The organism is Embleya australiensis, assembly GCF_051903075.1.
Taxonomy (GTDB): domain Bacteria; phylum Actinomycetota; class Actinomycetes; order Streptomycetales; family Streptomycetaceae; genus Embleya.
In genome coordinates this window covers 2,870,102-2,924,942 of record NZ_CP182423.1, presented here as the reverse complement: position 1 = coordinate 2,924,942, position 54,841 = coordinate 2,870,102, and the positions used below count along the sequence as shown (strand labels likewise).

Genomic DNA, 54,841 nt, shown 5'->3' with positions numbered 1-54,841 from the left:
ACGACGTCGTCATCGCTGTCGGCGATGGACCGGACGACACTCGTACCGGCGCATGCGACCAGGGCGTCGACGTCGCCGAACCTCTCGCAGGCGCGGTCGAACAGGGCGCTCACCTCGTGTCGACGGGTGACATCGGCTCGGATCGTGATCACCGATCCGCCGGCCTGTTCGATCCCGGAGGCGATTTCGGCGGCCTGTCGCGCACTGCGGTGATAGGCCAACGCGACATTCCAGCCCTGCCGACGACCCGCGCGGACCGTACCCGCGAGTCCATCATCTCCCGCAGATTGGCGTCGCTGTAGCGGCAACCGACGCTGCGTCCGGCCAGGTTGATCACCACATCGTTACCGTCGAGGGCCTCGACCCAACTCCCCGGCGTCTCCCCGTCCCACCGGACCTCACCTGCCCCCGCGGCTCGCCGGGACAACACCGTCACCTCGTGTCCCGAAGCCGCCAAGGCCCGCCGCAGGATCCCACCCACCTGCCCGGTCCCGCCGGGAATGACCACCTTCATGGAGCCCCCTCGATCCGAGGGAGCCGACGCTAGCCGGAAAAGTTGAACATGTTCAAAAATGATGCGGGGCCGACTCGGCGACCGGGAGCCGACCCGGAGCCGCCTTCCCCCGGGCCCGGCGCATCCGGGGCCGGGGGAAGGCGGGTCGGTCAGTCGTGGTCGGAGGGGTGGACCGTGCCGGCGTAGCGGCGGGTGAAGCCGTCGGGGGCGGTGATCGTGATGTCGTAGCGGCCGTGTTCGTCGGTGGGCCAGGAGACCGAGTCGTGGGCGCGCGGGCCGATCCAGTGGTCGCGCGCGGTGCCGCCGAAGTCGTTCGGGGTGATGGTGAAGCGGACTTCCGTGTCACCGTCGTTGCCCAGTCGCAGGTCGAGCCGCGCCGAGTCCGGCCGGCGCCCGCGCAGCGTGGCCCGGACCGACGGCACCGGGATGTCGCGCTGCGGCTCGCGCACCACGGTGCCGGCGAAGCGTCGTACGAAGCCGTCCGCCCCGTGCACGCTGAAGTCGTAGGCGCCGTCCGTGCCCGCCGCCTCCCACACGTACGTCGCGCTCTTGCCGGCCGCCACCGTGAACGGCGTTCCGGCGAACGGCAGCGCGATGTTCGGGAACACGGTGAAGTGGTAGCCCACGGTGCCGTCGTTGACCAGCGTGCACACCACCCGACCGGTGCCCCGGTCCACGGTCGTGTCCGCCCACGGCCGGTACGGCAGCGGCCGATGCGGCCGGTAGCCGGGTTCCTGGACCGGCACCTGCTGGGCGCCGGGCTCGGGCAACCGCACACCGGGCAGCGCCTTGGCCGCGTCCGCCTTGGCGATCAGCTCGTTCGTGTCCGGCAGCGCCGGGATGGTGAAGTCGGGCCGGCCGAAGTCGAAGCACGAGGTCAGGTCGCCGCAGACGGTGCGCCGCCACGCGGATATGTTGGGCTCCGCGACCCCCGTCACCGTCTCCAGGAAGCGCAGCACCGACGTGTGGTCGGCCACCTGCGAGTTCACCCGCCCGCCCCGGCTCCACGGCGAGACCACCCACAGCGGCACCCGCGACCCGAGACCGATCGGCCGCCCGCCGACGAACTCCTCGGGCGTACCCGGCTCCGGCATCGGCGGCACCACGTGGTCGAAGTACCCGTCGTTCTCGTCGTACATCAGCAGGAACACGGTGTGCTTCCACACCTCGGGGTTGGCGAACATCGACCGCAGCGCCGTATTCACCCAGTGCGCCCCGTAGTTCGGCCCGGCGTCGGGGTGTTCGCTGAACAGGTACGGCGCGACCAACCAGGAAACCGTCGGCAGGGTGCCGTCCTTGCAGTGCGCGTCGAACGCACTCAGGTCCCACTTGGTCATCGCGTTCACATACCGCGGGTCGTCCTTGGCGAACGTGTGGAACTGCTTGAAGTACGACAGCCCGTTGTCGTCGTAGTCGCCGTAGCGCTCGTCCTTGCTCGGGTTGTGGTACACCCGCCAGCTCACCCCGGCGGCGGACAACCGCTCGGCGTAGGTGGTCCAGTCGGCGACCGGGTTGTCCGTCACGGGGGTGTTGTCGATCCACGGCCCCGTGGTGCCGTCCCGACCGGGTCCCGCCGTGCCCGACCACAGGTAGAGCCGGTTGGGGTCGGTGGGCCCGTTGAGCGAGGTGAAGTACGCGTCGCAGACGGTGAACGCGTCGGCGAGGGCGTACTGGTACGGGATGTCCTCCCGGGTGAAGTAGCCCATCGACCGCTCGCCCTTGGCCGCCACCCAGCGGTTCTGCGCGCCGTTGTTGACCGCGGTGTGCCCGGTGCTCCAGTCGTGCGGGAGGCCGCCGGCGTTCTGCGCGTTGTACTTGGTGGAGTCCATCCGGTACGGCAGCAGATAGCCGCCGTCGGTGCGGCCCGGGTGCGGTTGGCGGAACACGTCGCCGCCGCCCGGCAGGACCAGCCCCTGCCGGTCGGCGAAGCCCCGCACCCCCGCGAGGGCGCCGAAGTAGTGGTCGAAGCTGCGGTTCTCCTGCATCAGGATCACCACGTGGCGCACGTCCTTGATGCTGCCCGGCGCGGGCCGGCGGGCGGCGTCCACGGCCGGATCCGGATCCGCCTGCGCGGGCGTCGCGGTGAGACCCACCGCGCCGGCCGCGCCGACGGCCGCGGAGGCCCCCACGAAGGAGCGGCGGCTGAACTCGGTCATGGCGAAGCGACCTTTCGGGAAAGGGGTATTGACGGGCAGTCAGGCGCGGACGCCGAAGGTGGCCACGGCGGCGGCATGGTCGCTGGGCCAGCCGTTCGCGGCCGTGTCCGGGATCGGCTTGGGCCAGCCGGTGACCAGGATGTGCGCCTCGTCGGCGGACAGCGGCCCGGCCGTGTACAGCGCGTCGATCCGGTCCTGGGGCTGGGCCGGGTCCACCGGCGACCAGGTGTTGCCGGGCTCGCGGGCCGGGTCGCGGTGCGCGGCCCGGAAGACGTCGACGAGGCGGGCCTGGTCGAGCAGTTGGGTGACCGGCCAGCGCACCGGGCCCGTCGTGCCGTGGCTGCCGGCGGTGCGTACGGTCCAGTCCAGGTGCGAGGGCGAGGACAGCGCGGCGGCCAGCAGCACCGGGGTGTCCCGGGACGCGCCCAGGTCCGGGGCCATCGCGGTGACCAGGTTCTGCGCCTGCCGGTAGCGCAGGCTCGCCCACTCGGCCGCCTCCGCCTGCGCGGGGGTGCGCCCCCGCCGGATCCCGAGCGGCCCGTAGTCGCCCTCGTCCAGACGCGCGTTCCACACCCGCACGGGACGCACGCCCGGCGCCCGCACCGTGGCGGCGATCGCGGGCAGATCACGATCCTCGGGCCGCGTGTCGGCGAGCGGATACCGGCTGATCAGCGCGAGCCCTCCCGGGTCCTCGTACACCGCCCACCCGAGCGCCTCGGCCAGCGAAGTACCCAGCGTGCCGCCGGTGTCCTGGAGCGCGAGCACGTCCAGGCCCTGGGTGAGCACGAGTCGCAGCAGCTTGGTGAGCGCGCCGTCCACGTGCCGGCCCCCGTCCCAGGCGTCGAGGGTGGCCACCTTCAACACGATGCCGCGCGGGTTGCGCCGCACCGGCACCTGCACGGCGAGCTGCGACGTGGCGCCGGTCGCGCCGTCGCGGCCCTCGACGGTCAGTACGCCCGGGTGGTGCGTGCCGGCGCGCGGGGCCTTCGCGGTGACGGTGCCGTCGACGCCGACGCTCAGCCAGTCGTCGCCGCCGCGGGCCCGGAACGTGACGCCCCGGCCGTTCTGTTGCCCGTCGGCCGCGGTCCACAGGCCGGCCAACCGCACCACGGCCGCCTCCCCCGCCACGACCGCCGAGGTGGTGAGGGTGTCGACGGCGAACCGGGGCCGCGGCGGCACCGGTCGGGCCGCGAAGCCGAACGGCGCGCTCTGCGCGAGAATCCCGTAGCCGTCCTTGGCCAACAGGTAGGCGGTGTACGGCCCGTCGGTGAGCCCCTGGGTCTCCAGGGTCACCTCGCCCTCGGCGGCTGTGACGTACTTCCAGACCAGCGAACCCCCGTTGCCCGGCACGCGGGCGCCGTCGTACACCCCGACCCAGTTCTTCGGGTGCGGCGCGTCGGTGGCGAAGCGGAAGGTCAGTTGATCACCCTCCTTCGGCGCGGTGGGGCGCACAAGGGTGAGCGAGCTCCCAGACATGTCGTCGATTCCTTTCCGGTACGGGGAGGTGGCAGTGGTACGAGGGGCATCCGGGTGGTGCGGTACACCGACTCGGGGAGACTCAGCCGAGAACGTTCCGGCAGGCGGCGCCGCGTAGGACCACCACTCGGCAATCGCACGCCATGCCCGACCCGCGCCCGAGCGCGGCGGCGCGACCGGCGAGGACCGGTATGTCGCGGCCACGGGTGGTGGACACGGAAGTACTCCAGGCAGAAGTCGAGTTGGCCAAACGGTTCGGCTCAGTAGGCCGGCGACCGATGTCCGGCACATGAACACCCGCGCACACCCGAACGAGCTTCACGGGAAGACCCGGCGCACCCGAGGACCGCCCGAACCCACGAGCGAGGGCGGGGCGGTCGGTCACGTCCCGCCACCGAAGGCCACTCGGCGTGAATCCGCGGGCCGGAAAGACGACACCGGCCCGGCGCCCGACGGCGCAATTCATCCCGATTCGGCAGCGAATGTTCGTGCCGGCGCGAGGTGGAGAGTTAAATAGATGGAGTCACCCCATGCGCGTCGGAGACTCGAGGAGGCGCGCGTATACCGACGCGCATCCGCACGCGCCCGCCCCGTGAGCGGGAGCCCCGGAGGCGGCCGGCCCCGGGGTTTTCCCGACCCCCGGGCGTACCGCTCCCGCCCCGAAGCCGCGTGCGCCGACCCGGGCCGGACGACGGCCCGAGGCACCCGTGCCGTGCCCCGTGTCCGCCGGCGGCCCCGCACCGCAGACCGATAGGAAAAGAAGGTCCGATGCACATGCCGATGCGATGGGAATCATTCCTCGCGGCAGTCCGGGAGCGGGGCGAATACGCCTCGCCCGAAGAGGCCGAACGTGCCATCCGGGTCGTACTCGCGCTCCTGGGCGCCCACTTGGTCGGCGCCGAACGTGCCGAACTGGCCCCGCGGTTGCCGGAGACCTGCGCGCTGGTACTGCTCAACCCGCTTCCCGCGCACGAACCGCTCAGTGCGGAGCGCTTCGTCCGCGCGACCGGCGCTTGGATCGACGGCGCGACCGACGAGACCGCGCTGTGGGACGTCGGGGCGGTGCTGAGCGTGGTGGCCGACGCCGCCGGCGAAGACCTGATGAACCGCCTGCTCCTGCAACTCCCGCCGGGCTACGACCTGCTCTTCGGCCGCCCTCGACCGGGCCGACCCCCGGAATGACCCAGCACGGACAAGACAAACGGACCACAGTCCGCTAAGTTAAGCGGACCACGGTCCGAATACCGTTTCGGGCCTGCGTACTCTCCGGGAGTCGTCATGGCACGAACTCGTACATGGGCACGGACCTGGACAGGGGCACGTCGGCGGCGGAGCCGGGCCCTCTTGGCCGCCTTGGCCCTCGCCCCGGCGCTCGGCGTGGGCAGCGTCGCGTCGGCCTCGGCCGACACCGCACCCACGGCCGCCGCGTACGACAAGGTCGTCTACCACCACCACCGCCCCGGCGTCGGCACACCGTGCGAGGGCCTGGCCGGCTGCACGTACGCGCAACTCACCGGCGACCCGAGGACCGGCCCGTCCGAGGCGATGTTCACGCTCAAGGCGGGCACCCGCTTCGCCCCCCACTGGCACACCAGCCCGGAACACGTCGTCGGCGTGTCGGGCACCGTGCTCTGGAACGTCGAGGGCCACAAGCGCTACCGCGTCGGCGCCGGCGACTTCCTGTCCTACCCGAGCAGGGCCGTGCACTGGGGCCAATGCGCACCGGGCGCCGACTGCGTCTACTACGTCTACGACGAACTCCCGTACGACTTCCACCCGGCCGACTGACCCACCATCGCCGACCGCGCCGAACGACCCTCAGACGCGGGCCAGTTCGGCGTTCGCGCGCTCTGTGATCAGCGCCAGGACGCGGCCGGCGACGGCCAGGTCCTCGGGGGCGATGTCGGCGTAGACGCGGGCGGAGATCCCGGCGGTCTCGGCCGTGGTGGTGTCGTACGACGTGCGCCCGGCGTCGGTGAGCCGGAGCCGGGTCGCGTCCGCCGGGTCCGCCTCGACCAGCTTCGCGGCCACCAACTCCTCGACGACGCCGCGCACCACGGACTCGGACTCCTTCAGCGAACCGGTCACCTCGCCGACGAGTTCGTCGCGACCGACGGGCCCGTCCGCGACGGCGACGACCCGCAGCGTGACGCTCTGATGGAAGGTGACCCCGTGGCGGGCCAACACCCGCTCCAGCAGGGCCCGCCCGGCGTAGTGCGCCAGCGCGAGGGCGCGGGGGGTGACCGGGGGTGCGGTGATGGTCATGGTTGCTCCTTGATTGGTGCGGATACGAGCCCGGGAGTGAGGCCGCCGTGGCGCTCGTGATCGCCGGGCCGATGACAATTACAGTACATGGCTACCATGTCCATGGCTACTATCATTCGACAGTCGGCCCCGGCGGTCGAGCCACGACCGGCCCGAAAATCCGGTGCGTCGCCTCCACCCGATCGTCAGACTCGCCCTCATGACCACCGACATCACGCGCATCAACCCCGACGACCTGCACCCGACGCCCGGCTATCACCACATCGCGGTCGTGGAGGCCGGGCGAACGGCCTTCCTGTCCGGCCAGTGCCCGCTCGACCGATCCGGCGCGCTGGTGGGCCCGGGCGATCTCGACGCGCAGATCGACCAGGTGGCCGCGAACGCGCTCGCCGCCCTCGGAGCGGTGAACGCCGGGCCGGAGCACGTCGTACGCTCCGTCATCTATGTGGTCAGCGCCGACCGCGCGGTCCTCGGCGCCGCCTGGGCCCGCCTCACCCGCTCCGACCTCGGCCCCGCGTTCACCACGGCGAGTACGCTCCTCGGCGTCGCGCAACTCGGCTTCCCGGGGCAGTTGGTCGAGGTCGAGCTCACGGCGGCACTGCCCGCCTGAGCACGCTTCGCGGCCCGATAGCCGGCCGACTCCCGTACCCACCCGGCGACTTCGGCGCCCCGCAGACCCCCGCGCCGTCCCGCGCGGGGGTCCATCCCGATGCGCTGCCGGACCTGCCGATCACGCTCCGGCTCAACCGGCTCCTCCTGCGGCGAAGGCGATCCCGACCGCGCCCGAACGTCCGGGGCTACGGCGACGTCGGCATCAAGCGCCGAGCACCGCCGGCGGCCACGGCGCCTGTCGGGGCCACGGCGCGGCCTCCTCCAACTGCGCGGCCACCCGCAGCAGTTGCGCCTCGGCGCCGAGCCGCCCGGTGAGCTGGATCGCCACCGGCAACCCGGCCTCGTCGAAGCCCGCCGGCACACTCGCCGACGGCAGTCCGGTCACGTTGAACACCGAGGTGAACCAGGTCATCTCGGCGGCGTGCGCGTACATGCTCGCCGGGTCGCTCGTGTCCAGCACGCCGAGTTCGGGCACCGGCACGCCCAACGTCGGGCTCAACCACACGTCGTACGCCTCGAAGAACGGCGCCACCTCCCGCCCGATCCGCACCACGGTCTGCAGCGCCCGCACCAGATCCGGCCCCCGCATCGCCGCCGTGCGCTCGTGGATCACCCGGGTGAACGGCTCGATGTCGTCCTCCCGCAACTCCCGGCCCAGTTCGGCCAACCGGTCCTCGATCTGGGCGTGCGTCGCCGCCGACATCACCTGCCCGAGCGCCTGCCCCGTGGCCGGTCCATCCCACACCGGCGCGGCCTCCTCGACCCGATGACCCAGTTCGGCGAGCAGCGCGGCCGTGCGCTCCACCGCGCGCACCGCCGCCGGGTGCGCGGCGACACCGTCCACGTTGGCCGTCGCGAACCCCACCCGCAGCCGGGTGGGCGCGGCGTCGAGCGCGGCCAGGAACGATCCGGCCGCCGGCGCCGGCAGGGCAGCGTACGGGTCGCCCGGCAGCGGTCCGGCGACCACGTCGAGCAGCGCGGCCGAGTCGCGGACCGTCCGGGTGACCGCGTGCGCGATCGACAGCGGGTAGGCCAGGGCGGACAGGCCCTGGTCGTCGGGCACCCGGCCCCGCGACGGCTTGAGCCCGAACAGCCCGCAGCAGGCCGCCGGGATCCGGATCGAGCCGCCACCGTCGTTGGCGTGCGCGGCCGGCAGGATGCCCCCGGCCACGGCGGCGGCCGAACCGCCGGAGGAGCCCCCGGTGGAGTGCGTGGTCCGCCAGGGGTTGTGCGAGGGGCCGTGCAGAAGCGGTTCGGTACTGGCGTTCTTGCCGAACTCGGGGCTGTTCGTCTTGCCGACCACGACGAGCCCGGCCCGCCGGTACCGCGTGGTCAGCGCACCGTCCCGCGCCGCCACCGCGTCGGCGAACAGCCGCGAGCCCTGACTGCTCACCATGCCGGCCACGTCGCAGCCGAGGTCCTTCACCGCGAACGGCACCCCTCGCAACGGACCGTCGGGCAACTCCCCCGCCGCCTCCGCCCGGGCGGCCGCGACACGTGTCGACACGAACGCGCGCAGCGTCGGATCACGCTCCTCGATCCGCCGCAGCACCGCATCGAGCAACTCCGCCGGCGACACCTCCCGCCGCCGAACAAGATCGGCCAGCCCCACCGCGTCGTGGTCGTCCAACAACTCACCGGTGTCCATCGCGCACCCTCGCTTCGCTTGACTCAATCCATCAACTGCATGATGCAGTCAAGCAATCCGGAATACAACAACCGTCGCAACGAAGCCGACCGGACGCCCGGCGCGGCGGCGCGGGCGGCAGGGCGCGGCAGGCGCGGGGCGCGAGGGGTGCGAGGGCCGGGTGTGCGGGCCGGGTGTGGGGGAATCGGGGTTTGGGGAACGTGTCACGTCCGTCGTCGGTTGAAGTGCCTGAGACGACACGAGGAGAGTGTGATCGATGGCGGGAATCCGATCGGCGGGCCGACTGGTCGCGGGTGGGCTGGCGTTGGCCGCCGCCGGCTGGGCGTTGCGGGACGTCCCGGCGGAGTTCGGCGGCAAGGCCGAGGGCGAACGCCTGGCCCGCATGCAGCGCTCGCCGCAGTTCCGGGACGGCGCGTTCCACAACCCCGTACCCGCCGCCCTGGTCGCGGCCGGCAGCGCGCCCGGCCTGATCGCGGACCTGCTCCGCGACCGTGACCTGCGCCGACCCGCCGCGCCCGTACCCCTGGTCGCCGCCCCGACCGTGCCGCAGTCCCCACACGGGGTGAGCGCCGTCTGGTACGGCCACGCGACCACCCTGGTCGAGATCGAGGGCCGCCGCGTGCTCTTCGACCCGGTGTGGAGCGACCGCGTCTCCCCCTCGCAGCTCGTCGGCCCCCGCCGGATGCATCCGCTGCCGGTCCCGCTCGCCGCCCTGCCCACCGTCGACGCGGTCGTCATCTCGCACGACCACTACGACCACCTCGACCGCGCCACCGTACGCGCGCTCACCGCCACCCAGACCGCGCCCTTCCTCGTCCCGCTCGGCATCGGCGCCCACCTGGAGCGCTGGAACGTCCCCGCCGACCGCATCGTCGAACTCGACTGGGAGGAGGACGCCACGGTCGCCGGCCTGCGCTTCACCGCGACCGCGGCCCGCCACTTCTCCGGCCGCACCCTGCGCCGCAACGACACGCTGTGGGGCTCGTGGGTGGTCGCGGGCGCCGAGCGCCGGGTGTTCTACGCCGGCGACTCCGGCTACTTCGACGGCTACGCCCGGATCGGCGCCGCGCACGGCCCCTTCGACCTGACCCTGATGCCGATCGGCGCGTACAGCCCGAGCTGGCCGGACATCCACATGAACCCCGAGGAGGCCGTCGCCGCCCACCTGGACCTGGGCGGCAAGGTGCTCCTCCCGGTGCACTGGGCGACCTTCGACCTCGCCCTGCATCCGTGGGCCGAACCGGTCGATCGCCTGTGGCAGGAGGCCAAAGCCAAGGACGTACGGCTGGCCATCCCGCGCCCCGGGGATCGGGTCGACACCGACGACGCCGCCCAGGTCAGCCCGTGGTGGGAACTCACCCGCGGCCCGGACCCGGCCCGGACCCACTGACCCGAGCCCCCGCCGGGCAGGGCCTAAGCTCACGATCATGCGTGTGCTCGTGGTGGAGGACGATCCGGATCTGGGTCGGGCCGTGGTGTCCGGATTGCAGACGGTCGGGTTCGCGGTGGACGCGGCCGGGCACATCGGCGACGCCGACCTCAAGGTCGCGGTCAACACCTACGACTGCCTGGTCGTCGACCGCGGCCTGCCGGACGGCGACGGCCTGGACCTGGTCCGCCGGCTGCGCGCGGCGGGCGCACGTACCCCGGTGCTGATGTTGACCGCGATGGACGCCGTGCCCGACCGGCTCGCGGGCTTCGACGGCGGCGCCGACGACTACCTCGTCAAGCCCTTCGTCTTCGAGGAACTGGCCGCCCGGGTACGTGCGTTGTGCCGCCGCGCCGAGCAGCCCCGGCCGCCGGTCTCGGTGGTCGGCGACGTCGAGATCGACACCGCCCGCCGCCGGGTGCGCCGGGCCGGGGTGCTGCTCACGCTGACGGTCAAGGAGTTCGCGGTCCTGGAACTGCTGACCGCCCGCGCCGGACAGGTGGTGCCGCGCGCCGACCTGATCGAGTGCTGCTGGGACGAGATGGCCGAGCCGATGTCCAACGTCGTGGACGCGGTGATCGCCCAACTGCGCCGCAAACTCGGCCCACCGGCCCTGATCGGAACGGTGCGCGGCGTCGGCTTCGTGATCGGCGGGGACGAAGCGGCCGGCGCCCCGTGAGATTCCGCGCACGATCGGCGACCCGGGCACCGAACCCACCGCCCACGCGTGCCGGCCGGCCCCTCCGCCCCGCCGTCGCCCGGCTGCGCCGCCTGCGCTGGACGCTGACCGCGCTGTTCACCCTCACCACGGCGGTCTGCCTGGTCGTGCTCGCCGTGGTCGCCGGGTCCATCGACGGCCAGTCCCGGGACCGCGAGTTGGACAACGACCTCGACCGCCGCGTGTCGGGCCTGTCCCGGGCCCTCTACTACGAGGACGGGACGCTGCGCCTCGACTCGCTGCACGAGGACGAACTCGTCGAGGGGGACGTGGCGATCGCCGTGGTCGAATGGGATCCGGCCGGGGTGCCCCGACGCTCCTACGCCGAACCCGCCGACTCGCCACTGCTGCCGAGTGCGGAGCGACTGACCGAGATCGGCGCGGACGCCCGGGAAGTGCAGTCGGCCGTGGCCTGGGACGCCGAGGGGCGCGACGGCCGCACGGTGCGGGTGGCCGCGGCGCCGGTGTGGGAGGGCGATCGTGTCGACGCGGCGCTGATCGCCGTCGCCGACCCGGGACCGGGTCGGCGCGACCACGATCGGCTCGTGCGCTGGTTGTTCCTGGGCTGCCTCGCCCTGGCCGCGGCGGCGGGCCTGGCCGGGCACCTGCTGTCCGGGCGCAGCATGCGGCCCGCGCTGCGCACGCTGGAGCAGCAGGAGCAGTTCCTGTCCGAGGCCGCACACGAACTGCGCACCCCGTTGGCCACGTTGCGTATGGTCACCTCCGCAGGCGCGGCGGCGCCGGACACCGCGCCGAGGGAACTGGCCCGCGCGACACGTCTGGTGGATCAACTGGGCCGGTTGGTCACCGGGTTGCTGGTGCGGGCCCGGGTCCAGGCCGGGACGCAGGAGGTGGAGCGCGAGGCGCTGCGGCTCGATCAGCTGGTCGAGCAGGTGGTGGACGAACTGCCGCCGTCCGGGGCGCGGTTCGTGGTGCGGACCGAGCCGACCGTGGTGCGCGGCGATCCGGAGTTGTTGGCCCAGGCGGTGCGCAACCTGGTGGACAACGCGGTCAAACACGGCGGCGGCGATGCCGCGATCGACGTCGAGGTCGCGGACGGCGCGGTGCGGGTGCGCGACCGCGGGCCCGGGGTGGCCGAGGGCGACCGCGAGCGGGTCTTCGAGCGGCGCGCCATGGGCCCGACGGGCGGTACCGGAATCGGCCTGGCGATCGTGCGTTGGGTGGCCGACCTGCACGGCGGCACCGCCCGCATCACCGACGCCCCCGGCGGCGGCGCCGTCGCCGAACTCCGCCTGCCGACCGAACCGGCCCCGGAATCCCGCCCAGAACCGCCCCGCGAGCCCGCCGAGCCCCGCGAACCCTGACCCGACCCACCCCGGCAGCACCGCTCCGGCCACATCAAGGCCACATCAACGCCACCTCGACGCCGCATCACGAAATCCTCATGAACGCCGCGCCACACTCTCCCCATGTCCGTCACCCCCGGCCACGGCGACCCCCGCCGCTCCGACACCCGCCGCCCGAAACCCCCGTCCCGCACCGCTCGTCGGGTGCTGGTGCCGATCGTGGTGGCCGTGGTGATCGTGATCGTGGTTCCGGCCGCGGTGTTCGGTCCCGACGCCGCCCGGCATGACCAACCGGCGCCGCGTCGGCCCACCGTCGAATCGGTGGGCAACCCCGCCTGGCAGCCGGTCGAGCGGGCCTGGCGGTGGTGGCACCGGAACACCGAACGTCGGTGAAGGGATCGGCCCTTCACCGGCGCCCCCACGGGGCGGGCGGCCCGCCAAGCCATGACCGGCCGCCCGCCCCGCCCCCCGTCCCCCCATCCCCCGCCCGGCCGCCCCCCGTCCGGCCGGGGTCCTATCCCCCCACCGACGCCAACGACTTGGCGGGCGAAGGGAAGTGGCAGGCCACCCGATGCCCGGGATCCCCCGCCAGGGCGGACAGCGGCGGCGCGGTCGTCGCGCACACGTCCTGCACCTTGTGGCAGCGGGTCCGGAAGTGACAGCCCGAGGGCGGGTTGATCGGACTGGGCACGTCGCCCGTCAGCCGGATACGTTCACGCCGGCCGCCGTCCGGCCCGACCGCGCCGGGCACCGCCGACAACAGGGCGTGCGTGTACGGGTGATGCGCGTTCTCGTACAGCGCACCGCGTTCCGCGCTCTCCACCACCCGGCCCAAGTACATCACCACGACCCGGTCGCAGAAGTGCCGGACCACCGCCAGGTCGTGCGCGATGAACACGAACGCGATGCCCAGATCGCGCCGCAGGTCCGCGAGCAGGTTGATCACCTGCGCCTGGATGGACACGTCCAGCGCGGACACCGGCTCGTCGGCCACGATCAGCTTGGGGCCGGCCGCCAACGCCCGGGCGATGCCGATGCGTTGCCGCTGTCCGCCGGAGAACTCGTGCGGAAAGCGGTTGTAGTGCTCGGGGTTCAGGCCGACGGTGTCGAGGAGTTCCTGAACCCGCTTGCGCCGACCACCGGGCGGGTCGATGTTGTTGACGTCCAGCGGGGCGCGCAGGATGCCGCCGACGGTGTGCCGGGGGTTGAGCGACGAGTACGGGTCCTGGAACACCATCTGGATCTGCGCCCGGATCGGCGCGAGTTCGCGGCGCGAGGCGTGCGTGATGTCCTGACCCCGGTACCGGATTGTGCCCGCGCTCGGTTCGAGCAGGCGGGTGATCAGCCGCCCGGTGGTCGACTTGCCGCAGCCCGACTCGCCTACCAGTCCGATGCTCTCCCCGGCCTCGACCGTGAGGTCGATGCCGTCCACCGCGCGGACGGCTCCGACTCGGCGGCGGAGCAGACTGCGCGGCCCGGGGAAGTGTTTGGTCAGTCCCGCCACTTCGAGCAGCGGCGCCTCGGATGTGCTCATACGTTCTTCCCGCCTTCTCGCGCGTCGGGCACCTGCGCCCGCTCCTGCTCCCGTTCCGCGGACCCGACTGCCGACGCCGCCACCGCCACCGACCCGACCCCCACCGCTACGGGCACCGCCTCCAGATGACAGGCGGCCGCGTGTCCGCTGTCGCCCTCCCCCACGAGTACCGGCGCCTGGGTGCGGCACGGCGATCCGGGCCCCGCGATCACCTGGGCGCAGCGCGGGTGGAAGGCGCAGCCGGGCGGCGGCGCGAGCAGGCTGGGCGGTGCACCGGGCACCGGTCGCAGCGGGCGGTCCAGCGGGTCGGACAGCCGCGGCACCGAGGCGAGCAGACCCCGGGTGTACGGGTGCTTGGGGGTCTCCAACACCTCGGCGGCCGGACCGAGTTCGACGGCCCGTCCGGCGTACATCACCAGCACCTCGTCGGCGACGTCGGCGACCACGCCGAGGTCGTGCGTGACCAGGATGATCGCGGTGCCCAGTTGCGCCTGGAGTTCGCCGAGCAGGTCGAGGATCTGGGCCTGGACGGTGACGTCGAGCGCGGTGGTGGGCTCGTCGGCGATCAGCAGGTCGGGTTCGCACACCAGCGCCATGGCGATCATCGCGCGCTGGCGCATACCCCCGGAGAACAGGTGCGGATACTCCCGGGCGCGTCGGGCGGCCTGGGGGATGCCGACCCGGTCCAGCATCTCGATCGCCCGATCGAGCGCCTCGCGGCGGCCGGCGCCGGTGTGGCGCCGGTAGGTCTCCACGATCTGCGCGCCGACCGTGTAGTAGGGGGAGAGCGCGGTGAGCGGGTCCTGGAAGACCATCGACACACGTTGTCCGCGCAGGTCCCGCAGGGTGCGTTCGGACGCGCCGACCAGTTCGGTGCCGTCCAGGACGGCGCTGCCCTCGACGGTGGTGCGGGCGGGGTTGTGCAGGCCCAGGAGGGTGAGGTTGGTGACGCTCTTGCCCGAACCGGACTCGCCGACGATTCCGAGGGTACGGCCGCGTTCGACGTCGAAGGAGACACCGTCGACGGCCTTGACCACGCCGCCCTCGGTGGCGAAGCGGACCCGCAGGTCGCGGACCGCAAGCAGCGGAGGGGTCATCACACACGCACCCGGGGGTCGATGACGGCGTACACGGCGTCCACCGCGACGTTGGCGAGCACCATGGCGGTGGCGGCAATCAGCACCACTCCGGTGATCATCGGCAGGTCGGAGTTGGCGACCGCGTTGACCGCGAGCTTGCCGATGCCGGGGATGTTGAAGGTGGTCTCGGTGACCACCGCGCCGCCGAGCAGCACGCCCAGTTCGATGCCGTACACGGTCACCACCGGGGTGATCGCGCCGCGCCACGCGTGTTTCAGATAGACCTGACGCGACGTCAATCCCTTGGCCCGCACGGTGCGGACGTGGTCCTCGCCGAGCGCGTCGATCATCGACGCGCGGGTCAGTCGGGAGTACACCGCGGCCTGGACGCAGGCCAGCGTCAGCCACGGCAGCAACAACCCGCCCATCCAGCCGCCGGGATCACCGGTGAACGGCAGGTATTCGGGTTTGGGCAACCAGCGCAATTGGTCGACCAACACGTAGCGGGCGATCACGCCGAGGAACTGGATCGTCACCGAGGCGCCGATCAGCGACAGCGCCATGGTGGACTTGTCCAGCCAGGTGCCGCGCCGCAGCGCCGCGAGCATGCCGATCATGACGCCGACGCCGAGGAAGATCACCGAGGCGCCGAGCGCCAGCGACAGGGTGGCCGGGAAACGGTCGAGCAGGGTGTCGAGGACCGGCTCGTGGTTGACGAACGAGTAGCCCAGGCACGGCGCGGAGCAGTGCGAGGCGCCGAAGTCGCGGCCGGCGAAGACGCCGACGATGTAGTGCCAGTACTGCATCGGCACGGACTCGTCCAGGCCGAGGTCACGGCGGATCAGCGCCAGCGTCTCGGGGGTGCAGGTCTTGCCGCAGGACAACCGCGCCGGGTCGTCCGGCATCGCGAAGAACAGGAAGAAGGTGACGGTGAAGACGACGAACAGGATCAGCGCCGCGCCGAGCAGTCGCTGCACCAGGAATCGGAACATGGGGATGGGGCCCTCACTGGAGGTCGGACCGGGGGTGGCCGGGCGGCCCGGCGGCGCGGGCGGCGCGGGCGGGAAGGGGGGAGCCCTCCCGCCCGCGCCGCCGGCCGGAGCCGGGGCCGCCTCGCCCGGGGCTACTTGACCCAGACGTCGATCGGGTAGGTCGAGCCGATGAAGCCGACCCGCACGCCGCCCAGGCCGGGGCCGTACAGGGTCAGTTGGCGCCGGTAGACGAACGGCACCACGGGGGCGTCGGCCATGATCTTCTTCTCCAGGTTCGACCACTCCTTGCCCGCGGCGACCACGTCCGACATCGCGGTGATCCGGTCCATCTCGGTGCTCATCGCCGGGTTGTTGTACAGGCTGTACACGGAGCCGTCGTCCATGATCTTGCGGCCGTCGAACTTGGCCGGGAGCACGGTCGCCGCGCTCGGCCAGTCTGCGCCCCACCCGGCCCAGTACAGGTCGTACTTGTTGTCCACGCGGCCGATCTCGGTGTAGTAGCTCTTGTCGTTGATCGGCTGCGGGACCACCTTGAAGCCGGCCTGCTGGAGGGCCTGGACGATGGTCACCGAGACCTGTTCCCACATGGGGGTCTGGTTGTACGCGTAGGTGATGGTGGGGTTGGGCGTGCCGGCCTCGGCGAGCAGCTGCTTTGCCTTGTTCACATCACCCGTGGGCGGTACACCCGCCAGGTCGTACGACTCGAAGCCGAGCACCGTCGGGCCCATCAGCGTGGTGGCGAACTCGCCGTAGGCGGGACCGCCGAGGATCTGTCGCACCTGCTCCTTGGGGAACGCCGCGATCAGCGCCTGGCGCACCTTCGGGTTGGTCAGGCGCCGGTTGTTCATCTCGAAGTACTCGGTGTACGGGGTGGCCGCGTCCGCCGTGCGGGCCTTCAACTCCGGTGTGGTGAGCACCTGTTGGGCCACCTCGCGGCCGACCCCGACACGGAACGTCATCGCGCTGCGGTCGTTGCCGTTCGCCGCGATCAGCCGCTCGTTGATCTGCTGGTTGGACGCGCCGAACTCGAACTTCCACTGGTCGGGGTAGGCGTGCCGGACCGCGTCGGTGTTCGGGTCCCAGTGTTCGTTGCGCACCATGGTCATGGACTTGTCGATCTCGCGGCCGGAGATCTTGTAGGGGCCGCTGGAGAACGGGTGCTTGTCGTACTCGAGTTTGGTGTCCTTGGCGCGCGGCACCGGAGTGCTGGTGTGCATCGCCACCGCGAACGGGAAGTCGCCGCGCGGCGCGGGCAGCGCGAAGGTGATCGTACGCGCGTCGGGGGTCTTGATCGCGTCCAACTCGCGGCCCCCGTAAGGGCCGTCGTAGACCGAGCGGAAGTCGGTGTTGCCGACCAGCCATTCCTGGATCCAGGTCGGGCCGCCGGTGATCTCCTTGGCGAAGGAGCGCTCGATGCCGTACTTGACGTCCTGCGCGGTGATCGGCGACCCGTCCTCGTACTTGAGCCCGTCCTTGAGGGTGAAGGTCCAGGTCTTGCCGCCGTCGGGGCTGGTCCCGGTGTCGGTGGCCAGGTCGCCGACCAGCGTGGTGTGGTCGCCCTCCTGCTTGTACGTGGTGAGCTGACGCGAGATCAGCAGTTCGGCGGTCTGCTCGTGCGAGACGTAGACGCGCGCCGGGTCGAGATGGTTGAAGTCGGCGCGCTCCAGGACCGTGGCGGTGCCGCCGGGCTTGGCGCCGGGGAGTTCCTTGGCCGGACCCTTCGATTCGGCGGCGGCGCCGATCGACACCGCGCGGACCTGGGCCTTGGGAGCGGCGCCCTTGCCGGGCCCTCCGCCGTCGGAGCTGCCGCCGCCGCTGGAACACGCGGCCGCGCCGAGGGCGAGGACCAGCGTGACGAGCGTGGCTCTGGTGGTACCGGTGCGCAGGGTCATGGTTCCTTCCGAGGGTTTGCCGTGCCGGTGCGGTATCGCGAGGAGCGCGGTGGTCAGCGGTCGCTCTTCGGGTCGAGCGCGTCGCGGACCGAGTCGCCGAGCAGGTTGAAGGCGACGACGAACACGAGCATCGAGATGCCCGGCACGCACATGTAGGTGATGTCGGTCTTGTAGACCTCGGCGCCCTTGAGCAACATCCGCCCCCAGTCGGGGGTGGGTTCGACCATGCCCACGCCGAGGTAGGACAGCGCCGCCTCGGTGGTCACGTAGGTCGGCACCGCCATCGAGGCGCTGACCAGGATCGGGGTGACCAGGTTGGGCAGCAGTTCGCGCAGCACCACGCGGCCGGGCGAAGCTCCGATCACCCGGGCGGCCTCGACGTATTCGCGGCTGCGCAGGGACAACACCTGACCGCGCAGCAGGCGGGCCACCGACGCCCAGCCGAACGCGGCGAGCACGGCGATGATCACCCCCGCCCGCAGGACCGAGGACATCTGTTCGCCGGGCTCGGTGAGCAGCGAGGTGACCACCGGCGTGAAGGCGATGAAGAACAACGTCGAGGGGAAGCTGAGCATCACGTCGATCACCCGGCCGACGACGAAGTCGGTGCCGCCGCCCAGGTATCCGGCGGTCACCCCGACCAGCACCCCGAGCACGGTGACCACCACGACCACGGCGAGCGAGATGAGCAGCGAGGTGCGGATGCCGTACAGGAGTTGGGTGAGCACGTCCCGGCCGAGGCCGGGTTCGAGGCCGAGCCAGAAGTCGCCGGAGATGCCGCCGTTGGGGGCGATCGGGAAGCCGAACTCGTTGAGCAGGCCGGGGCGGTTCTGGCCGTAGGTGGTGTACGGGTCCTTGCCGTAGAGCTTGGCGAACAGCGGTGCGCCGAGGCCCGCGACAACGAAGACGGCGACGACGCAGGCGGCGGCGATCCCGGTGCGGTCGCGCCGGAAGCGGCGCCAGGCGAGTTGCGAGGGGCGCAGCCCGGCGGGGGCCGGTCGGGCGATGGGCGGATCCTCCTCGACCGGCGGATCCGTGGGGGGCGCGAGGGTGGTCATGTTTGGCGAGCCTCTCGGGAGGCGGCGGGGTGGGTGGTGGTGGGGAACTCTGCCCACGGGTGATCCAAGGGTCAAGGTTTAGGCCGTGTCACATTTGAGGTGCGACATTGTATTTACCTTGCCTTTACCTTCCACCTGCGGTTTTAGCCTCGCGGCCATTTTTTGGCCGCCTCCGGCAGGGGACTGGCGCAACATAGGAGCCATGTGACATTGTACTGAGGTGACCGGAGCGGAGCCCTGCGACAACGACGTCGCACGAACCGACATGGACCGGCACCGGCGCCGCACCCCCGGCCCCGGCGCCCGGGTGCCGGTCGTACGCCTCGCCGACGACCGGCTCCCGCCCTCCCCCGTCACCCGCCCCTCGGCCCGCGCCGGGCCCGCGCGAATGCTCGCCGAGGGCGCCCGGGGGCCGCCTCCGCAGTGCGCGCCACCATCCGATTCGCCTCACCCGTCAAGGAGTTCCCATGTCCGCACCGACCACCGCCGACCGCACCCTGCACCCCTGGCGCGGCCTCATGGTCGCCACCACGCTGCCGCTGCGGGCCGACCTGAGCATCGACTACGACGCGTTCGCCGAGCACCTGCGCGAGCTGGTCGAGGCGGGCTGCGACGGCGTGGTGCCCAACGGATCCCTGGGCGAGTACCAGACCCTCACGCCGGAGGAGCGCGCCCGCGTGGTCGAGGTCGCGATCGAGGCCGTCGGCGGCGACCGGGTGATGCCTGGAGTCGCCGCGTACGGCTCCACCGAGGCCCGCCGCTGGACCGAACAGGCCGCCGAGGCCGGCGCCCGCGCGGTCATGCTGCTGCCGCCCAACGCCTACCGCGCCGACGACGCCGAGGTGCACGCGCACTACGCCGACGTGGCTGCCGTCGGCCTGCCGATCGTCGCCTACAACAACCCGTTCGACACCCGGGTCGACCTGTCCCCCGAACTGCTCGCCAAGCTGCACGCCGACGGCCACATCGTCGGCGTCAAGGAGTTCAGCGGCGACACCCGACGCGCCTACCGCATCGCCGAACTCGCCCCCGACCTCGACCTGTTGGCCGGCGCCGACGATGTGCTCCTGGAGCTGGCCGTCGGCGGCGCCAAGGGCTGGATCGGCGGCTTCTCCAACGTGCTGCCGACCGCCTGCGCCGAGCTGTACCACGCCACGCGCGCCGGCGACCTGGTCCGCGCCCGCGAGCTGTACGACATCCTGCACCCGCTGCTGCGCTGGGACACCCGTACCGAGTTCGTCCAGGCGATCAAGCTCTCGATGGATGTGGTCGGCAAGCCCGGCGGCCCCTGCCGTCCGCCGCGCCGCCCGCTCTCCGCCGAGGCCCAGAACACGGTGCGCCGAGCCACCGAGCGCGCCGTCGCCGCCGGGCTGAGCTGACCGATCCACCGGCGCCGATCTGCCGGTCCACACCCGCCTCCGGCCCGCGACACCACCCTCGCCCACCCCGGGCACCGCCCCGAGCCACGCCCGTCGCGGGCCGCCGACCGGCCGCACCGACGCCGACCGCCCCCGCCGTTCCCTTCCCGAAGGGCTTGCCATCGTGACCACCACCACCGCACCGCCCGTCCGCAGCCACGACCCCGCCGACCCCGACACGCAGGTCGCCGAGGCGCCGGCCGTCGCGCCCGCCGACGTGCGTCGGGCCGCCGAGCGGGCCCGGATCGCACAGCGGGCCTGGCTCGACGCGGGCGCCGGCGCCCGCTGCACCGCGCTCGACGCCGCCGCCGACCGGCTCGCCGCCGCGGCCGGCGACCTCGCCGACCTGATCGTGCGCGAGGTCGGCAAGCCGATCGCCGAGGCCCGCGGCGAGGTCGCCCGTGCCGTCGCCATCCTGCGCCACAACGCCCAGCAGGCCTACGACCCGGTCGGCGCGGTGCACGAACCCGCCGCCGGCCCCGGCCTGTTGCTCACCCGCCGCCGCCCGCACGGCGTGGCCGGGCTGATCACGCCGTGGAACTTCCCGCTGGCCATCCCGCTCTGGAAGGCCGCGCCCGCGCTCGCCACGGGCAATGCCGTCCTGCTCAAGCCCGCCCCGCAGGCCCTGGGCTGCGCACTGCGCCTGGCCGAACTGCTGGCCGAGGTGCTGCCCGCCGACGTGTTCACCGTCCTGCCCGGCGAGGCCGCCACCGGCGCGGCCGTGGTCGAGGCCGCCGACGTGGTCTCCTTCACCGGCTCCACCGCCGTGGGGCAGGAGGTGGTCCGCGCCGCCACCGCCCAGGGCATCCCGGTACAGGCCGAACTGGGCGGCTGCAACGCCGCGCTGGTGCTCCCGGACGCCGACGTGCGCACCACCGCCGGCCAGCTGATCGCCGCCGCGTTCGGCTACGCGGGCCAAAAGTGCACCGCCACCGGCCGGATCATCGTGGTCGGCGACCCCGAGCCGCTGCGCGCGGCCCTGACCGCCGCCGCCCGCGCCCTGGCCGTGGGCGACCCCCGCGACGCCGCCACGGTGTGCGGACCGGTGATCGGCGAGGCGGCCCGCGACCGGGTGCGCGCCGCGATCGACGCCGCGACCGGCGCCGGCGCCCGGGTCCTGGCCACGAGCGAGACCCCCGACGGCCCCGGCTGGTACACCACCCCGACCATCCTGGAGCGGGTCCCCGCCGGCCACCCGATCCTGCGCGAGGAGGTCTTCGGCCCGGTCGCCGTCCTACAGACCGCCGCCGACCTCACCGAGGCCCTGGAACTGGCCCGCGACGTGCCGCACGGCCTGGTCACCTCCGTACACACCCGCGACCTCGACGCCGCGCTGACCGTGGTCGACCGGATCGACACCGGCCTGGTCAAGGTCAACGCGCCGACCACCGGCGTCGACTTCCACATGCCCTTCGGCGGCACCAAGGCATCCAGCCACGGCCCCCGCGAACAAGGCCGCGCCGCCGCCGACTTCTACACCTCGGTACGCACCGTGAGCCTGCTCCCGGCGGACCCCACCGGCGCGCCGTAGCCGAGCGGTCGACCCACGACCGACCCACGGCCGGACCACGGCCGGGCCCGCCGGGCGCCCGGTCGGCGTCCCGGCGCACAAAGAGATCACGACGGAAAGGAGGCTTCGGGCGCGGCGGCGGCTACGCTGTGCCATTGCACATCGTACAAAGGCCGGATCGTATCCGGTCCCGAGGAGGGACACACCAGATGAGCGCGGACGCCGAAGTATCGAGCGGGCACGTCCTCGGGAACGGCGCCGGGGACACCCCGGGCTCGCTGAACCTGCCGTCCGTGCGGGAACACCGCAGTCTGCGCGATCAGGTCACACACGCGCTGCGTGCCGCCCTGATCGCCGGCGAGCTGCGCCCCGACGTCGTCTACTCGGCACCGAGCCTGGCCGCCCAGTTCCGCGTCTCGGCCACCCCCGTGCGCGAGGCGATGCTCGACCTCGTGAAGGAGGGTCTGGTCGAGGTGGTCCGCAACAAGGGCTTCCGGGTGACCGCGCTGTCCGGCCGCGACCTCGACGAATACACCGAGATCCGGGCGCTGATCGAGATCCCGGTGATCGAACGCCTCGCCGAGACCGCCGACCACGCGGCCCTGGAGGCGCTGCGCCCGGTGGCCGCCGCCATCGTGGCCGCCGCCGAACGCCGCGACCTGATCGGATACCTCGAATCCGACCGCCAGTTCCACCTCGGCCTGCTCGAACTCGGCGGCAACCGCCGCCTGGTCGAGGTGGTCGGCGACCTGCGCAAGCGCTCGCGCCTGTACGGCCTCACCCAACTCGCCGAACGCGGCGCGCTGGTCGCCTCGGCCCGCGAACACGAGGAGATCCTCGACCTGTTGCTCGCCGGAGACGCGGCCGGCGTACGCCGCGCGATGAGCGAACACCTGGGCCACATCCGCTCGCTCTGGTCCGACCGGGCGCGCGAGTCCACACCGGAAGACTAGGGCGAACTCCCCCATGAACCACCGATACACGATCACCGACCACGTGTTCCCGCTGCCGCTGGACCACCACGATCCGACCGGCCCCCGGATCGACGTCTTCGCCCGCGAGGTCGTCGATCCCGCCCGCGCCCACGAGAAGCTGCCCTGGCTGCTGTATCTCCAGGGCGGCCCGGGCGGCAAGTCGCCGCGGCCGATCTCCGGCTCCCCCGGCTGGCTGCGGCACGCCACCCGGACCCACCGCGTGTTGCTCCTGGACCAGCGCGGTACCGGACGCAGCACCCCGGTGACCGCCCGGGCCGCCGCCCGGTTCCGCTCCGCCCACGAACTGGCCGCCCACCTCGCGCACTTCCGCGCCGACTCGATCGTCGCCGACGCCGAGGCGATCCGCCGGGCGTTGTGCGACGACGAGCCCTGGGAGACGCTCGGTCAGAGCTACGGGGGGTTCATCACGCTCAGCTACCTGTCGCTGGCCCCGGAGGGACTGCGCCGCTGCCACATCACCGGCGGCCTGCCCGGCCTGTCCGCCACGGCCGACGACGTGTACGCGCTGACCTACCCGCGCATCCGGGACAAGAACGCCGAGTTCCGCGAGCGCTACCCGGACGACGTGGCCCGGCTGCGCCGGATCGCCGAGACGGTCGCCGGCGGCGGCGTGCGACTGCCCGACGGCGATGTGCTGACGGTGCGTCGACTGCGCACCCTGGGCCAGGTGTTCGGCATGGGCGACGGCTTCGAGCGGGTGCACTGGCTGCTCGACGAGGCCCTGGACCCCGCAACCGGCGAACTCTCCGACACCTTCCTGCGCCAGGTGGCCACGCTGACCGGGTTCGTGGACAACCCGCTGTACGCGGTGCTCCAGGAGTCCATCTACGCACAGGGCGCGGGCCCCACCGGATGGGCCGCCGAGCGGACCCACACCGCTCTGGCGGACTTCGCCGACGACGCGGACCCGCTGCTGCTCACCGGCGAGACCATCCATCCCTGGATGTTCGACGAGATCGCCGGCCTGCGCCCGTTCGCCGAGGCCGCCCACCTGCTCGCCGAACGCGCCGACTGGGCGCCGCTGTACGACCCGGCGCGGCTGGCCGCCAACCGGGTCCCGGTCGCGGCGATCGTCTACCACGACGACATGTACGTCGACGCCGGCCTGTCCCTGCGCACCGCCCGCGAGATCGGCGCGGTCCGGACCTGGGTCACCAACGAGTGGGAGCACGACGGCGTCACCGCCTCCGGCGACACGGTCCTGTCCCGCCTGATGGACATGACCGCCGGCGTGGTCTGAGCCCGCCCGCACCACCCCGAACCCGAGTCGTGCCGCGTCCGCGCGGCACGACTCGATCGCCTCCGGAGGCGGTCACACGGACCGGAACAGGCGCGTGGAGTCGGGCGTGGTCGCCACGACGCGGGACAACACCTCGCGCGTGGTCGCCACCTCCTCGGCACCGAGCCGTTCGGCAAGGCGGCGTTCGAAATCGGCGTGGAACGCCCGGACCCGATCGAGCAGTTCCCGGCCCTGCGGGGACAGGTACAGCCGCTTGGCCCGACCGTCGGCCGGGTCGGGCCGCCGTTCCACGTATCCCGCCGCCACCATGTCGTCGACGATCTTCGCCGCCCCCTGCGCGGTGATCCCGAGCCGGTCGCCGAGTTGACTCGTGGTGACCGCCGCCACGTCCAGGGTGCGCAGCACGAAGCCGTACGACGCGCCCACGACGGTCGCGCCGTTGGCGGTCAGATGCGCGTGCAGTTCCTGGACGAACGACTCGTAGGCGTGCCCGAGCAACAATCCGAAATCCATTGACGGCCTCTCCCACATATGTTCAACTCTGGTTGCGCACCTTGGTTGTCAACCTCGGTTGAGCACCCAGGATGCCCACCATAGCCGTTGATATCGCCCGGAGGAACCACCATGCCGCTCGTCAAGGCCGCCGACGCCCCCGTCTTCGACAACAGCCACGCCACCTTCGTCGGGTTGGCCGCCCCCAGCCGGGGCTCCAGCGAGAACTCGGCCTGGCGGGTAACCCTCAAGCCCGGCGCGGCGGGTCCACCGCACGCCCTGTCCCGGGAGGAGATCTTCGTGGCGCTCTCCGGCCGGGCCGCCGTCACCATGGACGGCGACACCTTCGACGTCGGACCCGGCGACGCGCTGATCGTCCCGGCCGACACGCTGTTCACCCTCGCCAATCCCGGCCCGGACCCGTTCGAGGCGGTGGCGATCCTCCCGGTCGGCGGCCTGGGCCTGCTCGCCGGCCGGGAGCCGTTCACCCCGCCGTGGGCCGCCTGACCAGTCACGCGCACCCGGGCCTCACGCGGGCGGTACGAGCAGCGTGTCCACGACCCGGCGGACCCGGTCCGGCGCGTCCGCGTCGCCCAGGCGCAACGCGGTGTTGGCCGCGGTGAGCACCGCGTCGATCTGGAAGGCCGCCAGGTCCGCGTCGGGGTCCACGATCTCGCCGGCGTCGACGGCCTGGCGCACCTCGCCGGCGAGCAGGGCCAGCCAGCCGCGGTGGTGTTGCAGCAGTTCGTCCCGGACCGGGCCGGGCCGGCTGTCGAAGTCGGGGAGGTTGGCGGCCCAGAAGCAGCCGCCCGCGAACAGCGGCGTCTCGGCGTAGCCGATCCAGTGCTCGATCAGCGCCCGCAGTCGCGCGGCGCCGCGCGGGGCGGCGGAGGCGGGGCGCACGACCGCGTCGAGGAAGGCCACGTGCGCCCAGGCCACGGCGGCGAGCTGCAACTTCTCCTTGGTGCCGAACAGGGTGGCGATACCGCTCTTGCTCAGCCCCAGGTCACCGGCCAGGCGACCGATGCTGAGACCGTTCAGCCCCTCCATGGAGGCCACGTCGACGGCGTGCCGCGCGATCACCTGCCGAGCCCGAGCACCGCGCAACAGCCGCCGATCGGTGATCCCGGACGCGACCGGGTCCACCGGTTCCATCGGGTCGACCGGATCGACGGCATCGGCCGGATCCACCGGCTCGCGGGCCGGCCCGGCCGCCGAATCGGGACGTGTCGGACTCATGCCTCCATCGTCCCACGCGCCTTCCCGATCCATACGAACGCTCGTACGGGAGGGATCCGCCCCGGTCGCCCGCCGACCGGGCGACCGGGCGACCGCGCCCGGCCGGTCGGTCGGCGTCAGTGCTGCGTGAGCACGCACACCGTGTCGAGGCCGAGCACGTGGTTGAGCCGGCCGAACGCCAGCCAGGAGCCGATCGCCATGCTCAGCTCCACGATCTCGGCCTGGCTGTAGTGCGCGGACATCCGGGCCCAGAACTCGTCGTCCAGGTTGTGGTGGTCCTCCGCGTAACGCTCGGCGTACTCCGCGGCCAGCCGGGTGCGGTCGTCGAAGACCTCGGTGGTGCGCCACTGCGCGACCGCCTCGTCGAAGCCGTCCTCGACCTTCTCCCCGTCCCGCTCGGTGCGCCAGTCCAGGCAGAACACACAGCCGTTGATCTGCGCGATCCGCAACCGCGCGGCCTCGAACTCACGCAGGCCGAGCGTGCTGTGGTCGTAGACCTTCATCGAGAAGGTCGAGGCGGCGATGCCGATCTCCGGCACCATCTCGCCCCAGACGTAGGCGATCGGGTCCTTGTCCTCGGGGATGTCGATCCTCATGCGTGTTTCCTTCCGAGTTTGCCCACGGCCGGCCGAAGGGGGATGTCGAGTGCGTCGTAGAGCCCGGGTTCGGCGGCCACGAGCCAGTCGATGGCGCCCACCAGGCGCCCGACGGCGGTGGCGTTGCCGCCGGCGGATCGGTTCTCGCCCTCGTCCGTGGCCTCCACCGTGACCTCGATCCGCGGCCGGCCCTCGATCACCACGCGGTGCGCCCCGGCCCCGTCGGGCGGCGTCGGCCAGTCGGGCGCGCACGACGGGTGGATCCGGGTGACGTGTTCGATCACGATGCGCGGTTCGCCCTCGACGATGCCCTGTACCTCGAACCGCACCGCGCCCTGCGTGCCCGCCGCGAACTCGCCCATCGTCGAGGTCCGCACCGTACTCTCCAGCGCCCGACGGTCCATCGTCTCGCGGATCTCGTCCAGTTCCACGCCCAGCGCCCGGGCCATCAGCCGGATCTGTCCGCCCCACACCATGGTCGGCATGTCCGGCCACAACATCGGCGCGCCGTAGTCCATGGGTTGGCCCATGCCGACCAGGTTGCGGACCGAGTCCTCCTGGTCGTAGGTGGAGTAGTCGAAGATCTCCTGGCAGCGGATCGCGTCGACCGTGGTGCCCAATCCGCTGATCAGCAGCGGCAGTACGTCGTTGCCCCACCCCGGGTCGACGCCGGAGACGAACAACGAACCGCCGCCAGCCGCGATCGCCGCCAGCACCGGATCGCGCAGCTCCGCCGGGGCGTTGGTCGGGTCGTAGAGCGCGTACAGGGCGGGCGTGACCACCACCGCGCCGGCCTCGATCGCCCGCACGATGTCGGCCAGCGCCTCGTCGGGGCGGATGTCGCCCGACGCCGCGTACACCACGGCCCCCGGCCCGGCGGCCAGCACCGCGTCGATGTCGTCGGTCGCCGCGACCCCCAGTGTCCCGTCGAGTCCGGCGAGTTCGCCCGCGTCGCGGCCGACCTTGTCGGGGTTGTGCACGAGCACCGCCGCGAGGTCGAGCGCCGGGTGGGCCTCGACGGCTCGAATGGCCGCGCGACCGACGTTGCCGGTACCCCAGACAACCGTGGAAATCATGCGCTGGAGGGTAGCGACGGGTGCCGGCGGTTCCTAGGGCCATGCCCGGAAAACCTGACCGGTTGGGGCAGTTGCGCCACAACCGGGTCGATCGGCGGGCGTGACGCGGGCTCGGGGCGCCCGGGTGGCCACGCCGGCGTCGCCACATGCGGAACTTACGAGATGTGACGGTCTGTTCACGCGTAGTATGTACCGTGTGGTTGGTGAATGCGGGTCCGTGCCGTTGCGAATCGTGATCGTCGACGATCATCCGCTGTTCCGCGCCGGCCTGCGGGCGGCCCTGGAGAGCGCCGGTGACATCCTCGTGGTCGCCGAGGTGGAGACGGCCGCCGCGGTGATCCCGGCGGTCGCCGAACATCGGCCCGACCTGGTCGTGATGGACCTCAACCTGCCCGACGGTTCGGGCATCGAGGCCACCCGCGCCCTGGTCGCCGACACGCCGGTGCCGGTCCTGGTGCTGACCATGTCCGACGACGACGGCAGCCTGCTCGCCGCGATACGCGCGGGCGCGGGCGGCTATCTGGTCAAGGGCGCCGCCCGGGACGAGGTACTGCACGCCGTGCGCACCGTCGCCGCCGGCGGCGCGGTCTTCGGCGCGCAGACCGTACCCCGGCTGACCGCGCTGCTCGCGGGCACCGCCGGACGCGGCGGCGAGCGGGTCTTCCCCGAGCTGACCGACCGCGAGTGCGAGGTGCTCGACCTGCTCGCCCGCGGCCTGGACAACCGCCGCATCGCGCGCCGGCTCTTCCTCGCCGAGAAGACCGTACGCAACCACATCACCCACATCTTCGAAAAGCTGCATGTGAGCACCCGCGCCGAGGCGGTGGCCCGGGCCCGCGACGTCGGTCTGGGCGCCGACCACCCCACCGAACCCTGAATCGGCGCCCGCCCGGCCCGCTCCCCGCTCACCCGGCCCCTCGGTGTCCCGACCCGCCTCGGGACCGCCTCGGGACCGGTGCCTCCCGCGCCCGGGACCACGGGAGCCGCATGCTGGGACCGGCGAACGCAGATGGCACCCACGTGTCGGATCCGCCGGGGGCGGCCCGGCTCCACTCGTCCGCGACGTCCCCCGCCGACGTCCCGTGAGGAGGCCACATGCCCATCACCGCGCTGGAGCAACGGGCGGGACCCGCCCGGGTCTACGGAGCGGGCGCCGTCAGCCTGCTGAGCTGCCTGGTCGCCCTGGTCCTGCTGGTCACCCACCTCGACGACCCGCGCCTGGCCCCCAACCCCGGCCTGACCGGTGTGTTCGTCCTGCTCGGCTGCGGCTTCGCGCTGTCCGGCCTGTTCGTGCTCGCCCGTCGCTCCGCGCCCGGTCTGGGCCGCCTGCTGCTCTATACCGGGGTCGCGGTCACCGTCGGCTACGCGGTCCTGCTCTGCGCGGTGTTCGCCGACGCCGGCCCGGGCTGGTCCGCCTTCGCCATCGTGCTGTGGCTGATCGCCGACACCGTGTACCTGTTCACCATGTACGCGCTGCCTCTGTGGCTCCCCGACGGCCGGCTGCCACGCTCCCGCGTCGTGCGGGTCTGGGCCGCGCTGGTCGCGGTGTGGAGCGCGGTACACGCCTACCGCGACTACGCCGGCTTCGACTGGTACGGGCTGCCCGGCTTCCTGGACCAGGGCGTGTGGGCCGACGCGGAACGGTGGCTGAACGACTGGGTCACCCCGCACCAGGATCTGATCCCGCCCCTGGTCATCGCCGTGAGCCTGACCATCATGACGGTGCGCTGGGTGCGCTCCCCCGGCCCGCACCCGGTGCGCTTCCTACCGCTGTTGCCCTACGTGTTCTGGCTCGCCGTGGAATTCCTCGGCTACCACCTCGAACTCTCGGACTCGATCTACAACTTCCTGATCTACGGGGGCATCGTCGTGTGGCAGCTCTCCTTCGCGTACGCCTTCGCCCGAGACCGACGCCGACATCTGGACCGCTCCGTCTCCCGGGCGTTGGCCGCGTTCGCGCTGGCCGCGGTGCTCATGGGCGGATACCTGGCGATCGCCGTGCAACTGTCCGACCGCCTGCCCGGCGCCGACAGCTCCGGGGCCATCGTGGTGGCCGGCGGTGCGCTCGTCATCGGTGCGCTGCTGCGCCCGACCGTCGGCTGGGGCGCGCGCCTGGTCGACCGCTTCTACTACGGCGAACGCGCCAAGCCCTACCAGGTGGTCCGCGACCTGGCCGAACAGCTCAGTCGCGCGGTCGCTCCCGGCGCGGCCCCCGAGTTGTTGTGCCGCACCGTCGTACACACCCTCGGCCTGCCCGGCGCGAGCGTCGTCGTCGACACCCGGCGCGGCGAACGCGAACTCGCCCGGCTGGGCGCTCTCCCCGAGGACCGCACCGAATTCCCGCTCACCTACGAGGGGGCCCTCATCGGCCGGTTGTCCGTACCGCCACGCGTCGGCCAGACCACGCTCGACCGGCAGGACATGGACCTGCTGCGTTTCCTCGCCGACCAGGCCGCCCCCGCCGTCGCGTCGCTACGCCTGTACGAGGAGTTGCAGGAAAGCCGCGAGCGCATCGTGCTCGCCCGGGAGGAGGCCCGCCGCCGACTACGCCACGACCTGCACGACGGCCTCGGCCCCGCGCTGTCCGGCACCCGCCTCCAGGTCGACACCGCCCGAGCCTGTGTACCCCCCGACACCCCCGCCGCCGGCACCCTCGTGATCGCCTCGCAGGGCATCGGCGAGGCGATCACCGAACTGCGTCGGATCACCGACGGACTCGCCCCCGCCGCGCTGCTGCGCCTGGGCCTGGCCGGCGCGCTCCGCGACGCCGCACACCGCCTGGACACCGGCCGCGACGGGCACCCCCGGATCGAGATCACCTTCGACCCCGACCCGCCGCCGGAACTGGCCCCCGCCGTCGAGGTCGCGGTCTACCGGATCTGCGGCGAGGCACTGAACAACGTGGTGCGGCACGCCCGCGCCCGGCACGCCGCGCTCGCCGTCCGGATCAGCGAGACCCGGGTCACCGTCGAGATCACCGACGACGGTGTGGGCCTGCCTCCCGACCCGGCCGGCCCCGATGCCGCGGGCGGCGGGGTGGGGTTGCGCTCGATGGCCGATCGGGCCGAGGAACTGGGCGGCACCTTCACCGCGACCCGGGACGAATACGGCACCACGGTACGTGCGGTGATCCCCCGCCCGGGCCCGCACACCCGGGACGTACCCCGGACCGGACCGGGACCGTGACCACATGCGCCCGGGACCGCGCCGCGTGAGAGTGGAAGGGCGGTTGCACTCCACAAGCACCGCGTCCCACCCCTACCACGGAGGTCGACAATGTCACCCCAACCCCACCCGAAGGGCCAACCGCCACCCGCGAAGGACGTACCGGACGAGGTCGCCCAGTGCACTCCGCCGAACCCGAAGTGCACGGTACTGCCCGAACCGACGGAACCGGGTGAACCGGATGGCGAACACCCGCAGAAGCCGGGGAAGCCGGGGAAACCGCACCGGCCGGTGGTACCGGGCAGGCCCCATCGGCCCGATCCCACTCCGCCGCACACGTCGGATCCGGGCCATCGGTACCCCCCGTAGCCCCACCGCACCGACTCGCCCCGGAGGGGCGGATCGGGATCCGACCGGCGGGAAACCCCGCGTATGACACGCGTATCCTCGCCCCCCATCGCATCCGGCGATGGGGGGCGAGCGCATGTACGCACCCTGCGCCCGACACACAGCACCCGGACCCCGGCACCCGACACACGAACCGGGCACCGGGCACCGGGCACCGGGCACCGGGCACCGGGCACCGGGCACCGGGCACCGGGCACCGGGCACCGGGCACCCTGTGCCGGCAAGGCGACCGCCCGACCCGGTGCGGGGTCGGGCGGCCGCACGGGTCGGGCCACGGGTCCGGAGCCGACGCCCCGATCGGCCCCGGCGTCAGGACGCCGCGCGCCGGTCCAGCAGGGTCGTGTCGTGGCGGCCCGCGCAGAAGTCGGGGTCCTCGAGCACGTCGGCGAGCAGCCCGGCCGTGGTGTGCACGCCCGGTCCCTCCACCCGCAGTTCGCCCAGCGCCCGGCGCATCCGGGCCAGCGCCTGATCCCGGTCCTGCCCCCACGTGACCACCTTGGCCAGCAGCGAGTCGTACTCCGGGCGGGCCTGCGCCCCCGGGAACGCGTGCGTGTCGACCCGGACGAACGGCCCGCCCGGCGCCCGGAATCCGGTCAGCGTGCCAGGGCACGGCGCGAAGTCGCGCGCCGGGTCCTCGGCGTTGATCCGACACTCCACCGAGGCCCCGCGCCGCTCCACCCGATCCTGGTCGAAGCCCAGTGGTTCCCCGGCGGCGATGCGCAGTTGCTCGCGCACGATGTCGATCCCGGTGACCATCTCGGTCACCGGATGTTCCACCTGGATCCGCGAGTTCACCTCGATGAACGCCGCCTCCGCGCCACGCACCAGGAACTCGAAGGTGCCGGCGCCGCGATATCCTGCGGCCCGGCAGCCGGCCACCGCGTAGCCGGCGAGTCGATCGGCCAGGCTGGCGGGCAACTCCGGGGCCGGCGACTCCTCGACCAGCTTTTGATGTCGGCGCTGCACCGAACAGTCGCGCTCGCCGAGATGCACCACATTGCCGTACCCGTCGGCCAGGACCTGGATCTCGATGTGCCGGGCGCCGTACAGGTATTGCTCCATATATACGCGGTTGTCACCGAACGCCGCCTGGGCCGAGGCGCGCGTGGCCCGAAACGTGGGCAGCAGCGCGCCGGCGTCGCGCACCACCGCCATCCCGCGCCCGCCCCCGCCCGCGACCGCCTTGACGATCAGCGGGTAGCCGATCCGCCGCGCCACCTCGGCCGCCTCGTCGGCGGTGCCCACCGGCTCGCGCGAGCCCGGCACCACCGGCAGCCCGGCGTCGGCCATCATCTGCCGAGCGGTGGACTTGTCGCCGAGGCGGGCCATCACCTCGGCCGCCGGGCCGACGAAGACCAGCCCGTTCTCCGCGCAGATCGTGGCGAAGTCCGGGTCTTCGGACAGGAATCCGTATCCGGGATGCACGGCCTGGGCCCCGGTCAGCCGGGCTGCCTCGATCACCGCCGGAGCGTAGAGGTAGCTCCGGCGCGGATCGGCCGGGCCGATGTTGATCCGCCGGTCGGCGGCCCGCGCCGCGGCCGAGTCCGCGTCCACCCCCGAGTGCACCACCACGCTGGTGATGCCCATGTCCCGGCAGGTGCGCACCACACGCAGCGCGATCTCGCCGCGGTTGGCGATCAGTACGGTGTCGAACACGGTGGTTCACCCCTGCCCGTCGCAGTCGAGTTCGAAGAGCGGCTCGTCGTAGCCGACCCCCTCGCCGTTCTTGACCAGTACGGCGGTGACCCGACCGGCGCGGTCCGCCTCGATCGGGTTCATCAGCTTCATCGCCTCGATGATGGCCACCTGTTGGCCCGCCTCGACGAGGTCGCCCACCGCGACAAACGGTGGCGCGCCGGGTTCGGGCGCGGCGTAGAAGGTGCCGACCAGCGGGGCGCGGACGAGGTCTCCGTCGCTCTCCGCCGGCCGGTGCTCCGCCTCGACCGGCGCGGGTGGGGCCGCCTCGGGTGCGGGCGGCGGGACGACCGCGGCCGACCAGGTCAGCTCGATGCTCTCCCCTCCGGACCGCACCACGACGTGCGTGGGCGGTCGCGGGGCATCGTGCAACACCCGGTCGAGCGCGGCGTGCAGGGCGGCCAGGGTGGCCGCCGGGCCCTGGTGGTCGGCGCCGGTCATGCCGATTCCTCCTCGTCGGTGTCCTCGAAACGCACCCGGTCCGTACCGGTCGCGGTCGGCCCGGGCAGTCCGAAGCCGCGCAGTCGCCGCCGCCGTCGGCGCACCCGTTCGGCCGGGTCGAGCACGGCGAGTTCGTCCAGGGTGCCCAGCACCGCGTCCCGCAGGATCAGGCTCGCGGCGGCCGGATCGGCCTGTGCGCCGCCCTCGGGCTCCGGCACCACCCCGTCCACCACGCCCAGTTCGAGCAGCGACCGGGCGTCAAGACCCAACGCGCGGGCCGCCGCCGGGCTCTCCTCCCGGGTCTTCCACAGGATCGCCGCGCAGCCCTCGGGACTGATCACCGAGTAGAGCGCGTTCGCGCCGATCAACACCCGATCGGCGACGCCGAGCGCCAGCGCCCCGCCGCTGCCGCCCTCCCCGGTGACCACCGCCACCACGGGCACCCGCAGCCCGGTGAATACCCGCAGACAGTCCGCGATCGCCCCGGCCTGGCCCTGCTGCTCCGCCTCGATCCCCGGATGCGCGCCGGGGGTGTCGATCAGCGTCACGAGCGGTACGCCGATCTTCTCGGCGAGCCGGGCCAGCCTGATCGCCTTGCGGTAGCCGGCGGGCGAGGCCATCGCGAAGTTGGCCCGCACCAGTTCGGCGGTGGTGTGCCCCTTCTGGTGGCCGAGCACCACCACGGGCCGGCCCTCGACCGTGCCGAGGCCGCCGACGATCGCCGGGCAGTCCGCGCCCGCCCGATCGCCGCGCAGTTCGACGAAGGTGTCCATCCAGTACGCGAGGTGGTCGCGTGTGGTCGGCCTCCGCAGGTCCCGGGCCGCCGCGACCACCTCCGGCGCGGACCGCACGGCGAGTCGCGCGGGATCGCGCACCACCGTCGCCGATGCCGGACGCGGCAGTTCCGCGACCCGACCGTCCCGACCGTCCCGACCGGCGCGCGGCGGGCCGGTGCGGTCGGGGTGCCCGCACGCCGAGGCGAGCAGGACCGCGAGCGTACGGCGCAGTTCGCCGCGCGGGTGCACCGCGTCCACCAGGCCGTGCCGCAGCAGGAACTCGGCCGTCTGGAAGCCGTCCGGGAGCCGTTGCCCGATGGTCTGTTCGATCACGCGCGGACCGGCGAACCCCATCCGCGCCCCCGGCTCGCACACCACCACGTCGGCGAGGGTGGCGAACGAGGCGGCCACCCCGCCGTAGGTCGGATCGGCGATCACCGTGACGGTGAGGATGCCGGCCTCGTCGAGCGCCGCCATCGCCGCCGCGGTCTTGGCCATCTGCATCAGCGCCAGCGCACCCTCCTGCATCCGCGCCCCGCCCGACGAGGTGACCAGGACCAGCGGCGCCCGCCGGGCCAGCGCGGCCTCGGCGGCCATCGCCACCGCCTCCCCGGCGGCGACGCCCAGACTGCCGCCCATGAAGGCGAAGTCCATCGCGGCCACCACCACCGGATACCCGAACACCGTGCCGGCCGCGACCCGCACCGCGTCCGCGTGCCCCGTGGCCGCTCGGGCGGCGGACAACCGGTCCGGATACGGCTTCAGATCGGCGAACGACAGCGGATCGTGCACCGTCTCGGCGGCGGTCAACGGCCGGGCGCTGCCCGGGTCGAGCAGCGCGTCCAACCGCCGCGCCGCACTCAGCGGCGCGTGCGCCCCACAACTCGGGCACACCCCGTCGGCCCGCTCGAACCGTTTGCGGTACACGAGCGCCCGACAGCGCGGACAGGCCAGCCAGTCGGTGACCGGCGCCCCGGCGGAGCCGGCGGGGTCGGAGGTTTTCGCGTTCATCGGGATCTCCCGGTGTTCGGATCGGCGGACGGTCGGCTCGGCGGCCTCATCCCGGCCGCACCGGCGAGGCCGCCGGGTGCACGGGCGCGGACCGCTGCCCGGTGACCCGGCCCCGGGTGCGCCCGCGCCGGCGGTACTCGACGGGCGGCGCGCCCCGGGTCCAGGTACCGAGCGCCATCTCGGCGGTGATCCCCGGGCCGAATCCGGCCACGATGCCGCGCCCGCCGACACTCGGCTCACCCTCGGCGAACAGCCGGTCGAGCGCGTCGAACACCACCGCGCTGGCGATGTTCCCGTACTCGGTGAGCGTGGCCCGGCTGTGCCGGAACGCGTGTTTGTCGACGCCGAGGAATCGGCTCAGGTCGTCCAGGATCCGCGGGCCGCCGGCGTGCACGACGTAGAAGTCCAACGCCGAGGCGTCCCACGTGTGTCGGCTCACCAGATCGGCGATTACCGGCGCCAGCGGCTCCATCGTGCCCGGCACCCGCTTGTCCAACCGGAAGTGGAAACCGGTCGCCTTGACGGCGTACGAGATCCAGTCCTGGGTGTGCGGGATGAGGTAGGAGGCGTTGCGTTCCAGGCGGACCCCCGTACCACCCGAACCGCGCACCACCGCCGCCGCCACCGCGTCGCCGAACAACCCGTCGGACAGCAGCGAGCCGATGTCGTCGTCGCCGGGCTGGTAGCACAGCGAGCAGAACTCGCAGGCCACGATCAGCACGTTGGCGTCGGGGTAGGCGGTGGAGAAGTCGTGCGCCCGATTGATCGCCGCGCCACCGGCCGCACACCCGAGCTGGGCGATCGGCAACTGGCGTGTGTCCGAGCGCATGCCCAGGGCCTCGACCAGCCAGGCGGTCATCGAGGGCATGGTGAAGCCGGTGCACGAGACGTAGATCAGCAGATCGATGTCCCGCACGCCCAACTCCGCGTTGGCCAGCGCCTGATAGACCACGGGCGGCACCCGGCGCTTGGCCTCCCGCTCGTAGACGAGGTTGCGCGCCTCGAAACCCGGGTGCCGCAGGGTCTGTTCGAGCGGCTGCACGAGGTGTCGCTTGCGGACGCCGGTGTTGCCGATCAGCCGCAGCGCCAGCGGCAGCCGCGGGTTGTCGGCATGCAGCCGGCGGGCGATGTCGATCGACTCGTCCAGCGTGACGGTGTTCTCGGGGACGGCCACGGCGGGCCGGCACAGAGTACTCACGGGGTGCCTCTCTCTATCGTTCGGAACTGCGGGGCGATGTGTCCACAACCTTCGGCGCACCCGGGTCCCGATCACCTGAGGCCGAAGTCCCGTCCCGAGTCCCGGAACACCTCGGGACCGAAGGAAGCGGTCACACCCCCTTGGAACACCCGCCGCGCCTCCCCGGGCGCACACGAAGAGGACCGCACGCGCGGGGCGTGCGGTCCTCTGTGGGTATCGGTGCGGTCGGCCCGCCTACCCGGCGGTTTCCAGTCGGCGCTGCGCCGGGACCCGGGCGGGCCCGTCGGCGGGCGCTCCTTCCGGTTCGGGCCGGTGCGGTGCCTCGACGACACCGTCGGGCAGCAGCGCGCCGGTGTCCTCGAAGATCACCACCCCGTTGCACAGCAGGCTCCACCCCTGCTCGGGGTGGCTGGTGACGACGTGGGCCGCGAGGTGATCGGGGGCCGATGCGGTGGGACAGGTGGGAATGTGCCGGCACATGATCCTGGTCCTTCCGAGGGATGCTTCGGGTGCCGAGAGCGGGAGCGGGTCGTCGAGTTCCCGCGTGATCGTGTCGCCTTGGTAAGTCATGCACCTACCGTGCGCCCGGCGGTGTCCCGAACGAATGAGCCTGCGGCCCTTCGCCGGCCCGGCCGTGTCCCGCCCGGACCGGGGCCGCCCGCCGCGGGCCGGGCGGGCAGGCGCGGGGGTCGGCCGGCGCGGGGTCACTGCTCGCCCAGCACCATCCACGTGTCCGTCGAGGCCGGCCGCCGGAACCCCACCTTGGCGTACACGCCATGTGCGTCGGCGGTGGCGAGCATGATCCGGCGCAGCCCGTCCGGCGCCAACTCGTCCCGGACGGCGATCGTGAGCGCCGTACCCAGGCCCTTGCCGCGCACCGTCGGATCGATGTAGACGTCGCAGAGCCAGCCGAAGGTGGCCCGGTCGGTGATCACCCGGGCGTAGCCGACCTGGGCGCCGGAAACGACGTCGTACACCCCGAAGTTGAGCGAGCCGGCGATCGCCCGCTCCAGCTTCTCGCGCGGCCGGCCGAGCGCCCAGTAGGCGTCCTCGGACAACCATCGGTGGATCGTCGCCACGTCGAGCCGCGTCGGATCGGTGGACACCTCGTAGCCCTCGGGGAAGTGACTGTTCATCCCCGGATCCAACCAGCCCCGCCGCCGTCGAACCACCGGATATCCGGGCCCGGGGCGGTAGTTCGGCAACGCCGGGCACCACGCCCGGAGTGCCGGTGTCCCGGGTGTCCCGCCCGGCTTCCGCGCGGTTTCGGCGGCCGGCTCGAGGCGCGGGGATCAGGGCGCGGGGATCAGGGCCTCCGCGTGGGCCCGCAGGGTGGGCCTGCCGTCGGGTCCGGGCGCGACCAGGCGCAGCCGGAGCAGGTGGCCTCGGCCGGGGCCGGGGGTGTCGCTGCGCAGGGTGCCGGTGACGCAGTCGAAGGTCGCGGCGTCGGTGTGGTGCACGAAGAAGGCCGGACCGGCGACGCCGGCCAGCAGCTCGATGGCGTCGGCGAGGAGGCGGGGGCTGCGGGGGCGGGCGTGCTCGACGTCGACGGCCAGGATGCCGCCCGGCAGGAGCGTGGTCCCGCGCAACCGCCAAGGCGAACCGGGCAGGTCACAGGCCACCCGCAGGCGCGGCTCCAGGTCCGTCGCGGGATCCGGCTCGACCCAGTCCGGGCGGGTGGTCTGCTCGGCCAACTCGCGCACCGCGTCCCCGGGCGCCTCATCGCCCGGCACGCCGAAGAAATCGTCCATGAAAGTCACTGTATGTCGACATGTCGTAACCGGCTCGCCCGAAACCTCCCTCCGGGCCCCGATCGTGGCGTCCGGAATCCCCGGCTAGCCGGCGTCGCCGGACCGGGCCCCGATCCGGCCGCCGACCTCCAGGGCCAGCAGGGCGGCCTTCCGGGCCGGGCCGCCGGCGTAGCCGCCGAGGGTGCCGTCGGCCCGCAGCACCCGGTGGCAGGGCAGCACGATCGGCAGCGGGTTGGTCGCACACGCCGTACCCACCGCCCGGACCGCGCCGGGGTTGCCGACCAGGCGCGCCACCCGCGCGTAGCTCCAGGTGTCCCCGTACTCGATCTCGGCGAGCCGGCGCTGCACCAGCTGCCGGAAACCCCGGGACAGCGCGAGGTCGAGCGGCAGGTCGAAGCGTGTCCGGGTGCCGGCGAAGTACTCGTCGAGTTCGCGGACCGCGCGGTCCAGACGGGCCGGCGCGCGCAACACGCGCGGCCCGAGCCGGCCGGCCAGCGTGTCCAGGACCAGGTCGTGGTCCTCGCTCTCGAAGGCGACCCGGACCAGGCCGGTCCCGGTGGCGGCCAGCAGGAGTGATCCGAGGGGGGTGTCCACGCTGGTGTAGGCCACGTCCACGAGCCCGTCCCGACTCGCGGCGGCCACCAGCCGCTCGTGCAGCCGATCGAGGGTGTCCGGGCCCGAAACGGCGCGGGCGCGGAGGGCGGAGGCGTCCGGGTCGTCGGTGCGGGTGTCGATCACGGTGCTACTCCTTCGGGGTGGGTGCGGACAGCGCGGCGCGGAGCGCCCTGATCCCGTCGGACGCGGCGCGGCGGATCGCTGCCGGGGTGCCGCCGACGATCTCGGCGATGGCCGCGTAGGGCAGGCCCGCGAAGTGGTGGTAGGCCACCGCTCGGCGCTGCTTGGGCGGCAGTGCCTTGACCGCGTCCCACAACTCGTGGTCGACCGAGCCGGGCACGCCGATGGTCGACGGCCGTTCGGGCAGGTCGTCGGTGACCACCGCGTGCCGCCGCCGGGCGCGGGTGATGTCGATGGCCTTGCGATGCGCGATGGTCACCAGCCAGGCCTGCACGTTGGCGTCCTCGGGCAGATCGGGGTAGGCGCGCAGGGCGGCGAGGAAGGTCTCCGACCAGGCGTCCTCGGCGTCGTGCACGCCCACGATCGCCCGGCAGACCCGCAGCACGGTGTCCCCGTGTTCGTCGACGACCCGTTCGAAAGGTTGCTGCATCTCCCCGATCCCGTGCGGCGTCGCTCCCGTGCCCGGCGGGCGCTCAGAACAGCCGGGCCGCCTTCGACGCGTCGGACTCCTCCAGGTCCAGCAGCGTACGTTTGCGGGCGAGGCCGCCCGCGAAGCCCGTGAGCTTGCCGTCGCTGCCGACCACCCGGTGACAGGCGACGATGATGGAGATCGGATTGTGCCCGACGGCCTGGCCGACCGACTGGGCCAGCGCCTTGTTGCCCAGCCGCTCGGCGAGCGCTCCGTAGGTCGTGGTCTCGCCGAACGGGATCTCCCGCAACATCGCCCACACCTGCTCCTGGAACGGGTCGCCGTGGGTGGCCGTAGGCACGTCGAACGAGGTGCGCTCGCCGGCCAGATACTCGACGAGTTGGGCCGCGGTCCGGGCCAGGAGCGGGTCGTCGTGGTGCTCGACCCGGCGGCCCAGGCTCTCCTCGGGCGGCAGGTACCAGTGCCCCGGAAAGTAGAGCCCGACGACGGCGTCGTCCGCGGCCACCACGGTCAGTGCGCCCAGGGAGGTGTCCACGAGCGCGTGGCGGGTGTCCATGATGCCGGTCTCCTCTGCGATGTACGGCTGCCGCGTGCGGCCCGCGGCCCTGTGTCGGTGTCTGCCGGTGCCGGTGTGTGTCGGCCCGTGTCGACTCGGTATCGACTCGGTATCGGGTAGACGCGTGGGCGCGGCCGAATGTGAGGTCCCGGGTCGATCTCGTCGAACTCGGCCCATCGGAGCGGGCATCAACCGGGTGAAACTCGCTACCTGCCCGAGCGGGCATCAGCCGGGTGGAACTCGCTACCTGTCCGAGCGGGCATCAGCCGGGTGGAACTCGCTACCTGTCCGAGCGGGCATCAGCCGGGTGGAACTCGCTACCTGTCCGAGCGGGTATGAAACGGGTGGATGCCCTCTAGAGGTGAGTGCCATGTCGTCCCCACACAGCGAAGCCGGTCTCGGGGTCCTGGTCGGTCACGACGGTTCGGCCGCGGCCGAGCACGCGTTGCACTGGGCCGCGCGGGACGCCGCCGCGCGCCGGGTGCCGCTGTACATCGTCACCGCGGTGCCGGTCGGCGGGCTCGGCCACCAGCATCGCGCCGAGGTCCGCGAGCGCGCCCACGCGCTGATCGACACCGCCGCCGCGCGGATCCGCGCGGACATTCCCGCACCGGCCGTGGAGACCTCGGTCCGCGAGGGTGACAGCGCCGAGTCGTTGCTCGCCGCGAGTGCCCGGTGCGACACCATCGTGGTCGGCAGTCGTGGGCACGGCGGCTTCACCGGGCTGCTCCTGGGCTCGGTGTCGTTGCGGGTGTGCGCGCACAGCAGTTGTCCGGTGGTCGTCGTACACACCCCGGCGGCCGAGGACGCGCGCGGCGTCGTGGTCGGCGTCGGCGGTCCCGAGGACGGCCCCGCCGCGGACTTCGCGGCCGACCACGCGCGGCGCCTCGGCGGCGGACTGCGCGCCGTGCACTCGTGGGCGCTCCCGGTCACCGGCCTGGCGCCGAGCCTGGTGTTGCCGAACATGATCGACGTGGAGGCGGTCCGGGCGGAGCGCACCAGGATGGTGGACAAGGTGCTCGGCAGGATCCGTACCGAGGATCCCGAACTGCCCGTGGACACCGTGGTGATGAACGGAACGGCGGGCCGCGACCTGGTCGACGCCTCGATCGACAGCGCCCTCGTGGTGGTCGCCGCGCACCGCGGACGCGGCCACCTGCCGATGCGGCTCGGCCCGACCACGCACGCCGTCCTGCACCACGCGCGGTGTCCGGTGGGCGTGGTACCCATCCACTGACCGAGTCGGCGCCCGGCCCACGCGCGACGGCCGTCCCCCGCGCCCCGGGAGATCGAACCGGGCTGCGGGGAACGGCCGTCGAGACAGGTGACGAGCGACTAGCGCGACGTCGCGTATACGCTTTCCGCGAAGGCGGCTATCTGCTCGTCCGACAGGTGCCGGGCCAGATCCGCCTCGCTGATCATGCCGACCAGGCGCTTGTGATCGATCACCGGCAGTCGCCGAATCCGGTGCTCCTGCATCTCGTGCAACACCTCGCCGATGTCCGCCTCGGCGTCGATCCAGCGCGGTGTGCCCTCGCACAGGTCGCCCGCCGTCACCTGGGCCGGATCGTGGCCGAGGGCAACACACTTGGTGACGATGTCGCGGTCGGTGACGATGCCGCACAGTCGTTCGTTCGCATCGGCGACCGGCAACGAGCCCACGTCGAGTCGAAGCATCAACTGGGCCGCCCGATCCAACGTCTCCGTCCGCGAAATCCACTGCGCGCCCTCGTGCATGATGTCCCTGGCCATGGTCATGGTGTGTACCTCTCCGGAAATCCGCCGCCGACGGCGGCGGCCGAAACCGCGCGGCGAAGCCCGCACACGCTCCTTTCATCGTCTCCGCCGCCCTCCTCGTCGGCCACTCGGGTGTGTACGCGTATCCGTTGTGTATGGATCCCGCGCCGGCACCACACCCGTCCCGTGCCGGAGTGTTGCGCCGGCGTACCCCGGGCTCGGCACGATTCGCGCTACTGGGTGGCGACGACGATGCAGCGGTGCAGTTCCTCGACCGCCTCCGGGGCGCCCACGACCGTCACCGGGCTCGTCGCGTCGGCCTCCTCCCGGTTCCAGAGCCGGCGCAGCACCGCCGCCGACGGCCCGCTCACGGTCACGTCCGCCGGGCCGGTGCCGGCGCCGTCCTCGACGCGGAACAGGCCCGGTCCGGTGGATACCCGCCAGGCGGTCTCGTCGGCGCGCACGAGGTAGGTGCGGCCCGGCGATTCGGCCAGGACGCCGGTGAAGTAGTCGCCCCACTCGGCGACGCCGTACGCCACGAACACCTTCAGCAACTCGTCGACACCGTCCACCGCGAGGTCGGTGGGGATCTCGCCGATCGGCTCCCCGGCGGCGAGTTCGGCGTCGATCCGGTGGATCACCGTCTCGTGCGCCATCCGCCGGATCCAGAAGCCGACGGTCGGGTCCGGGGCGTACCAGGATCCGGCGGGATCCTTCGGGCCGTGGGTGGCGAACTCGTGTCGCAGGTCGGCGTACGCGCGGTCGAGCAGCGCGATCGGGGCCTCCTTCGCCGGCTCCTGCGGCGGCCACGGGTCGGGTTCGGCACCCTCGCGGATGGCCTGGGTCTTGTGCAGGTACACCTCGCCGACGTGGCGGGTCAGGTCGGCCACGGTCCAGCCCGGGCAGGTCGGCACACCGGCCGTGGGGTCCGTCGCCGACGCGGCCCGGAGGCGGGCGAAGTCGGCCGCGAGACAGTCGAGCAGTCGGGAGAATTCCATGCCCACAGTTCAACACAACCCCCCATCCCTACGCGCCCGTTCGAGCTCGGCGCCGCGAGCACGGTCCGGTCGTCGACCTGCTCGGCGACCGGGTCGGCCGGTCGGGTCCGTAGCGGATTGGTTCGACGGGGCGGTGTACAGCGTCGGTGTCGCGTCGGTGCCCTTGGGGGTGGGGACCGGCGACTCCGAGGGCACCGGGACGGGCGATACCGCCGGGGGCGACGGGGTCGGGTCGTCCTGGATCAGCGCCGCCGCGAGGGTCGCGGTGCCGCCGAGGACCAGGCACGCGGTGGCGCCCAGCAGGGCCATCCGGCGGCGGCGCAAACGGTCGCCGCGGCGCCGGATCGTGGCGAAGGGCGCGGGTGTGGCCTGCCGGCTCCCGTCGACGGCGACCTCCAGCAGCGCGGTGCGCAACGGATCCGGCTGCGGGAGGGGCGGGACGGGCGGGTTCGACGACTCATGAGGCTCCGGCACCGGGGGACTCCTCTGCGTACGGGTCGGGCAGGAGGTGGGCGAGGGCCACACGTCCGCGCACCAGGTGGGTCTTGACGGTGCTGCTCGCCATGCCGGTCTCGGCGGCGATCTGTTCCACCGTCAGGTCGCAGACGTAGTGCAGGGTCATCACCCGGCGCTGCTTCGGGGTCAACTCCCGCAGCGCCGAGACCAGTACGACCATGCCGGGTTCGGGCCCGGGGGCCTGGAGGGGTGCGCCGTGCCGCCGCCACGCGTCGTCGGTGCGCCGTCTACCGCGCCAACGGCTCACCGCCAACCGCCAGGCGACCACCCGGATCCATGCCTCCGGATTGCCGTGCCGGTCGAGTTGTCCGCGTCTGCTCCACGCCTTGACGAACGCCTCCTGGACCACGTCCTGGGCCTCGTGCCGATCGCCGAGCATCAGGTAGAGCTGACCGGTGAGTCGGCCGACGGCGGCCGCGTAGAACTCTTCGAACTCCTCGACGGTCAACGACTCCCCCGGCTCTGTTTCGGACTCGGCGGATGTACGCCCGCGGACCAAGTTTCGGTCGACGCGTGCAGCCGGGGAAATCGGGTGACCTGCACCACAGCGCCTCCCGGGGACGGCTCAGGCCGGCGCGGTCGCCGTTCCCGGGCGCCGGTCGAGGAGCCGGCCGAGCGCGCCGTGTCGCGGGGATACGAGCAGCGAGACGACGAAGCCGGCCGCCGCCACGAGGGCGATGGTCGCGCCCGCCGCCACGTCGTAGTGCCGGGAGAGTTCCAGGCCGGTGACCGCGCTGCCGACGCCGAGCAGGCCGGCCAGTACTCCGGTGCGGCGCAGCGAGTCGGTCCACAGCCGGGCGGTCGCCGCCGGTGCCACGAGCAGGGCCAGGGTGAGCATGACGCCCACCGCCGGGGTGAGCACCACCACGACCGCCTGCACGATCAGCAGGAGCAGCAGGTCGAGGGCGAGGGCCGGGTGTCCGGCGGCCCGCATCCCGTCGTGGTCGAAGGCGGCGAAGCCGAGTTCGCGGCCGAACACCGCGAGCAGCGCCAGGATCACCGTCCCGACGGCGGCCGTGACGGCCAGGTCGTGGGTGTCGATGGTGACGATGGAACCGACCAGGAAGGCGGACAGTTTGCGATCGCTCGCGGGTCCGGCCGCGACCAGGACGGCGCCCAGGGCGAAGCCGGCCGCGAGGACCACGCCGATCGCCCCCGACGCGGTCCGGCCCGGGCGCCGGGTCAGTGCGAGGACCGCGACGGAAAGCAGTACTCCGAACGCGGTGCCGCCGAGGTAGATGTCGATGCCCAGGATCGAGGCGAGGACCACGCCGGGAAAGGTGGCGTGGGTCGTCGCCATGGCGTGGAACGCGAGTTTGCGCAGCACGACCTGGACACCGACGACGCCGGCCAGGAGGCCGACCATGACCGCCTCGGCGTAGGCGCGGTGGGTGTAGGTGTCGAACCAGGTCATCGGGGGCTCCGGAAGCGGGCGGGGCGCAGTCGGGCCGCGCCGCACGCGCCGAGGGCGAGCAGGTACCCGGCCACGAGGGTGAGCACGACGGTGGGGGCGGCGGGCAGGGCGAGGTCGTGGTCGACGGAGGCGGTGTAGCTGATGGTCAGGCCGAGGTAGCCGCACACCACGGCGGCGATCGAGCCGATCAGCGCGAGGTGGGCCGGGCGGCGGCCCAGGGTGCGGCCGATGGCCGCCGGGAGTACGAGCAGGGCCAGGATCAGCGCGGTGCCGACGGTGCGGACCGCGGCGACCACGGTCAGCGCGACGATCAGGTTCAGCGCCAGGTCCAGCGCGCCGACCCGGTGGCCGGCGGCTCGGGCCGCGTCGGGGTCGAAGGCGCGCAGCACGAGTTCGCGGCCCAGTACGGCGAGCGCGGCCAGGCAGAGCACGGCTACCACGGCGGTTTCGGTGATCTGGGCGCGTGAGGTGTACAGGACCTGGCCGAACAGGAACGTCTCGAGGTCGGCGGAGTAGGAGTGGCTGCGGGAGACGACCAGGACGCCGATGGAGAACATCGCGGTCAGCACGATGGCGAGCGCGGTGTCGTCGCCGGTGCGGCGGTGGCGGGTGAGCAGGGTCAGGGCGCAGGCGGTGACGCCGGCCGCGATCAGCGCGCCGGTGAGGATGCCGGTCGCGCCACGGAGGGCGAAGCCGATCACCACGCCGGGGAAGACGGTGTGGGTGAGCGCGTCGGCGACGAATTCGAGGCGGCGCAGCGCGACGAACGTGCCGACGGTGCCGCAGAGTACGCCCAGGATGGTCAGTTCGATCAGGGCCCGGGTCAGGTAGGGCACGCGGAAGGGTTCCAGGAGCAGTGCGGTGTCCACGGCCGGTCAGTTTCGGGTGACGACGAGTCGGCCGGCGTCGAGGTCGACCACCCGTCCGCCGTAGCAGGCGCGCAACAGGTCGGGGGTGAGCGCCAGTTCGGTCCGGTCGAAGGCGATCTGCCGGCGATTGACCAGGCAGGTCTGTTCGCACAGGCACTGGACCGGGCCGAGGTCGTGGGTGCTGACCAGCACGGCCGTGCCGGTGCTCTTGGCCCGGGTGAGGGCGGTGATCAGCGCGTCCTGGCTGACCGCGTCGACGCCGTTGAAGGGTTCGTCCAGGAGCAGGATCGGCGGGTCCGGGGACAACGCGCGGGCCAGCAGTACCCGCTGGCGCTGCCCGCCGGACAGCGTGCCGAAGCGGGCGCCGGCGCGGTCGGCGAGGCCGACCCGGGCCAGCGCGTCGTCGACGGCCGCCCGGTCCTGCCGGCCGGGTCGGCGCCACCTGCCGATCAGCCGCAGCCGGCCCATCATCACCACCTGGCGGGCGGTGACCGGGAATTCGGGGTCCAGACTCGCGGCCTGCGGTACGTAGCCGACCCGGGCGCGCGCCTCGGCCGGGCGGCGGCCGGCCACGGTCACCGTGCCCGCGATCACCGGGACCAGGCCGAGCACGGCCTTGATCAGGGTGGTCTTGCCGCCGCCGTTGGGGCCGATCAGGGCCAGCGCCTCGCCGGCGCGGACCCGGCCGTCGACGCCTTCCAGGACGGGCGCGCGCGTGTAGGCCATGGTCGCGGCGGTGAAGCGGATCGGGTCGGGGGCTGGGTCGGTCATGGCCGGGCCCACGGCGCGGCGACGGCGATGGTGGTGGCGCTGCGGTCGGTCATCGTCACCCTCGCAGCGCGGCGACGATGGTGTCGGTGTTGTGCTTCTCCGCGCCGAGGTAGGTCTCGCCGGCCGAGCCGGGGACACCGAGCGAGTCGGCGTAGAGCGAGTCGTCGCCGTCGACGATCTTGACGCCGGCCTCCCGCGCGATGGTCGCGGCGGTCTTGGGCGGCAGCGCGCTCTCGGCGAACACGGCCTTGGCGCCGGTGGCCTTGATCTTGCCGACGATCTCGTCGATCCGGCTGCCGGAGAGTTCGGCCTGGTCGTCGAAGCCGGGGATGATCGAGCCGACGAACTCCAGCCGGTAGCGGTCGACGTAGTAGCCCAACGCGTCGTGGTTGGTGACCAGCTTACGATCGGCCGCGGGGATGCCGTCGATCCTGGCCCGGGTGTCCGCGTCGAGCGCGTCGAGCTTGGCGGTGTAGGCCGCGAGGTTGTTCTCGTACACCTTGGCGTTCGCCGCGTCGGCGGTGCTCAGGGCGCGGCCGATGTTGGCCACCATCACCTTGGCGTTGCTCGGGTCGTGCCAGATGTGCGGGTCGAACTCCTCGCCGTCGGAGCCGGGTTCGCCCTTGCGCAGCCGTACGCCGGTGGAGGAGTCGACCACCTTTCCGGTGAAGCCGGCGGCCTGGACCGCCTTGGGCAGCCACGCCTTCTCCATGTCCACGCCGTTCTCGACGACGAGCTTGGCACCGCGGATGGCGTTCAGGTCGGCGGGGGTGGCCTCGTACTCGTGTGCGCTCGCGTTGGCCTTGATCAACTGGGTCACCTCGACCCGGTCGCCGCCGACGTTGCGGACGAAGTCCGCGACCTGGGTGGTGGTCGCCACGACCTTGACCTTCGGCCCCGAACCGGCGGCGGGTGCACCGGCGTTGGCGACCGGGGCGGCCTCGGTCCGCTTGCCGTCCTTGGCGTCCTTGTCGTCGGAACCGCACGCGGCGAGGGCGCCGGTGCTCAGGACGCCGGCGGCGAGGGCGGCGCCGGCGCGGACGGATATACGCATGGGATGTCTCCAGGCAGGGGTGGGTCCACGTCGATCGGCGGGTGCCGCGTCGACGTCTCGATAATGAAAACCATAATCATCTAATGGGAAGGTGTCCAGGCCGGGGGCACGGGGGCGCGGTCGGTCGAATCGGGGCGCCCCGTGGCCCCCGGCACGCGCGTGCCGGGGGCCACGGGGCAGGGATCAACGCCCGGGGATCACACCGGTCGGGTCGTGGTCGGGGCCCGGGACGCCGGAGGCACCCGGGACGCCCGGGATCCCCTCGGGTTCGGCGCGGGCGCCGGGTGGGTCGCCGGCCACGGGGTCGGCAACCGGGGGCCGGGTCTTGGCGGTCGGGGTCTTGGCGGGCGGCGGCTCCGAGGCCGGGGCACCGGCCGCCGCGCGGGCGGCCTCGGCCCGGACCAGGGCGCTCATCAGCAGGTAGACGTCGAAGGGCATGGCGGAATCTCCCGTGTTCGCGGGCTGCGGAATCGGATCGGCACGCCGGCCCGGCCGATCGCCCACTGCGGCGACGGCGGGGCGGCGGTGCCCGCTCAGCAGCGCAGGACCACGGTCCGCGCGGGTGTCGCCGGCCCCGCCATCGGATTCGACCCGGTACGGGCGGCCGGCGCGTCCGGGTCGGCGGGCCGAAGTCCGCGCCTGCCGACCGACGTTGCGCTCGACGCGGCGTCGGACGGGGGCCGCGGCCGGAGGCCGGGCGGGGGACAGCCGGTCGGATCCGCCGGACCGGACCGACCGCCCGAGTCCTCCGCAGGCGTGTCCTCGGCGTCGACGGGGGCGGTGTACCGGGTGGTACCGGCGGCACACCGATCCGGATCCCACCCACCGACGCGCACTCCGGCGCCGGCGCCGTGCGCCGCGTGCAACAGGGCCAGCAGCGCCACGAGTACGACCACCAGGCCCTGTCCGGCAGGGCCTCGGCGCACGCCGTGCCGCGACACAGCACCACCGGCCGTGACGCGCGCCATCGTGACCTCCTTCGGAACCGCCCTCCGAGAGAACCCCCGATTCCGGCCACGGGCACGCCGGCAAGGCCGAGAACCCCGAAACTTCACCCGATCCGGCGAACCCTTTCGGCCGCCCCGAAGCGGCGAGCACATTCCGGCCCTTCGGGGCGCCGCCGCTCCGGTAAACGGATGAATCCTCCTAATGGACTACTCATCCGCTTTGCCGATAACGTCGCGCGCATGGACGACACGGCCTCCCCTCATCGCCCCACACGGCGCAAGGACGCGACCCGCAACCGGCGGCGCATCATGGACGCCGCGCGGGTGCTCGTGCGCGGGGGCAGGCCGCCGCAGCTGAACGCGGTCGCCCTGGCCGCCGATGTCGGTGTCGGCACCGTCTACCGGCACTTCCCCACCCCCGAGGCGCTGCTGGAGGCGTTGGCCGCCGACCGCTTCGCCGCACTCGTCCGGCAGGCCCGCGAGGCGGCCGGACTGCCCGACCCGCAAAAGGCGTTGCGCGCCTTCCTCGGCGACGCGCTGGACGCCTACGTACAGGACGAGGCCTTCGCCGCCGCGGCCTCCGACTCCGGCGCGGCCACTCCGGAGACGCTGGACCTTCGGGGCCAACTGCTGCGCGCCACCGGCGACTTGCTCGCCCGTGCCGCCGACGCCGAGGTGCTGCGCCCACCGCTGGGACCGGCCGACCTGCTGCTCCTGCTCTACGGCCTCGGCTTCGCCGTCCGCCACTCCCCCGACCGCGACGATCCGGAGCTGGCCGCCCGCTACCTCGACGCCCTGCTGACCGGGATACTGGTCCGGCCGCCGGCGGACGCACCCGTACCGGCGTCGTAGCCGACACCCGCGCGCGAGACCCGACGCCGTCCGAGGTCGGCCCGACACGACACCGGGTCGCCCAAAGCGGACAGGCGCGCGGCCTATCGTGGCCGGGTGGATAAAACGTCTGTTCCGGGACGGCGCGCGGTGGTACTCGGCATCGTCGCGGCGGCGACCGGTTGCTCGTCGTCGGGAAGTCGGCACACCGAACCGACGCCCTCGGGCAGCCCGCCGAGCCGGAGCACGACCGCGAGCCCGAGTCCGACCACGACCGGCACCCCGCCGGCCGCCCCTCCCTCACTGCCCGTGGTCACCGCCTGGGCACCCAACCCCGGCGACGTGCAACCCCACGTCAAACAGCGGGCGGTCACCCTGGTGTCCGCGCTCGGCGCGTGGCCGCCGGGCGAACAGGGGGTCGCCGCCGCGCGGACCCGGATCGCGGCGCTGGGATACGCCCCGGCCCTCGCCGACCAGGCCGGGCCACTGCTCGCGGACGCGCCGGAGGCCGTCATCGAGGTGGTCGACGCCCAGTACGGCGGCATCCTCGACAACACCGCCAGTGTCCTGGTCGTCTGCCGCTCGTGGATCCGCAGCGCGGAAGGAACCATGGTGGCCGACGGCGTAACCGTCGACGTACGACTGAGCCGGGCCGAGCCCGACTGGACGGTCACCGCCCTGCACCCCTCGACGCCGGGAACGGCCGCCGCCACCCCCTCCGCCCAGGAGGCCCGCGTCCTCGCCGACCCGCGCATCACGCTGCCGCCCGCCGCGGCCGCCGATCTGCGCGCCGGCACCATCCACACATCCGTACTGACCGCACTGGAAACACTCGCCGAACAGCACACCGTCGACGTGAGCATCCTGCGCACCGGACACCCGATCGACGTCTTCGGCACCAGCCGTCCCAGCGACCACCCCGTCGGCCGCGCGGTGGACGTGTGGCGCGTCGACGGCCGGGCGATCGTGGATCCGGCCACCCCACGATCCCTGGTCGAGAGCTTCATGCGCGCGGGCGAGGCGGCCGGCTCGTACAACGTCGGCGGCCCGTACCGACTCTCCGGCGCGGCCTTCTTCAGCGACGACACCCACCACGACCACGTCCACCTCGGATTCCGCACCTGAACCTCTCGCCGGCACGCCCACCGCGCCCGCCGGCGAGGCAGAATCGAAGTGGCGCCCGATTCGTTGGCTTTTCATCCGTTTGAGCGCTTCCCTCGGGCCACCCACGAGGCCCGCTACCAGGTCCCCCCACGAGGGAGGAATCGATGACCAGGACCAGCGCCGGCACCCGATTCGCCACCGACCGCGGCCTGGTGGGCCGCATGCTCGCCACCATGTTCCTGCTCGGCCTGCTCTACGTGGTCTTCGTGGGCACGCTCGTGGTCGTCCTGGGCCGGGCCTGGCCGATCGCGGTCGTCCTGATCGGCGGCGTGTTCGTCGCCCAGTTCTGGTTCAGCGACAAACTCGCCGCGTTCGCGATGGGTGCCCGCGAGGTCACTCCCGAGCAGCAGCCGGAACTGCACGGCGCGGTGGACCGGCTCTGCGCGCTCGCCGACATGCCCAAGCCGCGCGTGGCGGTCGCCGACTCCGACGTGCCCAACGCGTTCGCCACCGGCCGCAACCGGAAGAACACGGTCGTGTGCACCACCACCGGGCTGCTCCGCCGCCTGGAGCCCGCCGAGCTGGAGGGCGTACTCGCGCACGAGCTGTCGCACGTCGCGCACAAGGACGTCGCGGTGATGACGATCGCGTCCTTCCTCGGCGTCCTGGCCGGGCTGCTCACCCGCGTCGGTGTGCAGTTCGGGCTCTTCGGCGGGATGCGCCGCGACCAGAACACGGCGGTCCTGATGCTGGTGGTGACCGCGGTGAGCGTGGCCGTGTACGCACTGAGCTTCGTGCTGATCCGGACCCTGTCGCGCTACCGCGAGCTGTGCGCGGACCGCTCGGCCGCGCTGCTCACCGGGCGGCCCTCCGTACTCGCCTCCGCGTTGACCAAGATCAGCGGCACCATGGCCCGGATTCCCACCCGGGACCTGCGCCGGGCCGAGCCGTTCAACGCGTTCTTCTTCGCACCGGCGATCGCCTCCAAGGACAGCCTGGCCAACCTGTTCGCGACCCACCCGACCCTGGAACGGCGGCTGGAGCAGTTGGCGCGGATCAGCGCCGAACTCGGCGGTGCCGCCTGATGGGGTTGTTCGACTCGCTCTTCGGCCGGAGCCGGGCGGTCAAGCCCGATCTCGACCAGCTGTTCGGCCTGCCCTCGGCGGCGATCACGCTGGAGACGGCGGCCGGCTTCCGGCCCACCGGCGCCGGGTCGGTGTGTTTCGCCACGGTCGAGGGCGGCACGTTCGACCGGGTGCTGCGCGACTTGGACGAGCTGCTCGACGGGTTGCGGAGCAGCCGGGACGACTACGGATACACCTGGCTGCTCGCCGAGCGGCCGGCGGAGGACACGGGCTCGCTGGTGACCGACCTGCACGCGATCAACTCGGCGCTGGAGGACGGCGGTTTCGGTCCGCAACTGCTCTGCTCCCTGGCCGCGTTCGAGCATTCCGACGGCCGCCGGCTCGCCCTGGTCTACCTGTACAAGCGGGGCACCTTCTATCCGTTCGCCCCGGTGCCGGGCGGGCACGAGAAGCGGGACAGCGCGTTGGAGCTGCAGGTGAGCGCGGCGGTGACCGACGATCTGCGGCTGGAATCCGACCTGTCCCGGTGGTTCCCGGTGTGGGGCGCCCCGGGGCTGTAAGCAGCCGGCCGGCGCGGTTCCGTGCCGGGTACGTCCGACCGGATCGTGATCCCCCATCGGCGCGCGGGCGGCGTATTATAGCTCTGAAACCACAAGCTGCCGCCACACCGAGCTCCCGAGCCGCGACAACCACCTCGTGCTCGTCCGACTTGGCGGCTCTTCGTGTCGACGCGCGACCCCGAGGGCGACACGGAGACCGGCCTCCGGTGTGCGCAGCGACACCGGCCGTCGGTCGTCGCGCACCCGCGGTCGGGCGGACGTGTGTGTGGAGGAGCCATGAGGAGCATCGGCGAATCGACGACCGTGGATCCCGAGGTGTTGCACTGCGCGATGTTCGGTGTGCGGTTCCCCGCCCGCCCGGCGGCGCTGAGCGCGGCGGCCACGATCAACGGAGCCGCGGTCTGGGTGGCTCGGGCCTTGGCAGCCCTGCCGGAGCGCGCGTACGAAGGTCCCAATCAGGTCTGCATGGCCCTGTGCGGTCGGCACGCGGGCCTGGATCCGGGGTTGTGAGGGCACGGACCGGGCTCACCGCCGGATCGCCTCACCGCCGGATCGTCGCCGGGGCCTCCACCTCCAGATACCGCCGACCACCCCTGCCCCGGTACTCCAACACCACCCAGCCCAGCTCGCCCAACACCCGCGCACACCCGTGCAGCGCCCGCTCCGCCTCGTGACCGGCGCCGCTGCCGCGCGGGCCGAGCCATTCGACCCGGACCACCCGGGGGTGGTCGCCGGCGGTGACGCAGTATCCGGTGGCGGTGCGCTGTGCGCGCGCGTCCAGGGCGGACGGCGGTACGCCGGCGGCCTCCAGGGTCAACGCGACGGCACGCACCATTCGCACCCGCTCCCACTCGGCCGGCGTCGCGCGCGGGTCGTCGGCGCCGCTGTTCACCACGTCGCGAATCCGCAGCAGCGCCTCGAACGCGTCCCGCACGGCCGCCGCGCGCTCCGGCGCGCCCGCCACCGGTACGGCTTCCGCGCCGGTGGCCGGCTCGAAGGCCGCCGCCTCGGGCGATTCCCGGCCGATCACCGTCGATCCCCCACCCCTGCCGTCACAACCATCCGCGTTCGACCGCGTAGCGGGCCGCGGCGTGCCGGCTCGGGGCGCCCACCTTGATCATCGCCGAGGACAGGTAGTTCCGTACCGTCCCGGCGGCCAGATGCACCCGGCCGGCGATGTCGCGCACGCTCAACCCCTCCCGGGTCAGCCGCAACACGTCCAACTCGCGCTCGGACAACGGGCAGTCCAGTACCAGCGCCGCCGCCGCGATCTCCGGATCCACGTGCCGGTGTCCCGCGTGCACGTCGCGAATCACCTGGGCCAGATGCGCGGCCGGCCGCGACTTGGGCACGAATCCGCGTACGCCCGCCCGCAGCGCGCGGGTGAGCACGCCGGGGCGGGCGTGCCGGGTGACCAGCACGATTCGGGTCTCGGGGCGCCCGGCCAGGATGCGGCCGGCCGCCTCCAGGCCGTCGGGGCCGCCGGGCATCTCCAGGTCCATCACCACCACGTCGGGCACGTGCCGGGCGGTCTCGGCGATCGCGGCCGTCCCGTCGGCGGCCTGGGCGACCACGGTCAGGTCGGGCTCCAGGTCCAGGAGTCGGCCCAGCGCGCCGCGCAGCATCGCCTCGTCCTCGACCAGCACCAGGCGGATCACGCGGGGGCCTCCGTACGGTCGGCGACATCGAGTCGGGCCACCACCTCGAAGACGCCAAGGCCGGCCGAGGCGCGCAACTCGCCGCCGTGGCCGCGCAACCGGGCGTCCAGGCCGGCCAGGCCGGTCCCGCCCGGGCGCTTCCCCTGTGTCGCGCCGTCGTTGCGGATGGTGAGCCGCCGGCCGTCGGCGGACACGTCGATCGAGGCGGTGGTGGCCGCCGAATGCCGCAGGATGTTGGTCGTGGCCTCCCGCACCACCAGGCCGAACAGCGTACCGGCGCGGTCCGGCAGCGGTGGTGGGCTCGCATAGTGGCACTCGATCCCGGCCGCCGTCAGCACCGCCGCCGCGTTGGCCAGTTCGGCGGCGAAGGACACCTCGCGGTAGCCGTGTACCAGGCCCCGGGTGTCGGTCACCGCCTCGCGGGCCAGCTCCTCCACCTCGCCCATCTGCGCGGCGGCGGCCGACGGGTCCATCTCGACCAGCCGCCGGGCGAGTTCGCTCTTGACCGCGATCAGGGTCAGCGTATGGCCCTGGATGTCGTGCAGGTCCGCGGCGAACCGCAACCGTTCGTTGGCCACGGCCAACTCGCCCGCGATCCGGCGCGCGTCGTCGAGTTCGACGAACTGGCGCCAGATCCAGTCGTTGAGCACGCAGGTCACCGTCACACTGGCGGTGATGACGAGGGCGCCGATCGTCTGATCCGGAGCCTGACTGGGCGACGGCCCGAGGAGTATCGGCAGCGCCACCATCACCGACAGGCCCGCGGCCAGGACCCGCCACCGACGGCCGCGCGCGTACATCGTCAGCAGTCCCACGGCGGTGGCGAGCGGCATCGGCCACGGGAATATCACGTCGTGGGCCAGCGCCGCCGCGGAGACCCCAAGGGCCACCGCGCAGGTCGCCACCAGGAGGCCGCGCGGCGGCGTGCCGGCCCAGTGCCGGGCGGTGGCGAACAACAGGCCACAACAGCCGACCGCGGCCAGGGCCAACGGCCATCCGTTGTCGCCGCGGACCGCCTCGACCACCGCGAGCACCGCGGGGATGCCGGGGACCAGCACCACGGCCGACAGCAGCGACCACGCGGTGAACCGGCGTGCCCGTCGCATCGTGGAGGAGACCATGTGCCCAGCGTAGGTGTGCGGCCGAGGCTCGCTCGCGGTGATCGGTCATCGGCGGGCATGACATTTGTCAGCCGGGGAGCGGACACCGGGCCACTACCGAGCGCGGATGGCCGGGCACACGCTGGGGTCATGGATGCGACGATGATCGAAGTACGCGGACTGCGTTGTTCGTACGGCGGCTTCGAGGCCGTCTCCGGCATCGACCTCGACGTGCGGCGGGGCGAGGTGTACGCCCTGCTGGGCACCAACGGCGCGGGGAAGACCACCACGCTGGAGACCCTGGAGGGCCACCGCCGGCCGACCTCGGGGTCGGTGCGGGTGCTCGGCGGCGATCCGCGCTCGACGGCGGTGCGGCTGCGGACCGGGATGATGCTCCAGGAGTCGGGGTTCGCGGCCGAGTTGACGCCGATCGAGACGCTGCGGTTGTGGGGGCGGGTCGCCCGGCGCGAGGACGACGACGAGGCGTTGATCGACCGGCTCGGGCTGACCCGGCGGCGCGACGTCCGGGTGGGTCGGTTGTCCGGCGGCGAGCGGCGGCGGCTCGACCTGGCGATGGCGGTGTACGGACGGCCGGAACTGCTGTTCCTCGACGAGCCGACCGCCGGCCTTGATCCGCAGACGCGCGATCTCCTGTGGGATCTGCTGCGCGAGTTGTCGGCGGGCGGCACCACGGTGGTGCTGACCACGCACTACCTGGAGGAGGC

The 54,841-nt window shown here is 72.9% G+C and carries 58 protein-coding genes and 1 pseudogene (2 of these 59 cut by a window edge); 21 read left to right on the top strand and 38 right to left on the bottom strand.

The window, feature by feature from the left end:
* The 4 genes and pseudogenes from ACMXN5_RS42950 to ACMXN5_RS42935 all read right to left on the bottom strand — a co-directional run.
* On the bottom strand, nt 1-221 hold the start of the coding sequence (locus ACMXN5_RS42950) for an SDR family oxidoreductase (RefSeq protein WP_439680294.1). Its footprint begins 418 nt before the window's first position; the window shows 221 of its 639 coding nt (coding positions 1-221); its start codon is at nt 219-221; the stop codon falls past the left edge of the window.
* Nucleotides 185-514: pseudogene (locus ACMXN5_RS42945) on the bottom strand (NAD-dependent epimerase/dehydratase family protein); the annotation flags it as partial. The gene ACMXN5_RS42950 and the pseudogene ACMXN5_RS42945, both read right to left, overlap by 37 nt.
* Nucleotides 515-663: 149 nt before the next feature.
* Nucleotides 664-2,670 carry a phosphocholine-specific phospholipase C gene (locus tag ACMXN5_RS42940; RefSeq protein ID WP_439680293.1) on the bottom strand — a complete coding sequence of 669 codons (2,007 nt, stop codon included), beginning with the start codon at nt 2,668-2,670 and terminating at the stop codon, nt 664-666.
* Between the two features lie 39 nt (nt 2,671-2,709).
* Nucleotides 2,710-4,146 (bottom strand): endonuclease/exonuclease/phosphatase family protein, encoded by a 1,437-nt coding sequence (locus tag ACMXN5_RS42935; RefSeq protein ID WP_439680292.1) that lies wholly within the window; start codon nt 4,144-4,146, stop codon nt 2,710-2,712.
* Between the two features lie 774 nt (nt 4,147-4,920).
* Between ACMXN5_RS42935 and ACMXN5_RS42930 the strand changes: the two genes are divergently transcribed.
* Both ACMXN5_RS42930 and ACMXN5_RS42925 read left to right on the top strand, forming a co-directional pair.
* The gene (locus ACMXN5_RS42930; RefSeq protein WP_439681405.1) at nt 4,921-5,328 is read left to right on the top strand and encodes a DUF2267 domain-containing protein; all 408 of its coding nucleotides are present in this window, start codon (nt 4,921-4,923) and stop codon (nt 5,326-5,328) included.
* 162 nt (nt 5,329-5,490) lie between these two features.
* Nucleotides 5,491-5,934, top strand: coding sequence for a cupin domain-containing protein (locus ACMXN5_RS42925; protein WP_439680291.1), 444 nt, complete (start codon nt 5,491-5,493; stop codon nt 5,932-5,934).
* 30 nt (nt 5,935-5,964) lie between these two features.
* Here ACMXN5_RS42925 and ACMXN5_RS42920 read toward each other — a convergent pair whose 3' ends face one another.
* Nucleotides 5,965-6,411 (bottom strand): MarR family winged helix-turn-helix transcriptional regulator, encoded by a 447-nt coding sequence (locus tag ACMXN5_RS42920; RefSeq protein ID WP_439680290.1) that lies wholly within the window; start codon nt 6,409-6,411, stop codon nt 5,965-5,967.
* A 199-nt stretch (nt 6,412-6,610) separates the two neighbouring features.
* Between ACMXN5_RS42920 and ACMXN5_RS42915 the strand changes: the two genes are divergently transcribed.
* Nucleotides 6,611-7,021: a RidA family protein gene (locus ACMXN5_RS42915; protein WP_439680289.1), complete on the top strand. Its 411-nt coding sequence runs from the start codon at nt 6,611-6,613 to the stop codon at nt 7,019-7,021.
* A gap of 204 nt (nt 7,022-7,225) precedes the next feature.
* Here the strand turns inward: ACMXN5_RS42915 and ACMXN5_RS42910 are convergent, their stop codons facing one another.
* Complete coding sequence (locus tag ACMXN5_RS42910; protein ID WP_439680288.1) at nt 7,226-8,671, bottom strand: amidase; 1,446 nt, start codon at nt 8,669-8,671, stop codon at nt 7,226-7,228.
* Nucleotides 8,672-8,927: 256 nt separating this feature from the next.
* Here ACMXN5_RS42910 and ACMXN5_RS42905 point away from each other — a divergent pair, with 256 nt between their 5' ends.
* The 4 genes from ACMXN5_RS42905 to ACMXN5_RS42890 all read left to right on the top strand — a co-directional run bounded on the left by ACMXN5_RS42905 (nt 8,928) and on the right by ACMXN5_RS42890 (nt 12,518).
* A complete protein-coding gene (locus tag ACMXN5_RS42905; RefSeq protein WP_439680287.1) occupies nt 8,928-10,061 on the top strand; it encodes an MBL fold metallo-hydrolase in 1,134 nt (377 codons plus the stop codon).
* A gap of 37 nt (nt 10,062-10,098) precedes the next feature.
* Nucleotides 10,099-10,779 (top strand): response regulator transcription factor, encoded by a 681-nt coding sequence (locus tag ACMXN5_RS42900; protein WP_439680286.1) that lies wholly within the window; start codon nt 10,099-10,101, stop codon nt 10,777-10,779.
* Entirely contained in the window at nt 10,776-12,143 is a 1,368-nt protein-coding gene (locus ACMXN5_RS42895) for a sensor histidine kinase (protein ID WP_439680285.1), read from the top strand. The genes ACMXN5_RS42900 and ACMXN5_RS42895 overlap by 4 nt, the downstream gene beginning before the upstream one ends.
* A gap of 105 nt (nt 12,144-12,248) precedes the next feature.
* Entirely contained in the window at nt 12,249-12,518 is a 270-nt protein-coding gene (locus tag ACMXN5_RS42890) for a hypothetical protein (RefSeq protein WP_439680284.1), read from the top strand.
* 121 nt (nt 12,519-12,639) lie between these two features.
* On the opposite strand, the gene ACMXN5_RS42885 is transcribed toward ACMXN5_RS42890, so the two are convergent.
* The 5 genes from ACMXN5_RS42885 to ACMXN5_RS42865 all read right to left on the bottom strand — a co-directional run bounded on the left by ACMXN5_RS42885 (nt 12,640) and on the right by ACMXN5_RS42865 (nt 18,680).
* Nucleotides 12,640-13,659, bottom strand: a complete 1,020-nt coding sequence (locus ACMXN5_RS42885; protein ID WP_439680283.1) for an ABC transporter ATP-binding protein — start codon at nt 13,657-13,659, stop codon at nt 12,640-12,642.
* Nucleotides 13,656-14,756, bottom strand: coding sequence for an ABC transporter ATP-binding protein (locus ACMXN5_RS42880; protein ID WP_439680282.1), 1,101 nt, complete (start codon nt 14,754-14,756; stop codon nt 13,656-13,658). Before ACMXN5_RS42880 ends, ACMXN5_RS42885 begins: the two co-directional genes overlap by 4 nt.
* Nucleotides 14,756-15,730 carry an ABC transporter permease gene (locus ACMXN5_RS42875; RefSeq protein WP_439680281.1) on the bottom strand — a complete coding sequence of 325 codons (975 nt, stop codon included), beginning with the start codon at nt 15,728-15,730 and terminating at the stop codon, nt 14,756-14,758. Before ACMXN5_RS42875 ends, ACMXN5_RS42880 begins: the two co-directional genes overlap by 1 nt.
* A gap of 131 nt (nt 15,731-15,861) precedes the next feature.
* Nucleotides 15,862-17,622 (bottom strand): ABC transporter substrate-binding protein, encoded by a 1,761-nt coding sequence (locus ACMXN5_RS42870; RefSeq protein WP_439680280.1) that lies wholly within the window; start codon nt 17,620-17,622, stop codon nt 15,862-15,864.
* A gap of 53 nt (nt 17,623-17,675) precedes the next feature.
* Nucleotides 17,676-18,680, bottom strand: a complete 1,005-nt coding sequence (locus ACMXN5_RS42865; protein ID WP_439680279.1) for an ABC transporter permease — start codon at nt 18,678-18,680, stop codon at nt 17,676-17,678.
* 467 nt (nt 18,681-19,147) lie between these two features.
* Between ACMXN5_RS42865 and ACMXN5_RS42860 the strand changes: the two genes are divergently transcribed.
* From ACMXN5_RS42860 to ACMXN5_RS42845, 4 genes are all read left to right on the top strand, one after another.
* Nucleotides 19,148-20,059 (top strand): dihydrodipicolinate synthase family protein, encoded by a 912-nt coding sequence (locus ACMXN5_RS42860; protein ID WP_439680278.1) that lies wholly within the window; start codon nt 19,148-19,150, stop codon nt 20,057-20,059.
* Between the two features lie 160 nt (nt 20,060-20,219).
* Nucleotides 20,220-21,629 (top strand): aldehyde dehydrogenase family protein, encoded by a 1,410-nt coding sequence (locus ACMXN5_RS42855; protein WP_439681404.1) that lies wholly within the window; start codon nt 20,220-20,222, stop codon nt 21,627-21,629.
* 188 nt (nt 21,630-21,817) lie between these two features.
* Entirely contained in the window at nt 21,818-22,561 is a 744-nt protein-coding gene (locus ACMXN5_RS42850; RefSeq protein WP_380011510.1) for a GntR family transcriptional regulator, read from the top strand.
* A gap of 13 nt (nt 22,562-22,574) precedes the next feature.
* Nucleotides 22,575-23,843 (top strand): alpha/beta fold hydrolase, encoded by a 1,269-nt coding sequence (locus ACMXN5_RS42845; RefSeq protein ID WP_439680277.1) that lies wholly within the window; start codon nt 22,575-22,577, stop codon nt 23,841-23,843.
* A 72-nt stretch (nt 23,844-23,915) separates the two neighbouring features.
* Here ACMXN5_RS42845 and ACMXN5_RS42840 read toward each other — a convergent pair whose 3' ends face one another.
* On the bottom strand, nt 23,916-24,356 hold the full coding sequence (locus ACMXN5_RS42840) for a MarR family winged helix-turn-helix transcriptional regulator (protein WP_380011516.1): 441 nt from the start codon (nt 24,354-24,356) through the stop codon (nt 23,916-23,918).
* A 111-nt stretch (nt 24,357-24,467) separates the two neighbouring features.
* Between ACMXN5_RS42840 and ACMXN5_RS42835 the strand changes: the two genes are divergently transcribed.
* Nucleotides 24,468-24,842, top strand: coding sequence for a cupin domain-containing protein (locus tag ACMXN5_RS42835; protein ID WP_439680276.1), 375 nt, complete (start codon nt 24,468-24,470; stop codon nt 24,840-24,842).
* Between the two features lie 21 nt (nt 24,843-24,863).
* On the opposite strand, the gene ACMXN5_RS42830 is transcribed toward ACMXN5_RS42835, so the two are convergent.
* The 3 genes from ACMXN5_RS42830 to ACMXN5_RS42820 all read right to left on the bottom strand — a co-directional run bounded on the left by ACMXN5_RS42830 (nt 24,864) and on the right by ACMXN5_RS42820 (nt 27,246).
* Nucleotides 24,864-25,574, bottom strand: a complete 711-nt coding sequence (locus tag ACMXN5_RS42830; RefSeq protein WP_439680275.1) for a TetR/AcrR family transcriptional regulator — start codon at nt 25,572-25,574, stop codon at nt 24,864-24,866.
* 116 nt (nt 25,575-25,690) lie between these two features.
* Nucleotides 25,691-26,170: a carboxymuconolactone decarboxylase family protein gene (locus ACMXN5_RS42825; protein ID WP_395792718.1), complete on the bottom strand. Its 480-nt coding sequence runs from the start codon at nt 26,168-26,170 to the stop codon at nt 25,691-25,693.
* Nucleotides 26,167-27,246 (bottom strand): NAD(P)H-dependent amine dehydrogenase family protein, encoded by a 1,080-nt coding sequence (locus ACMXN5_RS42820; protein WP_439680274.1) that lies wholly within the window; start codon nt 27,244-27,246, stop codon nt 26,167-26,169. Before ACMXN5_RS42820 ends, ACMXN5_RS42825 begins: the two co-directional genes overlap by 4 nt.
* Nucleotides 27,247-27,469: 223 nt before the next feature.
* Between ACMXN5_RS42820 and ACMXN5_RS42815 the strand changes: the two genes are divergently transcribed.
* Together ACMXN5_RS42815 and ACMXN5_RS42810 are read left to right on the top strand one after the other, a co-directional pair.
* A complete protein-coding gene (locus ACMXN5_RS42815; protein ID WP_439681403.1) occupies nt 27,470-28,123 on the top strand; it encodes a response regulator in 654 nt (217 codons plus the stop codon).
* A 218-nt stretch (nt 28,124-28,341) separates the two neighbouring features.
* Nucleotides 28,342-30,432, top strand: a complete 2,091-nt coding sequence (locus ACMXN5_RS42810) for a GAF domain-containing sensor histidine kinase (RefSeq protein ID WP_439680273.1) — start codon at nt 28,342-28,344, stop codon at nt 30,430-30,432.
* Between the two features lie 696 nt (nt 30,433-31,128).
* Here ACMXN5_RS42810 and ACMXN5_RS42805 read toward each other — a convergent pair.
* The 10 genes from ACMXN5_RS42805 to ACMXN5_RS42760 all read right to left on the bottom strand — a co-directional run bounded on the left by ACMXN5_RS42805 (nt 31,129) and on the right by ACMXN5_RS42760 (nt 39,472).
* Nucleotides 31,129-32,475, bottom strand: a complete 1,347-nt coding sequence (locus ACMXN5_RS42805) for an acetyl-CoA carboxylase biotin carboxylase subunit (RefSeq protein ID WP_439680272.1) — start codon at nt 32,473-32,475, stop codon at nt 31,129-31,131.
* Between the two features lie 6 nt (nt 32,476-32,481).
* The gene (gene accB, locus ACMXN5_RS42800) at nt 32,482-32,955 is read right to left on the bottom strand and encodes an acetyl-CoA carboxylase biotin carboxyl carrier protein (RefSeq protein WP_439680271.1); all 474 of its coding nucleotides are present in this window, start codon (nt 32,953-32,955) and stop codon (nt 32,482-32,484) included.
* A complete protein-coding gene (locus ACMXN5_RS42795; RefSeq protein ID WP_439680270.1) occupies nt 32,952-34,742 on the bottom strand; it encodes a carboxyl transferase domain-containing protein in 1,791 nt (596 codons plus the stop codon). The genes accB and ACMXN5_RS42795 overlap by 4 nt, the downstream gene beginning before the upstream one ends.
* Nucleotides 34,743-34,788: 46 nt before the next feature.
* Nucleotides 34,789-35,940 (bottom strand): type III polyketide synthase, encoded by a 1,152-nt coding sequence (locus tag ACMXN5_RS42790; RefSeq protein ID WP_439680269.1) that lies wholly within the window; start codon nt 35,938-35,940, stop codon nt 34,789-34,791.
* A gap of 234 nt (nt 35,941-36,174) precedes the next feature.
* Nucleotides 36,175-36,420 (bottom strand): DUF5999 family protein, encoded by a 246-nt coding sequence (locus tag ACMXN5_RS42785; protein WP_439681402.1) that lies wholly within the window; start codon nt 36,418-36,420, stop codon nt 36,175-36,177.
* 224 nt (nt 36,421-36,644) lie between these two features.
* A complete protein-coding gene (locus ACMXN5_RS42780) occupies nt 36,645-37,076 on the bottom strand; it encodes a GNAT family N-acetyltransferase (RefSeq protein WP_439680268.1) in 432 nt (143 codons plus the stop codon).
* Nucleotides 37,077-37,232: 156 nt separating this feature from the next.
* Entirely contained in the window at nt 37,233-37,691 is a 459-nt protein-coding gene (locus tag ACMXN5_RS42775) for a hypothetical protein (RefSeq protein ID WP_439680267.1), read from the bottom strand.
* Between the two features lie 84 nt (nt 37,692-37,775).
* The gene (locus ACMXN5_RS42770) at nt 37,776-38,429 is read right to left on the bottom strand and encodes a methylated-DNA--[protein]-cysteine S-methyltransferase (RefSeq protein WP_439680266.1); all 654 of its coding nucleotides are present in this window, start codon (nt 38,427-38,429) and stop codon (nt 37,776-37,778) included.
* 4 nt (nt 38,430-38,433) lie between these two features.
* On the bottom strand, nt 38,434-38,916 hold the full coding sequence (locus tag ACMXN5_RS42765; RefSeq protein WP_439680265.1) for an RNA polymerase sigma factor: 483 nt from the start codon (nt 38,914-38,916) through the stop codon (nt 38,434-38,436).
* Nucleotides 38,917-38,959: 43 nt separating this feature from the next.
* Nucleotides 38,960-39,472, bottom strand: a complete 513-nt coding sequence (locus tag ACMXN5_RS42760; protein WP_439680264.1) for a methylated-DNA--[protein]-cysteine S-methyltransferase — start codon at nt 39,470-39,472, stop codon at nt 38,960-38,962.
* 370 nt (nt 39,473-39,842) lie between these two features.
* Between ACMXN5_RS42760 and ACMXN5_RS42755 the strand changes: the two genes are divergently transcribed.
* A complete protein-coding gene (locus tag ACMXN5_RS42755; protein WP_439680263.1) occupies nt 39,843-40,709 on the top strand; it encodes a universal stress protein in 867 nt (288 codons plus the stop codon).
* Between the two features lie 98 nt (nt 40,710-40,807).
* Here ACMXN5_RS42755 and ACMXN5_RS42750 read toward each other — a convergent pair whose 3' ends face one another.
* The 10 genes from ACMXN5_RS42750 to ACMXN5_RS42705 form a co-directional block, all read right to left on the bottom strand.
* Nucleotides 40,808-41,230 (bottom strand): CBS domain-containing protein, encoded by a 423-nt coding sequence (locus tag ACMXN5_RS42750; RefSeq protein ID WP_439680262.1) that lies wholly within the window; start codon nt 41,228-41,230, stop codon nt 40,808-40,810.
* 212 nt (nt 41,231-41,442) lie between these two features.
* Nucleotides 41,443-42,207, bottom strand: coding sequence for a maleylpyruvate isomerase family mycothiol-dependent enzyme (locus ACMXN5_RS42745; RefSeq protein ID WP_439680261.1), 765 nt, complete (start codon nt 42,205-42,207; stop codon nt 41,443-41,445).
* 9 nt (nt 42,208-42,216) lie between these two features.
* Nucleotides 42,217-42,681, bottom strand: a complete 465-nt coding sequence (locus tag ACMXN5_RS42740; protein WP_439680260.1) for a hypothetical protein — start codon at nt 42,679-42,681, stop codon at nt 42,217-42,219.
* Complete coding sequence (locus tag ACMXN5_RS42735; RefSeq protein WP_395792750.1) at nt 42,665-43,171, bottom strand: SigE family RNA polymerase sigma factor; 507 nt, start codon at nt 43,169-43,171, stop codon at nt 42,665-42,667. The genes ACMXN5_RS42740 and ACMXN5_RS42735 overlap by 17 nt, the downstream gene beginning before the upstream one ends.
* Before the next feature lie 117 nt (nt 43,172-43,288).
* A complete protein-coding gene (locus ACMXN5_RS42730; RefSeq protein ID WP_439680259.1) occupies nt 43,289-44,137 on the bottom strand; it encodes a metal ABC transporter permease in 849 nt (282 codons plus the stop codon).
* Nucleotides 44,134-45,006, bottom strand: a complete 873-nt coding sequence (locus ACMXN5_RS42725) for a metal ABC transporter permease (RefSeq protein ID WP_439680258.1) — start codon at nt 45,004-45,006, stop codon at nt 44,134-44,136. Before ACMXN5_RS42725 ends, ACMXN5_RS42730 begins: the two co-directional genes overlap by 4 nt.
* Before the next feature lie 6 nt (nt 45,007-45,012).
* Nucleotides 45,013-45,777: a metal ABC transporter ATP-binding protein gene (locus tag ACMXN5_RS42720; protein WP_439680257.1), complete on the bottom strand. Its 765-nt coding sequence runs from the start codon at nt 45,775-45,777 to the stop codon at nt 45,013-45,015.
* A gap of 55 nt (nt 45,778-45,832) precedes the next feature.
* Nucleotides 45,833-46,831, bottom strand: coding sequence for a metal ABC transporter substrate-binding protein (locus ACMXN5_RS42715; RefSeq protein WP_439680256.1), 999 nt, complete (start codon nt 46,829-46,831; stop codon nt 45,833-45,835).
* A 183-nt stretch (nt 46,832-47,014) separates the two neighbouring features.
* Entirely contained in the window at nt 47,015-47,269 is a 255-nt protein-coding gene (locus tag ACMXN5_RS42710; protein ID WP_439680255.1) for a hypothetical protein, read from the bottom strand.
* A gap of 95 nt (nt 47,270-47,364) precedes the next feature.
* Entirely contained in the window at nt 47,365-47,799 is a 435-nt protein-coding gene (locus tag ACMXN5_RS42705) for a hypothetical protein (protein ID WP_439680254.1), read from the bottom strand.
* Between the two features lie 219 nt (nt 47,800-48,018).
* Between ACMXN5_RS42705 and ACMXN5_RS42700 the strand changes: the two genes are divergently transcribed.
* The 5 genes from ACMXN5_RS42700 (at nt 48,019) to ACMXN5_RS42680 (ending at nt 51,868) form a co-directional block, all read left to right on the top strand.
* A complete protein-coding gene (locus tag ACMXN5_RS42700; protein ID WP_439680253.1) occupies nt 48,019-48,630 on the top strand; it encodes a TetR/AcrR family transcriptional regulator in 612 nt (203 codons plus the stop codon).
* Between the two features lie 96 nt (nt 48,631-48,726).
* The gene (locus ACMXN5_RS42695) at nt 48,727-49,734 is read left to right on the top strand and encodes a hypothetical protein (protein ID WP_439680252.1); all 1,008 of its coding nucleotides are present in this window, start codon (nt 48,727-48,729) and stop codon (nt 49,732-49,734) included.
* Between the two features lie 143 nt (nt 49,735-49,877).
* Nucleotides 49,878-50,798 (top strand): zinc metalloprotease HtpX, encoded by a 921-nt coding sequence (gene htpX, locus ACMXN5_RS42690; protein ID WP_395792768.1) that lies wholly within the window; start codon nt 49,878-49,880, stop codon nt 50,796-50,798.
* Nucleotides 50,798-51,358 (top strand): PspA-associated protein PspAB, encoded by a 561-nt coding sequence (pspAB, locus tag ACMXN5_RS42685; protein WP_439680251.1) that lies wholly within the window; start codon nt 50,798-50,800, stop codon nt 51,356-51,358. Before htpX ends, pspAB begins: the two co-directional genes overlap by 1 nt.
* Nucleotides 51,359-51,634: 276 nt before the next feature.
* A complete protein-coding gene (locus ACMXN5_RS42680; RefSeq protein ID WP_380011617.1) occupies nt 51,635-51,868 on the top strand; it encodes a DUF2795 domain-containing protein in 234 nt (77 codons plus the stop codon).
* 31 nt (nt 51,869-51,899) lie between these two features.
* On the opposite strand, the gene ACMXN5_RS42675 is transcribed toward ACMXN5_RS42680, so the two are convergent.
* The 3 genes from ACMXN5_RS42675 to ACMXN5_RS42665 are packed head-to-tail and all read right to left on the bottom strand — an operon-like array spanning nt 51,900 to nt 54,137.
* On the bottom strand, nt 51,900-52,388 hold the full coding sequence (locus ACMXN5_RS42675; RefSeq protein ID WP_439680250.1) for a hypothetical protein: 489 nt from the start codon (nt 52,386-52,388) through the stop codon (nt 51,900-51,902).
* A 22-nt stretch (nt 52,389-52,410) separates the two neighbouring features.
* On the bottom strand, nt 52,411-53,016 hold the full coding sequence (locus ACMXN5_RS42670; protein WP_439680249.1) for a response regulator transcription factor: 606 nt from the start codon (nt 53,014-53,016) through the stop codon (nt 52,411-52,413).
* A complete protein-coding gene (locus ACMXN5_RS42665) occupies nt 53,013-54,137 on the bottom strand; it encodes a sensor histidine kinase (protein WP_439680248.1) in 1,125 nt (374 codons plus the stop codon). Before ACMXN5_RS42665 ends, ACMXN5_RS42670 begins: the two co-directional genes overlap by 4 nt.
* A gap of 129 nt (nt 54,138-54,266) precedes the next feature.
* On the opposite strand from ACMXN5_RS42665, the gene ACMXN5_RS42660 reads away from it, so the two are divergent.
* Nucleotides 54,267-54,841: the 5' portion of an ABC transporter ATP-binding protein gene (locus tag ACMXN5_RS42660; RefSeq protein WP_439680247.1), read on the top strand. Its footprint extends 337 nt past the window's final position; 575 of the gene's 912 nt are visible here — the first part of the coding sequence; its start codon is at nt 54,267-54,269; the stop codon falls past the right edge of the window.

Coding starts and splice junctions, on each gene's coding strand:
- ACMXN5_RS42940 (WP_439680293.1), bottom strand. CDS start 2,670: ATGACCGAGTTCAGCCGCCGCTCCTTCGTGGGGGCCTCCGCGGCCGTC.
- ACMXN5_RS42935 (WP_439680292.1), bottom strand. CDS start 4,146: ATGTCTGGGAGCTCGCTCACCCTTGTGCGCCCCACCGCGCCGAAGGAG.
- ACMXN5_RS42930 (WP_439681405.1), top strand. CDS start 4,921: ATGCCGATGCGATGGGAATCATTCCTCGCGGCAGTCCGGGAGCGGGGC.
- ACMXN5_RS42920 (WP_439680290.1), bottom strand. CDS start 6,411: ATGACCATCACCGCACCCCCGGTCACCCCCCGCGCCCTCGCGCTGGCG.
- ACMXN5_RS42915 (WP_439680289.1), top strand. CDS start 6,611: ATGACCACCGACATCACGCGCATCAACCCCGACGACCTGCACCCGACG.
- ACMXN5_RS42910 (WP_439680288.1), bottom strand. CDS start 8,671: ATGGACACCGGTGAGTTGTTGGACGACCACGACGCGGTGGGGCTGGCC.
- ACMXN5_RS42905 (WP_439680287.1), top strand. CDS start 8,928: ATGGCGGGAATCCGATCGGCGGGCCGACTGGTCGCGGGTGGGCTGGCG.
- ACMXN5_RS42900 (WP_439680286.1), top strand. CDS start 10,099: ATGCGTGTGCTCGTGGTGGAGGACGATCCGGATCTGGGTCGGGCCGTG.
- ACMXN5_RS42890 (WP_439680284.1), top strand. CDS start 12,249: ATGTCCGTCACCCCCGGCCACGGCGACCCCCGCCGCTCCGACACCCGC.
- ACMXN5_RS42885 (WP_439680283.1), bottom strand. CDS start 13,659: ATGAGCACATCCGAGGCGCCGCTGCTCGAAGTGGCGGGACTGACCAAA.
- ACMXN5_RS42880 (WP_439680282.1), bottom strand. CDS start 14,756: ATGACCCCTCCGCTGCTTGCGGTCCGCGACCTGCGGGTCCGCTTCGCC.
- ACMXN5_RS42875 (WP_439680281.1), bottom strand. CDS start 15,730: ATGTTCCGATTCCTGGTGCAGCGACTGCTCGGCGCGGCGCTGATCCTG.
- ACMXN5_RS42870 (WP_439680280.1), bottom strand. CDS start 17,622: ATGACCCTGCGCACCGGTACCACCAGAGCCACGCTCGTCACGCTGGTC.
- ACMXN5_RS42865 (WP_439680279.1), bottom strand. CDS start 18,680: ATGACCACCCTCGCGCCCCCCACGGATCCGCCGGTCGAGGAGGATCCG.
- ACMXN5_RS42860 (WP_439680278.1), top strand. CDS start 19,148: ATGTCCGCACCGACCACCGCCGACCGCACCCTGCACCCCTGGCGCGGC.
- ACMXN5_RS42850 (WP_380011510.1), top strand. CDS start 21,818: ATGAGCGCGGACGCCGAAGTATCGAGCGGGCACGTCCTCGGGAACGGC.
- ACMXN5_RS42845 (WP_439680277.1), top strand. CDS start 22,575: ATGAACCACCGATACACGATCACCGACCACGTGTTCCCGCTGCCGCTG.
- ACMXN5_RS42840 (WP_380011516.1), bottom strand. CDS start 24,356: ATGGATTTCGGATTGTTGCTCGGGCACGCCTACGAGTCGTTCGTCCAG.
- ACMXN5_RS42835 (WP_439680276.1), top strand. CDS start 24,468: ATGCCGCTCGTCAAGGCCGCCGACGCCCCCGTCTTCGACAACAGCCAC.
- ACMXN5_RS42830 (WP_439680275.1), bottom strand. CDS start 25,574: ATGAGTCCGACACGTCCCGATTCGGCGGCCGGGCCGGCCCGCGAGCCG.
- ACMXN5_RS42825 (WP_395792718.1), bottom strand. CDS start 26,170: ATGAGGATCGACATCCCCGAGGACAAGGACCCGATCGCCTACGTCTGG.
- ACMXN5_RS42820 (WP_439680274.1), bottom strand. CDS start 27,246: ATGATTTCCACGGTTGTCTGGGGTACCGGCAACGTCGGTCGCGCGGCC.
- ACMXN5_RS42810 (WP_439680273.1), top strand. CDS start 28,342: ATGCCCATCACCGCGCTGGAGCAACGGGCGGGACCCGCCCGGGTCTAC.
- accB (WP_439680271.1), bottom strand. CDS start 32,955: ATGACCGGCGCCGACCACCAGGGCCCGGCGGCCACCCTGGCCGCCCTG.
- ACMXN5_RS42795 (WP_439680270.1), bottom strand. CDS start 34,742: ATGAACGCGAAAACCTCCGACCCCGCCGGCTCCGCCGGGGCGCCGGTC.
- ACMXN5_RS42785 (WP_439681402.1), bottom strand. CDS start 36,420: ATGTGCCGGCACATTCCCACCTGTCCCACCGCATCGGCCCCCGATCAC.
- ACMXN5_RS42780 (WP_439680268.1), bottom strand. CDS start 37,076: ATGAACAGTCACTTCCCCGAGGGCTACGAGGTGTCCACCGATCCGACG.
- ACMXN5_RS42775 (WP_439680267.1), bottom strand. CDS start 37,691: ATGGACGATTTCTTCGGCGTGCCGGGCGATGAGGCGCCCGGGGACGCG.
- ACMXN5_RS42765 (WP_439680265.1), bottom strand. CDS start 38,916: ATGCAGCAACCTTTCGAACGGGTCGTCGACGAACACGGGGACACCGTG.
- ACMXN5_RS42760 (WP_439680264.1), bottom strand. CDS start 39,472: ATGGACACCCGCCACGCGCTCGTGGACACCTCCCTGGGCGCACTGACC.
- ACMXN5_RS42755 (WP_439680263.1), top strand. CDS start 39,843: ATGTCGTCCCCACACAGCGAAGCCGGTCTCGGGGTCCTGGTCGGTCAC.
- ACMXN5_RS42750 (WP_439680262.1), bottom strand. CDS start 41,230: ATGACCATGGCCAGGGACATCATGCACGAGGGCGCGCAGTGGATTTCG.
- ACMXN5_RS42745 (WP_439680261.1), bottom strand. CDS start 42,207: ATGGAATTCTCCCGACTGCTCGACTGTCTCGCGGCCGACTTCGCCCGC.
- ACMXN5_RS42730 (WP_439680259.1), bottom strand. CDS start 44,137: ATGACCTGGTTCGACACCTACACCCACCGCGCCTACGCCGAGGCGGTC.
- ACMXN5_RS42720 (WP_439680257.1), bottom strand. CDS start 45,777: ATGACCGACCCAGCCCCCGACCCGATCCGCTTCACCGCCGCGACCATG.
- ACMXN5_RS42715 (WP_439680256.1), bottom strand. CDS start 46,831: ATGCGTATATCCGTCCGCGCCGGCGCCGCCCTCGCCGCCGGCGTCCTG.
- ACMXN5_RS42710 (WP_439680255.1), bottom strand. CDS start 47,269: ATGCCCTTCGACGTCTACCTGCTGATGAGCGCCCTGGTCCGGGCCGAG.
- ACMXN5_RS42705 (WP_439680254.1), bottom strand. CDS start 47,799: ATGGCGCGCGTCACGGCCGGTGGTGCTGTGTCGCGGCACGGCGTGCGC.
- ACMXN5_RS42700 (WP_439680253.1), top strand. CDS start 48,019: ATGGACGACACGGCCTCCCCTCATCGCCCCACACGGCGCAAGGACGCG.
- htpX (WP_395792768.1), top strand. CDS start 49,878: ATGACCAGGACCAGCGCCGGCACCCGATTCGCCACCGACCGCGGCCTG.
- pspAB (WP_439680251.1), top strand. CDS start 50,798: ATGGGGTTGTTCGACTCGCTCTTCGGCCGGAGCCGGGCGGTCAAGCCC.
- ACMXN5_RS42680 (WP_380011617.1), top strand. CDS start 51,635: ATGAGGAGCATCGGCGAATCGACGACCGTGGATCCCGAGGTGTTGCAC.
- ACMXN5_RS42665 (WP_439680248.1), bottom strand. CDS start 54,137: ATGGTCTCCTCCACGATGCGACGGGCACGCCGGTTCACCGCGTGGTCG.